The organism is Aestuariivirga sp. (genome assembly GCF_046093005.1).
In the GTDB taxonomy this organism is placed as follows: Bacteria; Pseudomonadota; Alphaproteobacteria; order Rhizobiales; family Aestuariivirgaceae; genus Aestuariivirga.
In genome coordinates, this window is the sequence record NZ_JBJTER010000174.1 from 1 (window position 1) to 53,404 (window position 53,404).

A 53,404-nucleotide genomic window follows, 5' to 3' on the forward strand; every position below is an offset into this window, starting at 1 on the left:
CAATGACTTCCCAATACAACTGTGGAGTTTCTGTCGGCGCTGCCGCAGCGCACGCCCCCCTCACCCTCCCCCGCCTGCGGCGGGGGCCCCAACCCTCTCCCCATAAATGGGGAGAGGGGATTCACGGTAACTCCCTCGCCCCGCGTCAGCGGCGACAGGGAAAATTGTGATTACAACGCCGCCTGAAGCGCCTTCAGCTGGTCGAGTGCCTCGCTGGCCTTGCGGGTGGCTTCGCCCGGTTTGGCGACCGCGAGTTCGTCCTCGGCGCTCTTGATCTGCCTGGCTACGGTGGCGGCGTCGAGTTCGGCCACTGGAATCGCCACTTCAGCCAGCAGCGTCAACCCTTGCGGATTTACCTCCACCATGCCGCCCTTGACGAAGATGCGGTCCGTGGAGCCGCCGTCACGGTAGACGGTGACGATGCCGGGACGCAACGTCGACAACACCGGCGAATGGCCCGGATAGATGCCCATCTCGCCTTCGGTTCCCGGAACGGTGACCGAGGCCACGCTCCCCGAGAACAACAGCCGCGCCGGGCTCACCAATTCGAACTGCAGGCCAGCCATGGCGCTTACGCCGCCTCGGCGGCGAGGCGCTTGGCCTTCTCGATCGCCTCGTTGATGGTGCCAACCATGTAGAAGGCGGGCTCCGGCAGATGGTCATAATCGCCGTTGCAGAGGCCCTTGAAGCCCTTGATCGTGTCCTCGAGCTTCACCTGCACGCCGGCCGAGCCGGTAAACACCGCGGCGACGTCGAAGGGCTGGGACAGGAAGCGCTCGATCTTGCGGGCGCGCGCCACCGTCATCTTGTCCTCTTCGGAGAGCTCGTCCATGCCGAGAATGGCGATGATGTCCTGAAGCGCCTTGTAGCGCTGGAGGATCTGCTGCACCTGCCGGGCCACGGCATAATGCTCCTCGCCGATGATGCGCGGATCGAGCATGCGCGAGGTGGAATCGAGCGGGTCGACCGCCGGATAGATGCCCTTTTCGGCAATCGAGCGCGACAGCACGGTGGTGGCGTCGAGATGCGCGAAGGAGGTGGCGGGAGCGGGGTCCGTCAGGTCGTCGGCGGGCACGTAGATGGCCTGCACCGAGGTGATCGAGCCCTTGGTGGTGGTGGTGATGCGCTCCTGCATCTGGCCCATGTCGGTGGCGAGTGTCGGCTGATAGCCCACCGCCGAGGGGATGCGGCCCAGCAGCGCCGAGACTTCCGAGCCCGCCTGGGTGAAGCGGAAGATGTTGTCGACGAAGAACAGCACGTCCTGCCCCTGGTCGCGGAAGTGCTCGGCCACCGTGAGGCCGGTGAGCGCCACGCGGGCGCGCGCACCCGGCGGCTCGTTCATCTGGCCATAGACCAGCGCCGCCTTGGAGCCGGCGACGGAGCCTTCCTTAGGGTTCTTGTTGACGCCCGATTCCATCATCTCGTGATAGAGGTCGTTGCCCTCGCGCGTACGCTCACCCACGCCGGCGAAAACCGAGTAGCCGCCATGCGTCTTGGCGATGTTGTTGATGAGCTCCATGATCAGCACGGTCTTGCCCACGCCGGCGCCGCCGAACAGGCCGATCTTGCCGCCCTTCGCATAAGGCGCCAGCAGATCGACGACCTTGATGCCGGTGACCAGGATTTCCGCCTGCGTCGACTGGTCGACGAATTCAGGGGCCGGCTGGTGAATGGCGCGGCGCGCCTTCGCGCCGATGGGGCCCGCCTCGTCCACCGGTTCGCCGATCACGTTCATGATGCGGCCCAGCGTTTCATCGCCCACCGGAACGGTGATGGGCGCGCCGGTGTTGGTGACCTTCTGGCCGCGCACCAGACCCTCGGTCGAGTCCATGGCGATGCAGCGCACGGTGTTCTCGCCCAGATGCTGCGCGACTTCGAGCACCAGGCGGTTGCCGCCATTGTCGGTCTCGAGCGCATTGAGAATCTCCGGCAGGCCGCCATCGAAGGCGACGTCGACGACGGCGCCGGTGACCTGTGTGATGCGGCCGGTTGCGGCTTCGCTGTGTGCCATGTGTTTTATCCTCGCGTTCCAGATTCAGTGATGTTCGACGAGATCGAGCCGGCGCTCGATCCTGCCGATGCGTTCTTCAAGCCGGTCCAGCCGCAGGCTCTGCGCCGCGAGCTGGCCGGGCATTTGGCTCACCGAGATTTCGATGCCGGTCATGCGGCTCTTGATGTCCTGCATCTCCAGCTCCATGCGCTCCATGGAGGGGCGCATGCGCCGCAGCAATTCCAGGACCATGCTCTCGGTGTCTTCGGTCATCAAAGCGCCTCTGCGCCCGAAATGATTTCGATCAGTTCCTTGGTGATCTGCGCCTGGCGCTGGCGGTTGTACTTGATCGACAGCTTGTTGATCATGTCGCCGGCGTTGCGCGTCGCATTGTCCATGGCGCTCATGCGCGCGCCCTGTTCGGAGGCGGCATTCTCGAGGAGGCCGCGGAAGACCTGCACCGCGATGTTGCGCGGCAGCAGATCGGCGAGAATTTCGCCCTCTTCCGGTTCGGCCTCATAGACGGCGCCGCCGAGATCGGCGGGCTTGCCGCCCGAGACATCCGCCGGAATCAGCCGCAACGCCGTTGGCTTCTGCGAGATCACCGACTTGAATTCCGAGAAGAACAGGGTTGCCACGTCGAACTCGCCATTGTGGAACATGGCGAGCACCTTGTTGGCCACGGCCTGCGCCTCGGCGAAGGACATGGCCTTCACGCTGCGGAAATCGACATGCTCGACGATGTACTTGCCATAGAGCCGCTTCAGCGCGTCATTGCCCTTCTTGCCGACGGTGAAGATCTTGACCGTCTTGCCCTGGGCGATCAGCCGGTCGGCATGTTCGCGCGCCATCTTGGCGATTGAGGAATTGAAGCCGCCGCACAAACCGCGCTCCGCGGTCGCGACGATCAGCAGGTGTGTCTGGTCGAAGCCCGAGCCGGTGAGCAGGGTGGGCGCGCCCGCCTTGCCTTCCATGGCGCCAGCCAGGTTGGCGATCACCGCCGACATGCGCTCCGAATAGGGGCGCGCGGCCACCGCCGCTTCTTGCGCGCGGCGCAGCTTTGCCGCGGCCACCATCTGCATGGCCTTGGTGATCTTGCGCGTCGCCTTCACCGAGGCGATGCGGTTTCTGAGGTCTTTGAGACTAGGCATCCCCGGCCCCTCAGGCGAAGGACTTGGCGAAGGTTTCGACGGCGGACTTCAGCTTCGGCATGGTGGTGTCGGAGATCGCCTTCTCGGTGCGGATCGCGTCCAGCACGTCGGCATGCTTGTCACGCATGAAGCGGAGGAGGCCGTCCTCGAAGGCGCGCACCTTGTTGACCGGCAGCGGATCGAGATAGCCGTTGACGCCGGCGTAGATCGACACAACCTGCTCCTCGGTCTTGAGCGGCGAGAACTGCGGCTGCTTCAGAATCTCGGTGAGCCTGGCGCCGCGGTTCAGCAGCTTCTGGGTGGCGGCGTCGAGGTCGGAGCCGAACTGCGCGAAGGCGGCCATCTCGCGGTACTGGGCGAGCTCGCCCTTGATCTTGCCGGCCACCTGCTTCATCGCCTTGGTCTGGGCGGCGGAGCCCACGCGCGACACCGAGAGGCCGACGTTCACCGCCGGACGGATGCCCTGGTAGAACAGGTCGGTCTCAAGGAAGATCTGGCCGTCGGTGATCGAGATCACGTTGGTGGGAATATAGGCGGACACGTCGTTGGCCTGCGTCTCAATGACGGGGAGCGCGGTCAGCGAACCGGCGCCCTGGCTGTCATTGAGCTTGGCGGCGCGCTCGAGCAGGCGCGAGTGGAGATAGAACACGTCGCCCGGATAAGCTTCGCGGCCCGGCGGGCGGCGCAGCAACAGCGACATCTGGCGGTAGGCGACAGCCTGCTTCGAGAGATCGTCATAGGCGATCAGCGCATGCATGCCATTGTCGCGGAAATATTCGCCCATGGTGCAGCCCGCGAAGGGCGCGAGATACTGCAGCGGCGCCGGGTCGGAGGCGGTGGCGGCGACGATGATCGAATATTCGAGCGCGCCATTGTCTTCCAGCACCTTCACGAACTGCGCCACGGTGGAGCGCTTCTGGCCGCAGGCCACATAGACGCAATAAAGCTTGTCCTTCTCAGGGCCCGCGATGTGGATGGGCTTCTGGTTCAGGATGGTGTCGAGGATGATGGCGGTCTTGCCGGTCTGGCGGTCGCCGATGACGAGCTCGCGCTGGCCGCGGCCGATCGGGATCAGCGCGTCGATGGCCTTGAGGCCGGTCGACATCGGCTCGTGCACCGACTTGCGCGGAATGATGCCGGGCGCCTTGACGTCGACGCGGCGCGTCTTCTTGGCGTTGATCGGGCCCTTGCCGTCGATCGGGTTGCCGAGCGGATCGACGACGCGGCCGAGCAGTTCCTTGCCGACCGGCACCTCGACGATGGCGCCGGTACGCTTCACGGTGTCGCCCTCGCGGATTTCACGGTCCGAGCCGAAGATCACGATGCCGACGTTGTCGGTTTCGAGGTTCAGCGCCATGCCCTTCAGGCCATTGGCGAACTCCACCATCTCACCGGCCTGCACATTGTCGAGGCCATAGACGCGGGCGATGCCGTCGCCCACCGACAGCACCTGGCCGATCTCGGAGACTTGAGCTTCCTTGCCGAAGTCCTTGATCTGTTTCTTGAGGATTGCGGAGATTTCGGCGGCGCGAATGTCCATCAGGCGGTTCCCTTCATGGCGATCTTGAGAGACTGGAGCTTGGTCTTGAGCGAATTATCCATCATGCGGGAGCCCACCTTGACGATGAGCCCGCCGAGGATCGAATCGTCGACCCGGGTTGAAAGTGCTACATCACGGCCCAGCGCGGACTTGAGCGCGGACTTGAGGTCGGAAAGCTGCTGGGCGGAGAGCGGGGCGGCGCTGGTCACCTCGCCCGCGATCTCGCCCTTGGACTGGCTGAGCAAGGTGGCATAGGCCCTGATCATGTCCGGAAGCGCCGCGAGCCGGCGGTTCTTCGCCACCAGCCTGAGGAAGTTCAACGCCGTGCCGCTGATGCCGATCTGCTGGCCTACGGCGGCAAGCGCCGCCACCTGGTCATCGGCTGAAAACACCGGCGAGCGCACCAGGCGGCCCAGATCCTCCGACTGGTCGATGGCCGCTTGCACGGTCGCCAGCTGCTGGCCAACCTGCTCGGTGGCCTTCTCCTCGCGGGCGAGTTCGAACAGGGCGCTGGCATAGCGGCCCGGCACGCCGGAAACTGTCTGGTCTGTGGTCGCCACGATCCGTCTTTCATTCACTTCGGCGGCGCCGCGCACATCCGGAAATGGCGCTGATCCGCTTGAATTTTCAGGAGACCGGCATGCAAAAATGCACAGCCACGGAACGAGGCCCCCGCCCCGCCGCGCGCGTTCGCTATCACAGTGGAAAGGGACTCGCAACCGCCATCAGATGGGCGGATTGCCGCTCTGATTTCAGGCGGTTCATCTCGCCGGACGAAACCAGCTATCGTGCTGAATAATAGGCGGAAAAGAAAAGCCCGCCGGGGGAGGAACCGGCGGGCTCTCCTGGTACGGACCCGACAAGGGCCCTCGAAACGTTCAGCTGCGCGCCGCCTCGCGGGCCAGGCGCGGAATATCGGAGCGCGAAATGCCGAGATCGGCCAGTTCACGGTTGTTGAGCCGCTCGAGCTCATTGACGGTGCGCGAATAGCGCTTCCAGTTGGCGTAACGGGACTTCAGAACTTCGAACATTGTCATTCCCCTTGGATTGACGATCTGCGTTGATTGCTAACAGAGCCTATCTAGGTGCAATGCAGCAAAAAGAGAATTGCATTTTTTGCATATCTCTATTTCATGATCCATTTTCATATTCTTAACAATAGGACTTGGGTGATTTTCTTGCCTGCTGCACCGCGATAAAGTCTGGCCGGGGCACAAAAAAGGCCCGGAGCAAGCTCCGGGCCATCGAAACGAAACGGGACTTGCTTCAGAACAGGCCGGCGATCTGGCCCTTCTCGTCGAGCCCGATGAACTCCGCCGAAGGCACCTTGGGCAGGCCCGGCATGGTCATGATGTCTCCGCAGATCACCACGATGAATTCCGCACCCGCCGACAGCCGCACCTCACGGATCGGCACCGTATGGTTCACCGGCGCGCCCTTCGCGTTGGGGTCGGTCGAGAAGGAATACTGGGTCTTGGCCATGCAGATCGGGAATTTGCCGTAGCCGGCCGCCTCCCAGGCCTTGAGCTGGTCGCTCACGGCCTTGTCCGCCACCACATCGTCCGCGCGGTAGATTTCGCGGGCGATGGTCTTCACCTTCTCAAGGAGCGGCGTGTTGTCGTCGTAGATCGGCTTGAAGCGCGCTTCGCCCTTGTCGGCGAGCGCGGCCACATGCCTGGCCAGCGCCTCGGTGCCCTTGCCGCCTTCCGCCCAGTGGGTGCAGCGGAACGCCTCCACGCCGTGGCTGCGGCAGTAGTCGATCACCGCCTGCACTTCGGCGTCGGTATCGGAGATGAAATGGTTGATGGCCACCGCGATCGGCACGCCGAACTTCTTCACGTTTTCGAGATGGCGGCCCAGATTGGCGAGGCCCTTCTTCAGCACCGCGACATTCTCGACCTTCAGGTCTTCCTTGGCCGCGCCGCCATGCATCTTGAGCGCGCGCACCGTGGCGACGATCACCGTCGCGGCGGGCTGGAGCCCCGCCTTGCGGCACTTGATGTCAAAGAACTTCTCAGCACCCAGATCGGCCCCGAAGCCCGCCTCGGTGACCACATAATCGACAAGCTTGAGCGCCGCCTTGGTGGCCATCACCGAGTTGCAGCCATGGGCAATGTTGGCGAAGGGGCCGCCATGCACAAAGGCCGGATTGTTTTCCAAGGTCTGCACCAGGTTGGGCTGCAGCGCATCCTTGAGCAGCACCACCATGGCGCCCGGCGCCTTCAGGTCCTTGGCCAGCACCGGCGATTTGTCCTTCCGGTAACCGATGACGATCTGGCCGATGCGGCGCTCGAGATCGGCGATCGAGGTGGCGAGGCAGAGGATCGCCATGATCTCTGAGGCGACCGTGATGTCGAAGCCGGCCTCGCGCGGATAGCCGTTGGCGACGCCGCCCAGCGAGCACACGATCTCGCGCAGCGCCCGGTCGTTCATGTCCATGACGCGCCGCCAGGCCACCCGCCTGGTGTCGATGCCGAGTTCGTTGCCCCAGTAGATGTGATTGTCGATCATCGCCGAGAGCAGGTTATGCGCGGCGGTGATGGCGTGGAAATCGCCGGTGAAGTGCAGGTTGATGTCTTCCATCGGCACGATCTGGGCATAGCCGCCGCCGGCAGCACCTCCCTTCATGCCGAAGCAGGGGCCCAGCGAGGGCTCGCGCAACGCCACCATGGCCTTCTTGCCGATGCGGTTGAGGCCGTCGCCCAGACCCACGGTGGTGGTGGTCTTGCCTTCGCCGGCCGGCGTGGGGTTGATCGCGGTGACGAGGATCAGCTTGCCATCGGGCTTCGAGGTCAGGCTGTCGATATAGGCGAGCGACACCTTGGCCTTGGTGTGGCCATAAGGAATGAGCTCCTTCTCCGGAATGCCCAGCGCCCGGCCGATCTCCATGATCAGCTTCATCTTCGCTTCGCGGGCAATTTCGATATCGCTCTTCACCGTGGACATTCCCATGTTCCTTCTTTGAATGCGTTTGTTTCCCTGCAGTAAAACTACATAACTACTGGGAAAAGTCGACCTTTTTCCTTTTGTGCCAGCCGGCCGGCCGCACACTTGCGGCAGCGGCCTGCCCCGTGCGATGCCTTTTACGACGTTTCTAGGATTTTTCGTCCACCATTTCCAACCGGTTTCCACCGGTTTGCTTGCAGGATCATGACCATGCGCCGTTTCGACCGCCCCGGACGCTCCGCCGCCCATGGCACCCGCGGCATGGCCGCCACCTCCGCACCCCTGGCCACGCTGGCCGCCATCGACACGCTGCGCGCCGGGGGCAACGCCGCCGATGCCGCTGTGGTGGCTTCCGCCGTGCTGTGCGTCGCCGAACCCGCCATGACCGGAATCGGCGGCGACTGCTTCGCCCTGGTCGGAACGCCGGATGGACAGGTGACGGGGCTCAACGCCAGCGGGCGGGCGGCCATGGCAGCGGACCGCGACTGGCTCAAGGCATCGGGCCTCACCTCCATCCCACTGCGCTCCATTCACGCGATCACCGTGCCCGGCGCCATTGACGGCTGGGACAGGCTGCTCAAGGCGCATGGCACGATGGACCTCGCCGAGGCCCTGAAGCCGGCCATCCGGCTGGCCGAAGAAGGCGTGCCGGTGACCCCACGGGTGGCCTGGGACTGGCCCGAGGACGCCCCCGCCCTGGCGGCGGACACCGGCGGCCGTCAGCATTACATGAGGGGCGGGCAGGCGCCGCGCGAGGGTGACATCATGCGCTACCCGGCGCTCGCCACCACCCTGCGGGTGATCGCCCGGGAAGGCCGTGACGCGTTCTACACGGGCGCGATCGCCGCTGACATCATCAACACGGTCCGGGCGCAGGGCTCACTTCTCACCATGGCCGATCTCGCCGGGCATGAAAGCAACTGGGTAACGCCGATTGCAACGCATTTCATGGACCATGAGATTCTCGAGATCCCGCCGTCAGGCCAGGGCCTGACAGCGCTGATCGCCTTCAACATCCTCTCGCAGATCGGACTCCGGCGCCACGCCGCTAACTCCGTGGAGCGCCATCACCTCGAAATCGAGGCCATGAAACTCGCATGGGAATTGCGCAACCGGCACATCGCCGACCCCGCATTCGCCGCAGTGCCGGTGGCCGAATTGCTGAGCAGTGAAATGGCGGCGCGGCTTGCCGGCATGATCGACATGAACCGCGCGCTGGACATCAAAACCGTCATGCGCACATCGGATACCGTCTATCTCTCGGTAATCGACGAAAAGCGGCTGGCGGTGTCGTTCATCAATTCGGTTTATGACGGTTTCGGCTCCTGCATCGTCACGGAGAAAACCGGCATCGCGCTGCAGAACCGTGGCGCCTGTTTTGTGGCCGATCCCGCCCACCCGAACTGCATTGGCCCCGGCAAACGGCCACTGCATACCATCATACCGGCCATGGCCCGGAAGGACGGCCTCGTCGACATGAGCTTCGGCGTGATGGGCGGCGACTATCAGCCGATGGGCCATGTCACGGTGGCGGCGAACCGCTATGTCTATGGCATGGACCCGCAGGAGGCGATCGATTTTCCGCGCTATTTCCCAAAGAATGGCGAGGTTCTGCTCGAAAGCTGTGTTCCGGAGGAGGTGCGGAGCGGTCTCGCTGCCCGGGGCCATCTGCCCGCGGCGGCGCCGGGGCCCCTGGGCGGCGGGCAGGCGATTGCCATCGACCGCGCCAAGGGCGTGCTCGTGGGAGGTTCAGACCCGCGCAAGGACGGTCTTGCATTAGGGTACTGAGTCCTGCCGTTAAGGATTGGTTTGACGGTGTCATCTAACCTGACGGCGGAAAAGTTCCTGGCGGAGACCACGTTGCGCGAACCCCCGAGCGGACACGACCTGGCTACCGGCCCCGGCCCTGATGGCTTGCTGCAGCGCGCCGCCCAGGCGGCCGGGCTTGCCGCCTACCATTGGGACATCGCCAGCGACAGCATCACATGGTCCGGCAATGCCGAGGCCATACTCGGCTGCGACATTGCCCAGCTTGCCACCGGCCGCCGCTTCGCGGCGTTTCTTGATCCGGAGAACCTCGTCAGCCGCTACGACGCGGTCATGGAAGGAGACGAAGTCGACACCGGTGCCGGCGTTGCCTTCCGCATCGAATACCGTTTTCTGCCTGAAGGCCGGAAAAACCGCAGTAGCATCTGGCTGGAAGATCAGGGCCGTTGGCTGGCCGGCCCGGACGGACGGCCGGCCACCGTACTGGGCACCCTGCGCCGCATCGACGAGCGCCACATGCGCGACCAGTACCTGAGCTATCTCGGCAATTGCGATCCGCTGACCGGCATGATGAACCGGGGGCGGCTGATGGAGGCGCTTGGCGGCGCCATGCTGGCGGCGCAGCGCGAGGGCTCATCCTGCGCCTTCGTGGTGGCGGCCATCAACAATCTGGCGGTGGTGAACGAGGCCTTCGGCTTCGAAGTCGCCGATGAAGTGATCATCGCGGTCGGCCGCCGCCTGGCGCGGGTGGTGCGCGCCGGCGATGCCGTCGCGCGTTACTCGGGTTCGAAATTCGGCCTCGTGCTGCATGATTGCAGCGCCGAGGACCTGGCGGTGGCGGCCGAGCGCTTCCTGCGTACCGCGCGGGAGGACGTGATCGAGACCGCGCGCGGGCCGGTCTGGGCGCTGCTGTCGATCGGCGCCGTGGTGCTGCCCAAGCATGCCAGCGACCCCAACACCGCCATCGCCCGCGCCGAGGAGGCGCTGACCGAAGCCAGGAAGCAGCCCGCCGACGATGTGGTGATCTACCAGCCGTCGCAGGCACGGCTCACCCAGCGCACCGGCAACGCCAGGAACGCCACCGAGATCGTGCGCTGCCTCAAGGAGAACCGCTTCGAACTGGCCTACCAGCCGGTGGTCGACGCCGCCACCGGACAACCCGCCTTTCACGAGGCGCTGCTGCGCATGACCGGCGAAGACGGCCGCACGGTGGCTGCCGGACACCTGATCCCGATCGCCGAGACACTGGGGCTTGTGCGCCTGATCGACCGCGAAGTGACGCGGATGGCCATCGACACGCTGACGCGCTACCCCGCCGCCAGGCTGTCGCTCAACATGTCCGGCACCACGGCCATCGATCCGCGCTGGCATCCGGAAATCATTTCCCTGCTCGCCGCCCAGGGGCCGCTGGCCAAGCGGCTGACCATCGAGATCACCGAAACGGTTGCGCTGGGCGACCTGACCCACACCATCCGCTTCGTCGAGCAGTTGCGCCAGCTGGGCTGCAGCGTGGCCATCGACGATTTCGGCGCCGGCTACACCTCGTTCCGCAGCCTGCGGGCATTGCCCATCGAATTCCTCAAACTCGACGGCACCTTCTGCCGCGATCTCAACGGCAGCGGCGACAACCCCTATTATGTGCGCGCGCTGATCGACCTGGCCAAGAGCTTCGGCATCAAGACGGTGGCCGAATGGGTGGAAACCGAGGCCGACGCAGCCAGGCTGCGCGAATGGGGGATCGACCTGATGCAGGGCAATCTGTTCGGCGCGGCAAGCCTCACCCCGCCCTGGGCGCCGGCGCCGGCCGTCGAGGACGCCCCGCCTGCCGCAACCGAGACGGTCGTCGCCTTCGAAGGCAATCTGGAAAGCGAATTGACGAAGCTGCGGCGCGCCATCCACCTGCTCGACCAGGCCTTCGCCGCCCGCCAGCCGGACTTCCCGCCCGCTGAACCGAGCTACGCAGACCTGGTGAGCGATACGGCCAGGCAGCGCCTGCGCTGATCCACGCATTCCGGGGCAAGAGCCGCCGTGATTGAACGGCGCTTTCTCGATCAGGCCGGTTCTTGTTCTATGGCTTCGACAGGGTATCGAGCTTCTGCTGCATGGCAGCAAGCTGTTCCTTCATCGACTGAAGGTCATCCCGGCTGGGGCTGGCGGGCTTTCCCGGCGCCGGCGCACCCGGCACGGCGCTGCCCATGGCCGAGGCAAAGGGGTTGAACGCCATCATGGCGTCGCTGAACATCGCCATGTTGCGCTGCGCCTGGTCCTGCATGGCCTTGAAGGCGTCGCCGCCCCAGGCCTCCATCATGCGGGCCCGGAACTTGTCCTGATCCTTGCCGAGGTTTTCGAGTGAAAACTCAAGAAAACCAGGCACGAAAGCCTGCATTGAATCGCCATAGAAGCGGATGAGCTGGCGCAGGAAGTTGATCGGCAGAAGGTTGGTGCCCTTGTTCTCTTCCTCGAAGATGATCTGGGTCAGCACCGAGCGGGTGATGTCCTCGCCGGTCTTGGCGTCATAAACGAGGAAATCGGTCCCGGACTTGACCATGGCCGACAGGTCATCGAGGGTCACATAGGTGCTGGTGGAGGTGTTGTAGAGCCGCCGGTTGGCATATTTCTTGATGACCACGGCGTTTTGCGGCGCTGCCTTCTCTTCACTCACCGGATGCCTCCTCGTTACGCCCGACCCCCGCCGCAGCTAGGCTTTCTTGCGGTTTTCGTCATCAAACCTTGCTCTCCGCACTGCACAATTGCAAGCGCAAAAAATTTGGGCGGTGCCACAATCACGACCTATGTCGCATTGCACAAAAGATGCTAGGGGAGCATATGAGCACCGAAATTCAAGCAAGGAGCTATCCATGGCCGGTTCAGGAAATGCGGTTGTCATCGTTTCGGCGGCAAGGACGCCGGTAGGGTCTTTCAACGGCGCGCTGTCGAGCGTGCCCGCCTCCTATCTCGGCACGGTGGCGCTCAAGGCCGCCATGGCCCGCGCCAAGCTCGAGGGTGGCGACATCGACGAGGTGATCCTCGGCCAGATCCTCACCGCCGGCCAGGGCCAGAACCCGGCTCGCCAGGCCGCCGTCCATGCCGGCATTCCCAATGAAAGCCCAGCCTGGGGCATGAACCAGCTGTGCGGCTCCGGCCTGCGCGCCGTGGCGCTCGGCATGCAGCAGATCGCCGCCGGCGACGCCAGGGTCGTGGCGGCGGGCGGCCAGGAGAGCATGAGCAAGGCGCCGCATGTGGCGCATCTGCGCGATGGCGTGAAGATGGGCGACTGGGCCATGGTCGACACCATGATCAGGGACGGTCTGTGGGACGCTTTTCATGGCTACCACATGGGCAACACCGCCGAGAACGTGGCCCGCCAGTGGCAGATCACCCGTGAGATGCAGGACGACTTCGCGGTAAAAAGCCAGAACAAGGCCGAGGCCGCACAGGCGGCGGGCAAGTTCAAGGACGAGATCGCCCCCGTCACCATCTCCACCCGCAAGGGCGATGTGACGGTGGAGGCCGACGAATACATAAAGAAGGGTGTGACGCTCGACTCGGTGACCAAGCTGAAGCCTGCCTTCGCGAAGGATGGCTCGGTGACCGCGGCCAACGCCTCGGGCATCAATGACGGCGCCGCGGTGGCGATCCTGATGAGCGAGAAGGAAGCCGCAAAGCGCGGCCTGACGCCGATGGCCCGCATCGCCTCCTGGGCCAGCGTCGGCGTTGACCCCGCGATCATGGGCACGGGGCCGATCCCCGCCTCGCGCGCGGCGTTGCAGAAAGCCGGCTGGAAAGCCGAGGACCTCGACCTTGTGGAAGCCAATGAGGCCTTCGCGGCGCAGGCCTGCGCGGTCAACAAGGACATGGGCTGGAACCCGGACATCGTCAACGTCAACGGCGGCGCCATCGCCATCGGTCACCCGATCGGCGCATCGGGTGCCCGCGTGCTGAACACGCTGCTGTTCGAGATGGGCCGCCGCAACGCCAGGAAAGGCCTTGCCACGCTGTGCATCGGCGGCGGCATGGGCATCGCCATGTGCGTCGAACGCTAATCGCATCAACAGGGAACAAGATCACATGGCACGGGTAGCAGTAGTAACCGGCGGCAGCCGCGGCATCGGCGCGGCGATTTCGAAGGCGCTCAAGGCGGCGGGCTATAAGGTGGCCGCGAATTATGCGGGCAATGACGAGGCGGCCGCCAAATTCAAGGCCGAGACCGGCATTCCCGTCTATAAGTGGGACGTGTCCAGCTACGAGGCCTGCGTGGCCGGCCTCAAGCAGGTCGAGGCCGATCACGGCCCGGTCGAGGTGCTGGTCAACAACGCCGGCATCACCCGCGACGCCATGTTCCACAAAATGACGCCGCAGCAGTGGAACGAGGTGATCAACACCAACCTGAACTCGCTGTTCAACATGACCCAGCCGGTGTGGGGCGGCATGCGCGACCGCGGATTTGGCCGGGTGATCTGCATTTCCTCCGTCAACGGCCAGAAGGGCCAGATGGGCCAGGCGAATTATTCCGCCGCCAAGGCGGGCGACATCGGCTTCGTCAAGGCGCTGGCCCAGGAAGGCGCCGCCAAGGGCATTACCGTGAATGCCATCTGCCCGGGCTACATCGCCACCGACATGGTGAAGGCCATTGCCCAGGACGTGCTCGAAAAGCGCATCCTGCCGCTCATTCCGGTGGGCCGGCTGGGCGAGCCCGAAGAGATCGCGCGCGCCGTTTTGTTCCTCGCATCCGACGATGCGGGCTTCATCACCGGTTCGACTCTCTCCGCCAATGGCGGCCAATACGTGATGTAAGCGGCGCGGCTCGCCGCGCTTGACGCCTGCCCTTTGTTCTAGGAACAAGGGGCATGGCCCTGACCGCCACCAATCTTACCTGCGAACGCGGTGGACGCATCGTGTTCCGCGACGTGTCATTCTCGCTCGCGGCTGGCCAATTGCTGCAGCTGACGGGGCCGAACGGCTCCGGCAAGTCATCCCTGATCCGGCTCATCGCCGGGCTGGGCGAGGCGCAGTCCGGAACGCTCGCCCTGTCAGGTGGCGCGCCGGGTCTGGCCATCGCCCAGCAGGCGCATCTGATCGCCCATCAGGAGGCCGTGAAATCCGCCTTGAGCGTCCGCGAGAACCTGATTTTCTGGCGTGACTTCCTCGGCGGCGGCGCCGTCGACGAGGCGTTGGAGGCTTTCGGCCTCACCCGGCTTTCCGCCTATCCCGCCGGCCTGCTCTCGGCCGGCCAGAAACGCCGGCTGGCGCTCGCCCGGCTGGTGCTGGCGCCGCGGCGGCTGTGGCTCCTGGACGAACCAACCGTCGGCCTTGATGCCGCCTCGCTCGAACGGCTGCTGGCGGTGATGGCAGCCCAGCTCGCCCGGGGCGGCATGATCATCGCCGCCACCCATGTGCCGCTGGGGCGTGAGCCCGACCGGCGGCTTGACCTGGGAGCGGCGGCATGAGCCTGATCCTCGCGCTCATCCGCCGCGACCTCGCGCTCAGCATGCGCCAGGGCGGCGGTGTTGGCACCGCGCTCGGCTTCTTCCTGACCATCGTGGTGCTGCTGCCGATCGGCATCGGGCCAGACCAGGCGCTGCTGGCGCGCATCGCGCCCGGCGCCTTGTGGATCGCCCTGCTGCTGTCGGTTCTGCTCTCGGCCGACCGCATCTTCCAGCAGGACTATGAGGACGGCTCCCTCGACATCATGACCATGGGCCCGGTGCCCTTCGAAATGGTGGCGCTCGCCAAGGCGGTGGCGCACTGGCTCTCCACCAGCCTGCCGCTGGCCATCGCAGCACCGCTCCTCGGCTTTCTGGTGAACCTCGAGGCGGCGGCCATCCTGCCCTTGAGCATCGCCATGGTGCTGGGTTCGGTGGCGCTGTCATTGCTCGCGTCGATTGGCGCGGCGGTGACGGTGGGCCTGCGCCGGGGCGGCTTGTTGGTGTCGGTGCTGGTGCTGCCGCTCTATGTGCCGGTGCTGATCTTCGGGCTGTCGGCCAGCGCGCCCGATGCGGCGCCCGGCCTTGCCTTCACGGCGCTTCTGATCCTGACGGCCATCGCGCTGGCGAGCCTCGTGCTCTGCCCGCTTGCATCGGCTGCGGCACTGAGGTCCTATCTCAAATAACCACGTTTCGGTAGACAGTTCCGCTCATGCAGTATCTTGCCAATCCTACCCGGTTCCTCAAGCTCGCCAATGCGCTTCTGCCCGCGCTGTGGGCGATCACCATCGCGCTGTTCGCAATTGGGCTTTATGGCGCGCTGGTGACGGCGCCGGCCGACTACCAGCAGGGTGAAACGTCGCGCATCATGTATGTGCATGTGCCGGCCGCCTGGATGGCGCTGTTCGTCTACGCGGCGATGGCGCTGGCCAGCGCCGTGGCGCTGATCTTCCGCCATCCGCTGGCCGATGTCGCGGCCAAGACGGCGGCGCCCATCGGCGCTGCCTTCTGCTTCCTGGCGCTGGCCACTGGCTCCCTCTGGGGCAAGCCGATGTGGGGCGCGTGGTGGGTTTGGGACGCCCGGCTGACCTCGATGTTCGTGCTGATGCTGCTTTATGTCGGCTACATGGCGATCTGGGCGGCGATCGACGACCCGCACCGCGCCGCCATGGTGGCGCGCATCGTGGCACTGGTCGGCGTCGTCAACGTGCCGATCGTGAAATTCTCCGTCGACTGGTGGAACTCGCTGCACCAGCCAGCCAGCGTGTTCCGCATGGATGGCCCGACCATCGCGCCTTCCATGCTGTGGCCGCTGCTTGTGATGGGGCTGGCCTACACATTCCTGTTCCTGGCCCTCAACCTGGTGGCGATGCGCGCCGAGATCGCGGCGCGCAAGATCCGCCAGGTGCAGATCGCCGAGATCGGAGAACGCTGATGGATTTCTCCGCCAAACATATCGCTTTCGTGGTCGCGTCCTATGGCTTGAGCTTCGCGGTGCTGGGCTGGCTGATCGTCACCACGCTGCTGAGGGACCGGCGGTTGCGCGCCGAAGCCGCGCGTCTCGACACCCGGCGCGGGAGCCCGCGCCAATGACAACCGCCAGCCCGCAACCCAGCCGCGCCCGGCTGTGGCTGGTGCTGATCCCGGCCGTGGTGTTCGTGGGGCTGGCGGCGCTGTTCTGGCGCGGCCTTTCCGGCAAGCCATCGGAAATTCCTTCCGCGCTTATCGGCAAGCCGGTGCCCGCCTTCGCGCTCGCGGCGGTGCCGGGCCTCAATGTCCCGGGCTTTGGAACGGCCGACCTCAAGAATGGCAAGGTGTCAGTGGTGAATGTCTGGGCCTCGTGGTGCGCGCCCTGCCGCATCGAGCATCCGCTGCTTGTCGAACTGGCCAAGCGGCCGGACATCACGCTTATCGGCATCAACTACAAGGACGAGCCCGAGAATGCCGTGCGCTTTCTCGGAACCCTCGGCCAGCCTTTCGCCGCCGTCGGCATGGACCGAAGCGGCCGCGCGGCGGTCGACTGGGGGGTCTATGGCGTTCCGGAAACCTTCGTGGTCGATGGCCAGGGCGTCATCCGCTACAAGCACATCGGTCCTCTGACGCCGGAGGCCGTGCTGGGAACGCTGGCGGGGGAAATCGAAAAGGCGAAGACCCCGCTTCCCGGCCCGTAATCCTGCGCGCCGGTTCAGGCGCGCTTGCGGGACTTGATCTTGCGAACGGGCTTCGCGGGTTCCTTCTCCTCGAGACGGTCCATCTCGGCGGCCAGCACCGCGAGATTGTCGATGAAGGGCTTCCGGTCAGGAAACGGAATGAGGGACATGAGCTGCTTGTCGACTTCCTCGGCGCCCGGCTGCGCCATTTTCAGCATCTTCTTGCCCACCGTGGTGATGCGGATCGAATTGGTGCGGCCATCGTCGCGCGTGCGTTTTCGCTGGAGATAGCCCTGGGCCAGAAGGCGGGCCACGAGATCGGCGAGCGTCGAACGGTCGATGCCGGTGAGCTTCACAAGGTCGGTCTGGCTCTTGCCGTCATTGGCGTCAACCGCGAGCAGCACGGTGAACTGGCGGTGGGTGAGCCCGGACTTGCCGACCTCGCCCATATAGATGAGATTCGAATACTGCGCCGCCCGCTTCAACAGGTGGGATGGAGAACGCGAAAACTGCTTCACATCCTTCGTCGTCGTCATACGCCCCTTCTCCTGTCCGCATCCCGGCTTCTGATGGCACCGGTTTCCTGCGAATGCTCCCGAACGCTTGGGCCAGTCTTTCGCCTTGCAGCATGAGGCTTGTCACCCCGTCGAAGCCGCGAACAAGTAGCGCCCTCGCTATTGCTCTGCAAGTGAAAAACAGCAGAAAAAAACCCTTGCTGCTCTTTAGAGCAATTCGAGTTAAGATCATCCGCATACAGAATTCAACACTTGACAAGCGATGAACAGTAAGACTCAGAACACGTCGTTTCAGCGCCAGGTACCCGCCGGCGACACGCATGAGCGCGATGTCTGCACCACCTGCGGCTTCATCAACTACGTCAACCCGAAGATCGTCACGGGTTCGATCGTGCGCCACAACGGCAAGCTGCTCCTGTGCCGCCGCGCCATCGAACCGCGCACCGGTTTCTGGACCTTGCCTGCCGGTTTCATGGAGCTTGGCGAAACTGCCGAACAGGCGGCGATGCGCGAAGCGCGCGAGGAAGCCAATGCGGAAATCGTCATCGACCGGCTGCTCGCCGTCTACACCATTCCGCGCATCGCCCAGGTGCAGATCATGTATCTCGCTCATCTCGATGGCGATGCCTTCTCGCCGGGCCCGGAGAGCCTCGACGTGATGCTCGCCTCGTGGGACGAGATCCCATGGGGCGAGCTTGCCTTTCCCTCGGTCCGCTGGGCGCTGGAGCAATATCGCGGCGTGGAAGGGGTAACCGATTTTGCGCCATTCTCGAATCCGCCCGGCGAATTCGGCGGCATGTGAGGCTACGGGGGAGGGCTTTCGTCCTCGATCGTGTGTTTCGCCATATAAGGGGCGTTGGCGAGCGCGAAGACCAGCGTGATCGGCAACAGGCCAAAAACCTTGAAGTTCACCCATTGATCGGTGGGGAAATTGCGCCAGACGATTTCATTGAGCGCCGCCAGCACCAGAAAGAACACGCCCCAGCGCACCGATAGCGTGTGCCACGCCCTTTCCTCCAGCTTCACGGCCTCGCCCATGATGAGCTTGAGATAGCTGCGCCCCATCGCGGCGCCGCCCAGCAGCACCGCGCCGAACAGTACATTGACGAGCGTCACCTTGACCTTGATGAACAGGTCGCTGTGCAGCCACAGCGTAAGCGCCCCGAACACCGCGACGAACACCGCGGAGACGAGCGGCACCATGGCAAGCTTGCGGGTGAGCGCCCAGGAGGCGGCAAGCGCCGCCGCGGTGGCCGCCATGAACACGCCGGTTCCCCAGAAGATGCCGCCAAGCCAATTGGCGGCAAAGAAGGCGACGAGCGGCCCCAGCTCGATCAGCAGCTTGGCGCCCTGGCCCAGCTTCGGGCTCGCGGTGAAGCTCATGGCCGTTCCAGCCCCGCGATGGCGCTGGCGAAGCTTTCGGCGTTGAAAGGCTGCAGGTCCTCCACCGCCTCGCCCACGCCGATCGCATGCACCGGAATCTTGAAGCGCTCCGCGATGGCCACCAGGATGCCGCCCCGCGCCGTGCCGTCGAGCTTGGTCATGATCAGGCCGGTGACGCCCGCCACCTTGGTGAAGATCTCCGCCTGGGCGATGGCGTTCTGGCCCGTCGTGGCGTCCAGCACCAGCAGCACGGCGTGCGGCGCGGTCTCGTCCTGCTTTTTGATGACGCGCACGATCTTGTCCAGCTCGTCCATCAGATATTGCTTGTTCTGGAGCCGGCCGGCGGTGTCGATGAACAGGATATCAGCGCCATCCGCCCTGGCCTCCTCGATGGCGTCGAAGGCAAGTCCCGCGGCATCGGCACCGGTGGGCCTGGTCATCACCCGCGCACCGGTGCGCGCGCCCCAGACGGTGAGCTGCTCGATCGCCGCGGCGCGGAACGTATCGCAGGCCGCGAACATCACCTTGTAGCCTTCCGACCTGGCAATCGCGCCGAGTTTGCCGATGGTCGTCGTCTTGCCCGCCCCATTGACGCCCACCACCAGCACCACGAAGGGTTTCTGCGGCCCGAAGGCAAGCGGCACGGCCACCGGCTTCAGCACCGCGGCGATCTCGGCGGCCAGGATGCGCTTGACCTCCTCGGGGTCGATCTCGCGGTCATAGCGGCCGGCCGACACCGCCTTGATGATGCGCTCGGCCATGGGCAGGCCAAGGTCAGCCTGCAACAGCACATCCTCGAGGTCCTCGAGCGTCGCCTTGTCGAGCTTGCGCTTGGTGAAGATCGACGCGATGGACCCGCCGATGGCGCGCGAGGACTTGGACAGGCCCTCGCCGAGTTTCGCGAGCAGCCCAGGCGCCGGCGCCTCTTCCTTCGGAGCATCGCCGCCGCGGCCGAACAGCTTGCGGAAGAAGCTCATGCCGCCAGCCTGGCCTCGAGATGCGCCGGGCCATGGCCCGTCACCTGCGCGGTGACGATGGCGCCGGGCGCCATGCGGCTCATGAAGCGCACCTGCGCGAAATGCTCGCTACGGCCCATGTTCTCAGTCTCGATCAGCACCTGGCGGGTGGCGCCGATCTCGGCGGCGAGGAACGCCTTGAGCCGCTGCTCGCCCTTTTCGCGAAGCCGGGCGGCGCGTTCCTTGACGATGGGTTTGCCGAGCTGCGGCATGCGCGCGGCGGGCGTGCCCGGGCGGGCCGAGAACGGAAACACATGCAGGAAGGTGAGCCCGCAGTCATCAGCGATACTCAGCGAGTTTTCGAACATGGCATCGGTCTCGGTGGGAAAACCGGCGATGATGTCGGCGCCGAAAACAATGCCGGGACGGCGGGCCCGGAGTTCGGCGCAGAAGGCAACGGAATCCTCGCGCATATGGCGGCGCTTCATGCGCTTGAGGATCATATTGTCCCCCGACTGCAGCGAGAGGTGGATATGCGGCATCACGCGCTCTTCGCCGGTGATCACGTCGATCAGTTCGGGGTCCGCCTCGATCGAATCGATCGACGAGATCCGCAGGCGCTTGAGATCCGGCACGACGCGCAGAATTCGCGCCACGAGACTCCCCAGCCGCGGGCGGCCGTCGAGATCAGCACCCCAGGAGGTGAGGTCGACGCCCGTGAGCACCACCTCGGAATAGCCAGACGCCACCAGGCGGCGGACCTGTTCGACCACGTTCTCAGGAGCGAGCGAACGTGAATTGCCGCGTCCGAAGGGAATAATGCAGAAGGTACAGCGGTGGTCGCAGCCGGTCTGCACCTGGACGAAGGCGCGGGTGCGCTCGGTGAGACCATCGATCAGCTGCGGCCTCGCCTCTCTCACCGTCATGATGTCGGCGACCGCGACGCGCGGGGCATCGCCCGCCTGCCAGCTTTCAGGCTTCAGCTTTTCTTCATTGCCCATCACCCGGGTGACTTCCGGCATTCCCGCGAACATGCCGGGGTCGGTCTGCGCGGCGCAGCCGGTGACCACGATCTCGGCCTCCGGGTTCTCGGCCCTGGCCCGGCGGATCGCCTGGCGGGCCTGGCGGGTGGCCTCGGCGGTCACCGCGCAGGTGTTGAACACGATGGCGTTTGATTTTCCCGCCGCCTCGGCATGCCGGCGCATGACCTCGGTCTCATAGGTGTTGAGACGGCAGCCGAAGGTGACGAAGCGCGCCTCCGTCATGGCTCACACCGCGAGATGGGCGGGAAGCACCCCGTCAAATTCATAGGCGACCGGCCCGGTCATGATGATGTGGCCGTCAGTTTCCCTGATCGCCAGATGAAGATCGCCGCCGGGAAGCGTGATGGTGGCCTTGGGGTCCAGCCGCCTGAGGCGGAAGCCCGCCGCCATCACCGCGCAGGCCGCCGTGCCGCAGGCCTTGGTGAGGCCGGCGCCACGCTCCCACACCCTGATCGTCGCATGATCCCGGGCGTCGACGCGGGCCAGCGTGATGTTGGCGCGCTGCGGAAACAGCGGGTGATGCTCCAGCATCGGGCCGACCTTGGCGAGGTCGACGATATCAAGGTCCGCCACCCAGAAGATGCAATGCGGATTTCCCACATTCACAACCGAGGGCGAATGGATGAGCGGTGCGCCGATGGGGCCCACCGCGAGTTCGATGTAGCGGGTGTCCTGGAACTTCTCGGAGAGCGGAATATCCTGCCAGCCGAAGCGCGGCGCCCCCATGTCGACGGTGACCAGGCGCTCGCCGCCCTTTTCCGCCACCAGGAAGCCGCCCTTGGTGTCGATGGTGGCGGTGGTCGCATGCTTCTCGTCGAACAGCATGTCGGCGATGCAGCGGGTGGCGTTGCCGCAGCTTTCGACCTCGAAGCCCTCGTTGTTCCAGATCCGCATGGCGACATCAGCCCGGGCCGAGGGCTCCAGCACGATCACCTGGTCGCAGCCGATGCCCGTGCGGCGGTCGGCGATGGCGCGGGCCCGGGCCTCGCCCATGGCAACCGGCCGCCGCCGCGCGTCGAAAACGACGAAATCGTTTCCGAGCCCGTTCATCTTGCGGAAGGGAAGAGGTGAGGCCTGCTCCATGGAGCGCCTTATATGGGAAAAGACCAGGTAAATGCTAGGCTTGTCACAACCAGGCCAACCCGTCCGGCATGATCGGGGCTAATCCTCACGATTTGGTGATTGCCTTGCAGGGCCTGACTTGCGCCACTATCTCTTGTCATTCGACGTCGAAAAGGGAGGCTGTTTCACATGATCACCGTGAATATCAATGGCCAGGACCGGGAGGTCGATGCCGAACCCGATATGCCGCTTCTTTGGGCAATCCGGGATGTTCTCAACCTGACAGGAACCAAGTTTGGTTGCGGCCTGGCCCAGTGCGGCGCCTGCACGGTTCACCTTGACGGCCAGCCCGTCAGGTCATGTCAGACGGCGATCGGCGATGTCGGCGCCGGCAAGATCACCACCATCGAAGGCGTCGCCGGAAAGGTGGCGGAGACCGTTCAGGCGGTGTGGACGGAACTCGACGTGCCGCAGTGCGGCTACTGCCAGTCCGGCCAGATCATGTCGGCCGTGGCGCTTCTCGAGCAGAACCGGAAGCCCCGGGACGCCGACATCGATGAGGCCATGTCGGGCAATCTGTGCCGCTGCGCGACCTACGCCCGCATCCGGTCCGCCGTCCACGAAGCAGCCCGCCGTCTGGAGGCCTGAGCCATGCACCCCAAGCTTTTTGAAACTCTCTCCGCACCACTGGCTTCCGTGAAGCCCAGCCGCCGTGGTTTCGTACTCGGCGCAATGGCCTCGGGCCTTGTCCTGTCGGTCGGCTTCCGCTGGCAATCGCCCGCGCAGGCGCAGGACGCCGCCGAGCCGCATCCCTTCAATCCCTATATCTCGATCGCCGCTGACAGCAAGGTGACCATCTATTCCTCGCAGTTCGAAATGGGCCAGGGCGCCTATTTCGGCATTGCAACGCTGGTGAACGAGGAACTCGACGCCGACTGGGCGCAGATCAGCGTGGTCGGCGGCTCCGGCGATGTGGCGGCCTTCGGCAACCTGGCCTGGGGCGGCGCCGCCCAGGGCACCGGCGGCTCGACCTCGATGGCTTCATCCTGGGAGCGCTACCGCACGGCGGGTGCAGCACTTCGCATGATGCTGGCCGAGGCCGCGGCCAAAGCCTGGGGCGTTCCGGTCTCCGAGATCGCCACCAAAGCGGGCGTCATCTCCCATCCATCGGGCAAGACCGCGGCCTATGCCGCGTTGGTGGCCGCCGCCTCGGCGCTGCCGGTGCCCGCAACGGTTCCACTCAAGCCGCGCAGCGCCTGGACGCAGATCGGCAACGCCAAGCTGAAGCGCTTCGACTCGCGCATGAAGACCGATGGCTCCGCCCCGTTCACCATCGACGTGAAGCTGCCGGACATGGCAACGGCGGTCATCATCCATCCGCCGAAGTTCGGCGCCACCGTCGCGTCCTTCGACGCGTCGAAGGCGAAGGACGTGAAGGGCTTCGTGCAGGCCGTTCAGATCTCGCGCGGGGTGGCGGTCGTCGCCGAAAACATGTGGGCGGCGCTCAAGGCCCGCGACCTGGTCACCGTGACCTGGAATGAAGAAAAAGCCGAGCAGCGGAGCTCCGCCGACATTCTCGCAGCCTATGAAGCCCAGTCCAGGGCGGCGCCGCTGGCGGTGGCCCGCAATGACGGCGATGCGGCGCCGGCCCTCGCGGCGGCGGACAAGGTGCTGGAGGCCAGCTTCTCGTTCCCCTATCTGGCGCATGCGGCGCTCGAGCCGCTGAACGCCGTGGCCAGCATGACCGATGGCAAGCTCGAGATCTGGGCCGGGCATCAGATGCCGGACCTGTACCAGTACATTGCGTCCCAGATCGCCGGCACGACGCCAGACAAGGTCAAGCTCCATGTCATGCCGACGGGCGGCGGCTTTGGACGCCGGGCGGTGTTCGACGCCGATGTGGTGGCGGAAGCCGTTGAAGTTGCCAAGGCGCTGGGCTGGTCACGCCCGGTGAAGGTGCAGTGGACGCGCGAAAACGACATGCGCGGCGGACGTTACCGCCCCGCCTATGTCCATGCCATGAAGGCCGGCCTCGACAAGAACGGCAAAATCGTCGCCTGGTCAAACCACATTGTGGGCCAGTCGATCATGTCGGGCACGCTGTTCGAAGGCATGGCGGTCAAGAATGGCGTCGACTTCACCTCGGTCGAGGGCGCCGCGAATCTTCCCTATGACATTCCGGCTTTGGCGGTCGGGCTTTCGACCATGCAGGCGGGGGTTCCCGTCCTCTGGTGGCGGGCGGTCGGCTCGACCCACACCGCCTACGCGGTCGAGACCTTCCTCGATGAAGTGGCCGAGGCGGCAGGCAAGGACCCGGTCGCCCTGCGGCTCGAGCTGCTTCAAAAGCATCCGCGCCATACGGCGGCGCTGAAGCTCGTGGCGGAAAAGGCCGGGTGGGACAAGCCCGCGCCGGAGGGACGGTTCCGCGGCGTCGCGGTCGCCGAGTCATTCGGCTCGGTCGTGGCGCAGATCGCCGAGATCAGCATTCCCAGCCCGGGCGAGATCAAGGTTGAACGCGTGGTCTGCGCCGTCGACTGCGGCACGGCCATCAACCCGGACCAGGTGGTGGCGCAAATGGAAGGCGGCATCGGCTTTGGCTTGAGTTCGATCCTCGGCGAGGAGATCACCTTGACCGCCGGCGCCGTCGATCAGGGCAACTATGACAGCTACACGCCGCTGCGCATCGCACAGATGCCCAAGGTCGAGGTGCATATCGTTCCCTCGGAAGCAGCCCCCAGCGGCGTCGGCGAGCCCGGCGTGCCGCCGGCCGGGCCGGCGCTGGCCAATGCGGTCTATCAGGCCACCAAAAAGCGCATCCGGACATTGCCGTTCTCGAAGGGCTTCACCGCATAACCGGACAAACAGGTTTCCGCCAACCAATACGGGCCGCCTCAATGGGGCGGCCCGAAACATGAAAAGACCGAAACCGTTTCGGTGGGAGACAGCTACAGCGGGCGAGGTAACGCTGGCTTCCGGCGCCGCGGAACGTGTTTTTCAAGCACCTTGATCTGGCGTTTCATGAACCTGTCGAACATCGGCACGGTGAAAGCTGTTTCGCCATGACGCTGACTCCAGATCATGCCTTTGTCGATCAACTGCTGGCGCACCGTCGCGACGGACGTTGCATCGACTCCAAGCGTGGCTGCGATGTCGCCGGTCTTGTGGGGGCCGGGTCCGAGTTCGGCCATGGCTCGTAGATATTTCTGTTGCAGCACCGTCAGCCGGTCAAAGCGGACCCGGAAGAAGTTGGCATCGAGGTGGCTAATGATCGCCGGATAGGCGCTTTCGACATCGTGCTTGGTGACCGGGCTTTTCGGTGCGGAATTCCAGACGTGATAGCCCCATTCCTGGATGAAATAGGGATAACGCTCGGTGACCCTCAGGATTTCCTCAACCGCATCGCTCTCGAATGCGGCCCCTTCCTTCCTGGCGGGCGCGGTGAGCGCCTCTCGTGCTGCCTCAGGTGGTAACTTGTCGATCCCGGGGTAGTTGAACAGGCGCTCGGCATATGATTTGGCGTTTCCCGCCAAGGCGGCGATCTGCGGAAGGCCCGCCCCGACGAAGAACAGCGGAAGGTTGCGTTGCGCCGTCTCATGGCAGGCGAGGACAAGGGCAGCGAGTTCCCGCGGCGAGAGATACTGCACTTCATCAACGAACAGTCCGATCGCCGTGTTCCGTTCCGCAGCTGCCTCACATAAGGCGATGATAAGCTGCGGCATGTCTTGCTCGATGTTGCCAGTGTCAGCCACGCCTGGCGTGGGCGTCATGCCGATCTCGATTTCCCCGACCGACACTCTGAAAGCGCTTCCAAAATTCCTCAAGGCCCCCATCGCCTGCCGCAGTTTCTTCCCGGCCCGCGCGATGAGGTCGAGACTGAAAAGAATGCGCCGCAGTTCCGGGATCAGCAACTGCGGAAGCGTGCCCTCTTCCGGCGCTTCGATCTTGGCGGTCTGAAAGTCCAGATTATCCGCGTCGGCTTTCATGCGGTTGAGAAGGACGGTCTTGCCAACCCCGCGCAGTCCCAGCAGCATGAGACTTTTCACTGGCCGCCGTGCGAGGACGCGCTCCATGTCAATCTGGGCGTCGGCCAGGAGCTGGTCCCGACCGGCAAGCGCGGGCGGCTGAATTCCCGCACCCGGCGCGTAGGGATTTTTCCGGCGATCCATGGCTGATGTCTAGCAAAGTTTAGTCACTTTAACAATCATTGCATTAAACCTTGAAAATTCTGCTATTCTCACCTGCCCTGATTGCTTTCTCCCGGAGGCCCGGTTTGACTTCCCCGCCGCTTTCTCCTATGCCACCGCCATCACATGACGGCTTGAACGTCTTCAGGCGGTCTCACACATGGGGTTCTGACATTCCCGGGAGGTGAGGCGGCCAACATCCGGCAGCGAGTTTCGCCCCCGGGTGCAATAGGCATTTGGGCGGCGGGAACAGGAACCATGTTTGACACCTTAAGCGAGCGGCTGTCCGGCATTCTCGACAAGATCACCGGCCGGGGCGCGCTCTCGGAGGCCGATGTCGACGAGGCGCTGCGCGAAGTGCGCCGGGCGCTGCTCGAGGCCGACGTGGCGCTCGAGGTGGTGCGCGGCTTCACGGAGAAGGTGCGCGCCAGGGCGGTGGGCGCCGAGATCGTCAAGTCGGTGAAGCCTGGCCAGATGGTGGTCAAGATCGTGCATGACGCGCTGGTCGAGACGCTGGGCGGCGCCGAAGGCGCCTCCCTCAACCTCCGCGCCTCGCCGCCGCTCGCCATCCTGATGGTCGGCCTCCAGGGCTCCGGCAAGACAACCACCACCGCCAAGATCGCCAGGCGCCTCACCGAGCGCGAGAAGCGCAGCGTGCTGATGGCCTCGCTCGACACGCGCCGCCCCGCCGCGCAGGAGCAGCTCGCCATTCTCGGCAAGCAGGTGAAAGTCGATACGCTGCCGATCATTGCCGGCCAGCAGCCCACCGACATTGCCCGCCGCGCCATGTCGGAAGCGCGCAAGGGCGGCTATGACGTCGTCATGCTCGACACGGCGGGCCGGCTGGCGATCGACGAGGAACTGCTCGCCGAAGCCGCCGCGGTGCGCGACATCGTCAAACCCAACGAAACCCTGCTGGTGGCCGATGCGCTGACCGGCCAGGACGCGGTGAACCTCGCACGCGCCTTCGACGAGAAGATCGGCGTCACCGGCATCGTGCTCACCCGCATCGACGGCGATGGCCGTGGCGGCGCCGCGCTCTCCATGCGCGCCGTGACCGGCAAGCCGATCAAGCTGATGGGCACCGGCGAAAAGCTCGATGGCCTCGAGGACTTCCACCCGGAGCGCATCGCCGGCCGTATCCTCGGCATGGGCGACGTCGTCTCTCTGGTCGAGAAGGCGGCGCTCAACATCGACCAGGACAAGGCCCGCAAGATCGCCGAGCGCATGAAGAAGGGCGCCTTCGATCTCGATGACCTCGCCGATCAGCTCAGGCAGTTGCAGAAGCTCGGTGGCATGGGCGGGGTGATGAACATGCTGCCCGGCATGGGCAAGATCAAGAAGCAGATGGAAGGCCTCGACCTCGACAACAAGGTGCTGAAGCGCCAGCTGGCGATCATCGGCTCGATGACGCCCTATGAGCGGCGCAACCCCAAGGTGATGGACGCCAAGCGCAAGCGGCGCGTGGCGGCGGGCTCCGGCACCAGGGTGGAGGAGATCAACCGCCTGCTCAAGATGTATCTGCAGATGGCCGGCATGATGAAGCAGATGGGCCAGGGCAAGGGCATGTTCGGCAAGATGTTCGGCGGCAAGGGCGCGCCCGATCCGGCGGAGCTCGAAAAGATGCAGGCGGAGCTTGCGGGCCTCGACCCCAATGCCTTGCCGGAGGAACTGAAAGACATGATCGCGGGCGGCGCTGTGCCGCAGAGCCCCAGGCTGCCGGGCCTCCCGGGCCTCGGCGGCGGCAAGCTGCCCGGACTTGGCGGTTTGCCGGGGCTGGGCGGCTCGCCCTTCAAGGGATTGCCCGGCTTTCCGGGCAAGAAGAAGTGAAGTTCACAACACACGGATACAAAGGAGACAGACCATGGCCGTGAAGATGAGGCTGGCGCGCGCCGGCACCAAGAAGCGCCCTTATTACCATATCGTGATCGCCGATGCGGCCGCCCCGCGTGACGGCAAGTTCATCGAGGTGGTGGGGTCCTACAACCCGATGCTCAAGAAGGACGACGCCAACCGCGTGAAGATCGACGCGGACAAGGCCGCCCAGTGGCTGAAGAAGGGCGCCCAGGCCACCGACCGCGTGCTGCGCTTCCTTGACAAGGCGGGCCTCGCCAAGCGCGATGCGCGCAACAACCCGGAGAAGGCCAAGCCCGGCAAGAAGCGCCAGGAGCGCGAGAAGGCCGCCGCGGCCGCCGCCAACGGCTAAGGCCTGAGACATGGCGCCACGCGACATGGTTCTCGTGGGCGTCATCACGGCCGCGCACGGCATTAGGGGCGAGGTGAAGCTCAGAAGCTTCACCGCCGACCCGAATGCCATCGCAAGCTATGCGCCGCTCGAAACCACGGCGGGCGCGAAGCTCGAAATTCTCCGCATGCGGGCCCAGAAGGACGGTTTCATCGCCAGCCTGAAGGGCATCACCAGCCGCAACGCCGCCGAGGCGCTGAAGGGCGCTGAACTGTTCGTGCCGCGCGATAAGCTGCCAGAACCCACCGGCAGCGACATGTATGTGCATGACCTCATCGGACTGACGGTGCGGCTTGCCGATGGCAGCCTGCTGGGCGAGATCGCCGCCGTCGCCAATTACGGCGCTGGCGACCTCATCGACGTCAAGGTCGAAGGCCGCGCCGATACGGTGCTGATCCCGTTCGCAGCACACTATGTGCTGGCGGCGGATGCGCAAGGCGTGGTGGTGGACCTGCCAGCGGGCTATCTCGACGAGACGGAGAAGACATGAGCTTCCGGGCCAGCGTTCTCACCCTGTTTCCGGAGATGTTTCCGGGCCCGCTGGGCTTCTCGCTTGCCGGCCGGGCGCTGGAGCAGGGCATCTGGTCGCTCGCGGCGCGCAACATCCGCGACTGGGCCACCGACCGCCACCGCACGGTCGATGACCATCCGGCGGGCGGCGGCGCCGGCATGGTGCTGAAGCCCGACGTGCTGGCTGCCGCCATCGACGCCATGCCGCCGGTGGGGCCGCGGCTGCTCATGAGCCCGCGTGGCGCGCCGCTGACCCAGCGGCTGGTGCGGGAACTGGCGGCGGGCCCCGGTTGCCTCATCGTGTGCGGACGTTTTGAGGGGGTGGACGAACGGGTGATCGGGGCGCGCGGCCTCCGCGAAGTGTCAGTGGGCGACTATGTGCTCTCGGGCGGCGAGCCGGCGGCCATGGTGCTGCTCGATGCGGTGGTGCGGCTGCTGCCCGGCGTCATGGGGAAGGAAGCCTCGGGCGCCGAAGAAAGCTTCGAGGACGGGCTTCTGGAACACCCGCAGTACACCAAGCCGAATAGCTGGGACGGCATTGATATTCCTCGTATTCTTCTCTCAGGTGACCATCAGGCCATCGCCCGCTGGAAGCGTGAGCGGCGAGAAGAACTGACCGCGGCGCGGCGGCCGGACCTGTGGCAAGCCTTGAAGGCGGGAAAGATTTGATTTTGGCTTGGGTTGGGGGTATAGCCCCGCATCCCTGTAAGGAAGAGATGTGATGGATATTATCGCTCAGCTCGAAAAAGAGCAGGCCGCAGTTGTGGCCGCCCAGCGCGCCGTGCCGGAATTCGGCCCCGGCGACACCGTGATCGTCAATGTGAAGGTCAAGGAAGGTGACCGTTCGCGCGTGCAGGCCTATGAAGGCGTGTGCATCGCCCGCGCCGGCGGCGGTCTCAATGAGAACTTCACGGTGCGCAAGATTTCCTATGGCGAAGGCGTGGAGCGCGTGTTCCCGGTCTATTCGCCGATGATCGACTCGATCAAGGTGGTGCGCCGCGGCAAGGTGCGCCGCGCCAAGCTCTATTATCTGCGCGGCCGCACCGGCAAGTCGGCGCGCATCGCCGAGAAGCAGAAGGCCATGGGGCTCGCCCCGGCGGCGGCCGCCGAACCGGCGGCCGAATAAGTCTCGGACTTATCGATCAGGCGGAGGACCGGGTTTCCCGGTCCTTTGTTTTTTGGCGTTTGCTTCCCGGCCGCAGCCCGGGAGTGAAGGCGAAAGTGGATTGCAAGCGGTGTGCCTACCGGGCGTTGTTAAACAGCCGGTGATAGACCGTATCGCCTGCCCTGATGCCATGTTTGCGGGTGACGCCGCCCGCCAGTTCCAGCACCGCAAGAACCGGTTCGGTGACGCCGATCGCGTCCAGCGAGCCCGGCGTCGTATTCTCGGCGATGTAGGCGATGGTGCCGTCTTTGCGGATGAACAGCATGTCGAGCGGGATCAGCGTGTTCTTCATCCACATGGCGACAGGGCGCGGCTCGCCGAAATCAAACAGCATGCCGCGGTCCTCCGCCAGGTGCTGGCGGAACATGAGGCCACGCTGGCGCAGCTCCTCGGTATCGGCAATTTCCGTGGTGAACATCCAGGCATCGTCTTCGGTGGCGATGGTCACTGGTTCGATCTTGGACAGAGCGGCATCGGCCACTGCCGGCTGCGGCGGCACAAGCGCCAGAAACAGCATCAGCGAAAAAGTAAGGATGCCGCTGGTCCAGCCAGCGCCGCGCCAGAGCCGCATGGCGGTACTGGCCACTACTGGGTGTGGGCGGGGCCGCCTTCGAGGGAGAGGCGCACTTCCGCCGCCATCTTGCCCTTGGGCCCATCGCCGAAGCGCACATAGATCCAGCTTTCCGGCTGCAGATCGGCGATGGCCGTGCGGCGCAAGGTTTCCATGTGGATGAAGATGTCGGGCGCCCCATCGCCCTCCGACGCAAAACCGAAACCGCGCGCCCGGTTGAACCATTTCACCTTGGCGCGCACCCATCCACTTGATGGCGAGACCGATGTATGTGTGCGGGGCCGGCGCTCAACCGGGTTGATCGCCGTCGAGGTATCAACGGCCAGCACGCGCAGGCACTGGTAACCCTTCTGGCGGGCCACCGCCTCGCACACCACGCGGGTGCCTTCGAGCGGCGCTTCGAAACCATCGCGCTTGAGACAGCTCAGATGCAAGAGGACATCCTGCATGCCATTGTCGGGGATGATGAAGCCATAACCGCGGCCAACGTCGAACCACTTCACGAGACCGCTGATCTGCACAATGCGAATGTTATTCTCGGGCACTTCCTGCTGTGAGGAAACCGCTTCGCCCTTAACCCCGCCGCTCACCGCCATGTCACCCAACTCTGTCCCCGGTATGGCTTCGCCAACATGCCTGCCGCATACCGGACCGCACTCTGCGCAAATCCGCCGCATTTGTACAGGGCATGGTGGTGCCGCCGTGTGGAAAACCCTCTCCGGCCCGTGGTCTCGATTTCACATGTGCGGCGCATCGGCCTCAATCAGCTTGTTCCAACAAGCCGAAATCACAACATTATTCACTCCGGCGCAAGTGGCTGAATTCGCGGTTGCGGAATTCCGCTCGCTGGCCCGCATCGCCCTGTGCTCTTTGCAAAGAGCGCCTGGTTTCGGCGGCAAGCATGCGGGTGATTCGCGCTTAAGCAGCATTCAGGCGTTCGAGCAGCGCGGCCATTACCGCACCGATTTCGCCGCGCAGCGTGAGGTCGGCAAGGCCATCAAGCCCGGTTTCCTCGCGGTTGATGATCACCAGCGGCGTGCGGTTTTGCCTCGCCAGCACCGGAAATCCCGCCGCCGGAAACACTTGCAGCGATGAGCCGATGGCGATGAACAGATCGGCATTGAGGGTGGCGGCGCGGGCATCCGCCATCTCCTGCTCCGGCATCGCCTGGCCGAAGGAGATGGTGGCGGACTTGACGATGCCGCCGCAGGCAAGGCAGGCGGGCGGCTTTCCGGTATCGGCGATGAGGCCGCGCACCCAGGCGATTTCATGCCGGGCGCCGCAGCCAAGGCATTTGGCATGAGTGCCGGTGCCGTGGATCTCGATGATCCGCTCACGCGGCACGCCCGCCGCGTCATGCAGGCCATCGATGTTCTGGGTGATGACGTGGGAAACATGGCCGCGCGCCATGAGTTCCGCCACCGCCAGATGCCCGGCCCCCGGTTGCGCCGCGCCGATGGTTTCGTGGATGGCGAGGAACCGCCGCCAGGCTTCCAGCCTGGTGTCCTCGGAGGCCAGGAATTCGTTGAAGGCGATCGGCTTGTGCTTCGTCCAGAAGCCGCCGGGCGACCGGAAATCCGGTATGCCCGATTCGGTGGAGATGCCAGCCCCGGTGAACACCACGCCGCGCCTTGCCCGCTGGACCAGATGCGCCAGTTCCACTATGCCGTCCTCAGACACGAGGTGACACCATGAAATATCTCCACACCATGATCCGCGTTTCCGATCTCGACAAGTCGCTGGATTTCTTCGTCAACAAGCTGGGCTTCGTCGAACAGCGCCGCCATGTCAACGAAAAGGGCCGCTTCACGCTGGTCTTCGTGGCAGCCCCCGAGAGCCCGGATGCGCCGGTCGAACTCACCTACAACTGGGACCCCGAGGTCTATACCGGGGGCCGCAATTTCGGCCATTTGGCCCTTGGCGTCGACAATATCTATGATTACTGCGACCGGTTGCAGAAGCACGGCATCCTGATCAACCGGCCGCCGCGCGATGGCCGCATGGCCTTCATCAAGACCCCCGACGGTATCTCGATTGAACTCCTGCAGAAGGGCGAGGCCCTGCCGATCGCCGAGCCATGGGCCTCGATGCCAAATACAGGGACCTGGTGAGGCGCGTCACCAAACGCCCGTAACCTCATAGGCTTCCTCCATGCCGGGCCAGGGCGGCATGGTGACGCCGACGCATGCGAGAGGCTCCCCGCCGTCATTGCGGAACTGGAAATGCGCCCCCACCGGAATGACCAGCGACAGGCCGGGCCGCAGATCGACGATCGTTTCTTCGCCGCCGCGCTTCCGCCACATCCGGCCCTGGCCCTGCAACACCAGCCACACTTCCTCAACCGTGTGATGCGCCACGGCTTTCGACACAGCGCCGGGCGGCAGCGTGAAATGCGCCATGCTGCCCCGCGCGCCCTGCGCCAGAAGCCGCACTTCGGAGCCGTCCGGCGCGATGGCGTCGGCGGCGGCAGACAGGTGCCTGTGGGTGAGCGTCATGGCATCAGCTGGCCGCCATTGACCTCGATCACCTGGCCGGTCAGGTAGCCTGAGGCCTCGCCGCTCGCCAGATAGAGGAAGGTGCCGGCGCAATCCTCGGCCACGCCCAGCCGTTGCATGGGAATGGTCTTGCGCGTGGCCTCGCGCTTGGCTTCATCCGAAAACCGGTCATGAAAGGCGGTGTGGATGGTGCCGGGGGAAACGCAATTGACGCGGATGCCATGGCCCACCAGCTCCTTGGCGAGCGTCTTGGAAAACGCCGAGACGAAGCCCTTGGCGCCGGCATAGATGGCGCCGCCGGGGCTCGCGCCGTTGCGGGCGGCGATCGAGGTGACGTTGATGATGGCGCCAGTGCCTTGCGCTTTCATCAGCCTGGCGGCAACCCGGCAGCAATGCACGAGCTGGCGGCAATTGACGTCGAACACCTTGTTGATGAAGGCGTCGTCGAGGTCGGTGACCGGCACGCGGGCAATCAGGCTGCCGGCATTGTTGACCAGCACGTCGATGCGGCCGAGATGAGCTGCCGCCGCATCGATCAGCCGCTGCGGCGCGCCATCTTCGGTGAGGTCGAGCTTCAGCGTGGCAATGCCGGCGGCGGTGATGCGCTCCAGTTCAGGGCCGCCGCCCAGATATTGCGCGAACACTTTCGCACCCGCCGCCGCGAAGGCGAGCGATGCCGCGCCGCCGATGCCGGTGACACCGCCGGTCACCACCACGGCCTTGCCCTTGAGATCGTCGAACATGGAACCCCCGTCTTTTCTCCCCGCCTTTGTGGCACGCCGGCGCGGCGAATCAACAGCTTCTTGAAAACGTGCTCGGAACGCGCCACGATTTGCTGGCGGAGCGGGAGGGTCCAACCATGAAGCGCGGTCTTGCGGTGTGGCTGCTCATCATGCTGATCGAGACCGCGCATGGCATGCTGCGCGGCCTGTTCCTGGCGCCCTATGTGGGCGAGGAAACGGCCAGCCGCATCGGCTGGCCGATTGGCTTGGCGCTGGTCTTTCTGGTGAGCGTGCTCACCATCCGCTGGATCGGCGTGACCGGCGCCGCGCCACTGGCGCGCCTGGGCGCGCTGTGGGCGGTGCTGACCGCCGGTTTCGAACTCCTGATCGGTGTGTTGCGGGGCCTCGATGCAAGCCAGTTGCTTGCCGCGCTCGACCCGCGCACGGGGAGCATCCCTTACAGCGCCGCCGTGATGCTGCTGACGCCGCTGGCGGCGGATTGGCTGCGGCGGCGGACAGGCTGATCAGCGCACCCGCGCGATGCCACTCTTGCCGTCGTCCCGCACCCAGCGGATTTTGTTTTCCGACAGCTTGTCGACCGTGAAACAGAACGTGCGGCCCTTGTACCATTCCTTCCATTTCTGGCACAGCCGGTTACCGGCCACCCACCAGCGGCCGCTGTCCTTCGGTGTCATGTAGCGGCCAAGACCCACGGCATCGCCCGAACCGTCGACAACGCCGTTGGAGCGGTAGTTGAGGGGGATTTCGCCGCCGAGGGGGGTCGCCAGATAGATCCGCCGGCCGCTGATGAATGATTTGAGCGCGCTTCCGGCCAGTGGCTCTCCTTTGCCAGATGCTGAAGCTTGCGGCAGCCCTGGCATCATGGCGAGGATTGTGGCAACCGCGAGGGCGACAAACCAGCGGCGCGTAGCCTGCGTAGAAGCAACAATCGAAATCATGGGTTGAACTCCTCTCAATGAATCGGCATACGCACGAACCGCTCCGGCAGACCGCATGAACGTGGTCTATGCCATCACCCAGTTCCTGGCCTTTGACGTGGCCTGGTTCGCCGCCGTGGCGGGTGGCGCCGCGGGCTGGCCATGGACCGGCGCGTTACCCGCCCTATTGGTGGTCGCACTGCATCTGGTGGTCAGCCGCAGGACTGCCTGGCCGGAGGCAAAACTCATTGTTGCCATTACCATTTTCGGCGTTCTGCTGGAAGCCGGCCTGATGGCGGCGGGGGTGATCCGCTATGCTGGCGCCGCGCCGGGCCAGATTCTTCCACCGGTGTGGATCTGGGCCCTCTGGGTGGGTTTCGCGACGCTTCCCAACGCCAGCCTCGGCTGGATCAAGGGCCGCTGGCTGCTGCAGGTGGTGTTTGGCCTCATATTCGGCCCGCTCGCCTATTGGACCGGAGCCAAGATGGGGGCCGCGAGCTTTCCGGGTTCCACCGGCGGATCGTTGTTCACCATTGCGCTTGTCTGGGCGCTGGCTTTCCCGACGATCATGCTGCTGGCGGACCGGATCGCGCCGCAAGCGCCTAGCCCTCAGCCTTCGTAGCCTTGTTCCGCCGCTTGCCCAGCGCGCCGATGATCATTGACATGGCGGGCACCAGCAGCCCGGCCGCCGCCGTCCCACCGCCGCCACCGCCCAGCATGCCGAGCAACGGCGCCGACCGGATCTCGGCCTCCAGCGTTTCGCCCGCCATGTCGCGGATTTCCTCAGCCAGCTGAAGTTCCGGACCGGGCTTGGAAACGGCGGCCGCCACCAGCGCCGCTGCCGCCAGCGCCACATTGATCAGCCCCAGCCCCGCCGGAGTCCAGACCGGGCCCCAATAAGGGCTCAGCCACGCGTAAAGGCCGATGTTGAGGAACACCAGCCCCAGCCCGGCGAACAACAGGGCGAAGGCCAGCAAGGCGCCGCGCCGCGCCACGAAGGCGAGCTCGGCCTTGATCACCAGAATCTCGCCGCGCAACATGAGACGAAGCTGACGCGACAGGCTTGTCATGGACATGGAAATACCTCCCTCAGCGCGCGGTAAGCCGGCCGATAAGAATGCCCAGCGCCAGGGCGCCGGCGACGGTCGCCACCGGGTGTTCGGCCACCGTCTCCTCGGCATCGGCCAGCATGTCCTGCACCAGCCGGTTAAGTTCCGCCAGTTGCGTGCCCAGGGGACCGGTTTCGCCCTCGGCCGGGCTCGCCTGCTGGCGCAGCCGGGAAAGCTCCGCCCGGATCGTATCCAATTCGGACCGCAGACTGCTGCTGACTGTCATTCGATTCTTCCTCCCAAATCGGTTTGATTATGCCGCAAGCTCAAGCCACCGGCCTTGATCTGCAGCAAAACCGCTACCCGCCATGGTTAGTGCAAGGATAGCGCAAACCGGCAAATTGCGTCGGCAATACTACGATCTTCTTCGGAAAGCCGTGCCAGAATAGTGCGAGAAGAGGTGGCGGTCCCCGCCGTGGGCCGCGGCATCACGCCGGTCCACCCGCCGCTCCCGGCATGTCCCCAGATGTCTCCAACGTGATTGTCGAGGATGCCATGGGTTCGAGTCTCGTGACGGCTTTGATGGGCCTGGGGCCAGCGGTGCCGGTGTCCGCCGCGGTGATCGCCCGGCCTAAGGCTCCGGTTTTGCTGACCCTGACCGGCCGCATCACGCGCCGCAATTCCGGCCATGCGGCGCAATTCGACGCCCCGATGCTTGCCGCCCTCGAAGGCCGCCGCATGCGCGGCGAAACCGCCTGGACCAACGGCATGGGCTTGTTCGAAGGCCCCTGCCTGCGGGCTGTGCTGGAGGCAGCGGGCGCGCGGGGCCGGCGTCTCCGCCTGTGCACCACCGCCGGACAGACCTCAGAAATCCCCATCACCGATGCCAAGCGCCTCGACATCATCCTGGCGATGCGGATGAACGGCCGCCCGTTGCTGGGGAGCGAAAAGGGGCCGCTGGTGCTGCTCTATCCCTTTGCCGCCCAGACCGCCGTGCCAGTGGTGGCGCAGCTCAGCGAAATCGAGGTTCTGGAGTGACAAAAGGGGTAAATGGCGCGCCCTACGGGAGTCGAACCCGTCTTTGCAACGTGAAAGGCTGCCGTCCTAACCGATAGACGAAGGGCGCCCGCGCTTCTTGAGACGCCGCTCTATAGGGGGCTTCGCCGGGCTTTGCAAGGCTCAAGCCACGCGCCACAAGGGTGGCGTTGATTGCCAGCGCCCGGTCACCGGCGGCATGCACCGCGGACCTGAATCGACACCGGAACTCGATTGTCCCCGTCCGATCCCCGCCAGCATCGAGAAAGCCATAAGCCCCGCGGGTCCACCATTGGCGCATCACTGGCGGAACGGCCATATTGCAGGCTGTGGAATGGGGCTGACATAATGATGAAATGACGGTCTGGCTTTGCAGTGAGTGTGGTCGGCGCAGGAGAAGCGCTGCCCAGCCGGTTTGCCCAAAACGGAAACTGCGACTTCACTCCGACGCCGTGACGGAGAGCGAGGGGCAATGACGGAAGCTAGCAGCCGATCAACCCTTTTGCCGCCCTCGTTTCCGCTCGCCGATCTCTCACTGTTGTTCGTGGCTGTGATATGGGGCGCCAGCTACGCGGTGGCGAAAGACACGCTTGCCGTAACATCCGTTGTGGCGCTGATATTCTTCCGCTTCCTCATCGCCTCGGTGGTGTTGCTGCCGGTTTGCCTGCGCGAGATGTCCCGGCTTCAGTCCGGGGATGCGCTTCGTGGCGCAGCGCTTGGAGCGATATTGTCTCTTATCTTTCTCTCTGAAACTGTGGGCGTTCTTCACACATCGGCCACCAACGCCGCTTTCCTCATATCGCTGTGCATCATCTTCACGCCGATTCTCGAGTCGATCGTCAATGGGCGGCGGCTTCCCCTGGCGATTGCCGCCTGCGCCGGGCTTTCCCTGTTGGGCACGGGCCTGATGGTGTGGAAAGCCGAGGGGATCTCGTTCAATTCAGGCGACCTGGCGATTCTCTGCGCGGCAGCACTCCGGGCGGCCATGGTCGTATCCACAAAACGCCTGTTTGTGGGGCGCGCGATATCGTCAGGCGCGCTCACCAGCCTGCAGATGATCACGGTCATGGCATTGTCGGGAGCCCTGCTGTTCGTGACCCAGGGTGCGTCCGGCTTCGTCCCGCCTTCGGCGCCGGCGTTCTGGACAGGCCTGCTGTTTCTGGCCCTGTTCTGCACGCTGGCGGCTTTCTTCATCCAGACCTGGGCCGTTCGCCACACCAACCCGACGCGCGTGAGCTTCCTGATGGGAACCGAACCGGTGTTCGGAGCGGTTTTCGCGGTTCTGCTTCTTGGCGAAGTGTTCACGTGGCTCGACGCCGCGGGCGCCGCGCTTATTCTTGCCGGCACGTATTTCGGCGCGCGGCTATCATCCCAATGAAGCGGACGGGCGTTTAGAGGAGCGCTTTGAGCAAAGCCTGAACCATCATCCTAGGCCCGGCGTCATGGCAGCGCCTGCTGGCATGACGTCCGCAAAGAGCGATACGATTCTTTTAAAGCGCGTTGTGTGGGGGGACAGAGCATCGGGCGAAGAGGCCCGAGGTCACGCCTTCTCAGCTTGAGCGGCCGGGTTCCGGCTCTTGTGGCTTGGGCGCGCTCAGTGAGGCGAAAGGATTGGGAGGCCGTGCGGGGCGCGCCCTGGCCTTGGGCATCGGCAGCAGGCCTTCGCGCTGCGCTTTCTTGCGCGCGAGCTTTCGCGCCCTGCGGACCGCCTCCGCTTTCTCGCGTATCCGCTTCTCGGACGGCTTCTCGTAGGCCGCCTTGACCTTCAACTCGCGAAAAATCCCCTCGCGCTGCATCTTTTTCTTCAGGAAGCGGAGAGCCTGATCGACATTGTTGTCTCTGACGAGAACTCTCAAGAGCGCTTCCTCCCGGGTGGCTTGCGGCGATAGAGTTGATAACCATGTTCCCGCATGCCCGCGGTGATGGCGGCCGGATCAAGACCATGCGGCAGGTTCTCCCCCGGCTTCACAACGCCGAAGCGGCGCCACGGCGACAGGCTCGCGGGAAGCTTCTCCGGGTCAGGATCGTTCGAAAAGCAAAACAGGCCATCGATTTTCGCCGAGCGGTAAAGATAAATCGTACCGGAAACCGGCATGCCAAGTTCCTTCCTCGCGGTGATGCGGCCATGCCAAGGCGTGCGCCGGTGCCCGGCACCGGCGCTCCCAAGAGCCTCCCGTTCGTGGCCAGTACATCCGTGGCTCACAGTCGGAAGGCGCTAAGCCCGTGGCCAGTACATCCGTGGCTCACGAGCGGAGTTTTAAGGGTGATCAGACCGCCTGCAGACGATCCGCCGAGGACTTGCCGTTGCGGCGGTCCGTGACGATCTCGTAAGAAAGCTTCTGGCCTTCATTGAGGCTGCTCCAGCCTGCCCGCTCAACCGCGCTGATGTGCACGAACACATCCGGGCCAGTCGAATCAGGCTGAATGAAGCCGAAGCCCTTTTGCGAGTTGAACCACTTAACTGTACCTGTTTGCATGTCTTTTCCTTGATTTTGCAATGCACGAGCTTGCCCGCGGTATTGCGGAGCAGACTCACCGATGTTCTTGAAGAGAAGGTAAGAACTCGTGCGAAGGGAAAAGGCGCGAGGTCAGCCCGTCAGACCAAAAAGTGTCGATGGCGAAGAAATAGGCGCTTCTCAACGCCATTACAAGGCAAAACTTGCGGCCGCCATGCACCGGCTTGCCGCCGATCCGAATGGTTTGCGCAAACAGCCGCGGCGGAGCTTGCCGGCCCTCCGCTTCTTGATTATCATCCGATATGTTCTTTGGAGCAGGCGATCAACGCCAGATCCGCAGGTTCCCGGCACATGCGATACATCCTCTTCGTCATCGGCCTTTTTTCTGTCTGGCTCGCGGGCGGCAACGCGTTTGCGGACACGGTCAGGTTCAAGCGCATTCCAACGCAATTCATCGCGGCGCTTGCGGAACCTGGCGCAAGCAGTGGCAAAGGCGCGGAGCACTGGGGTGTGTGGGAGGTTGATCCCGGCCCAAGGGGAGTATGGCTCAGGAATTTCGGGCAACTGCTTTCGGCGGGCGGCGTTGCTCCGTCAAACTGGACATTCGATCCCAATGATTGGTGGCTTGACGAGAACGGGCTGATCATGGAGCAACCGAGGTTTCCTCTGGCGCCGGGACAGTATCTCGTAACGGGCAGACGTGCCGCTACCGCAATCCTGACCGTGCACCCGGCCGACGCACGGGGTGTGCAATCATGGGAACTGGGGAACAGAGCCACCATCTATGACGTTACGCATCTGAAGTGCCGTTCTGCCCGCTACACGCCGGCAGCCGGCGGGTCATGCAGCCCCGATATGGCGGATCAGAAAAGTTTCCCGGTGCCGCCCGGCGGCGTCATGCCACCCGTAGCGGGTTGCAACAAGCAGGACTATGCAGTTCTCTTCATCATTGGGGTCGCATGGAATTCGGAAGGGCAAGCCGACTGAGCAGCCTGGAGCATCTTGCGGTTTAACAAAATCGCATCGCTCTTTGCAGCCGTCATGCCAGCCCAGCCTGCCATCCAGCTTATTCGTGTCAAAGCTGGACCCCAGCTTTCGCTTGGGGGGACGCCGGGTTCAAGATGATGGTTCGGGCTTACCTCAAAACGCTCTGAGCATATGTTTCAAGCCACGCGCGCGACATCCTCGATGTGCAGAGAAGGCGTGCGGCTGCCGGACCAGTCGTCGATGGTCAGGCGCCCGGCGATATGGAGCGGCATCTGGCGCTCCGACAGCAGCAGCTCGCCCAGCGCCGAGCCCATGGCCCGGAAGGCCACCGCCTTGAGGCGCTTGCCGTCGGCCGCCGCGATGGTGCAGCGGATATGATCGTTGCCGGCCGCATCGGCATAGACCACGCGATGCGCCGGAAAGGCGAAGACCGGGGCCGGATGGCCCGCGCCATAAGGCCCCGCCTGCTCCAGCAGCTCGATCAGCTCAAGCGTCGCCGCCCCGGCGCTGAGCGCCGCGTCGATGGCCAGCGCCCGGTCATCGGCGGCGCGCACTTCATCCCTCAGGCGGTCCTCGAGAAAGCCGCGCAGGTCGGCAAGGCGCTCCGTGCGCAAGGTGAGGCCCGCCGCCATGGCATGGCCGCCGCCCTTCTCGATCAGCCCCGCCTCGAAGGCCTCGCGCACGGCGCGGCCGAGGTCGACGCCGGCGATCGAGCGTCCGGACCCCGCCGCCAGCCGGCCTTCACGGTCTTCGGCCAGCACGAAGCTGGGGAGGTTGAAGCGCTCCTTGAGGCGGGCGGCGGCGAGGCCGACGACGCCCGGGTGCCAGCCCTTGGCGCACACCACCAGCACGCTGCCGTTGCGCTCCTTGCCCAGCATGGCATCGGCCTGCACAAGCGCCTGGCCGACCACCGCGGACTCGATCTCCTGGCGTTCGCGGTTGAGGCGTTCGAGCTCCTGGGCGATCTGCGCCGCCTCGCCGCGGTCAGCGGTTGTGAGCAGGCGCAGGGCCAGCGCGGCATTGCCGATCCGCCCCGCGGCATTGATGCGCGGGCCCAGAAGATAGCCCAGCGCATAGGTGTCGGGCTGGCGCTTGAGCCGGGCAGCGTCGGCCAGCGCGGCGAGCCCGAGGTTCTCCCGCCTGGCCATCACCTTGAGGCCCTGCGTGACATAGGCGCGGTTGAGGCCCTTCAATGGCACCACGTCACACACCGTGGCGAGGCTCACGAGCTGAAGCCACGCCAGCAGGTTGGGCTCGGGCCGCGACGGCCCATACCAGCCGCGGCCGCGCAGCGCCTTGTTCACCGCCGCCACGAACATGAAGGTGACGCCGGCCGCACAGAGATAGCCGAGCCCGGACATGTCATCCTGGCGGTTGGGGTTGATCACCGCATGGGCGTCGGGCAGCAGCTCTCCCGCCTGGTGATGATCAACGATCAGGGTGACGAGTCCCAGCTCGGCGGCGCGGGCCAGCGGATCATGCGCCATTACCCCGCAATCAAGCGTGATCAGCAGCTGCGTGCCTTGGGCGCGCAAGTCCTCCACCGCCTGGGCCGACGGACCGTAGCCTTCGGTGAGACGGTCCGGAATGTGGACGCGCGCGCTCACGCCCACCGCCTTGAGGAACTGCGTGAGCAGCGCTGCCGATGACACGCCATCGACATCATAGTCGGCGATCACCCCGATGCGCTCGCCCGCCACGACGGCCTCAGCCAGCCGTTCCGCGCCCTTCTCCATATCCTGGACTGCGGAAGGCGGCGGCATCAGGCCGCGGATGGTCGGGTTGAGGAAGGCCTCCGCCTCGTCGGCGGCAACCCCGCGCGCCGCCAGCACGCGGCCAACGATTTCCGGCAGGTCATGACGCTCGGCAATGGCGAGCGCAAGCCGCGGGTCTTCGAGCCTCGCTTTCCAGCGCCGCGCCGAGGCCGAACGCCCGACGTTGAGGAAGGCGCGGGGTGAGACGGCGCCGCTCAAAGCCTCTCGATCCGGATCATGCGCGGACGTGCCGCCACATAACCGTCCTTCTCGATGCGCTCGAGGGCGGCGCGCATGCGGCTCTCCACCGTGTCATGGGTGATCAGGATGAAGGGCGCGGTGGCGCGCGGCGTGTCCTTCTCGGTCTTGCCGCGCTGCACGATGCTTTCGATGGAAATCTTCTCGTCAGCGAGGATGCGCGCCACGGCGGCCACCGCGCCGGGCTTGTCGAGCAATGTGAGCGCCACGTAGAAGCCGCCCTCATGGGCCCTGGGCGGCGCCGCCTTGTAGGGCTGCAACTGAAGCGCCGGAATGCCGAAGGCGGGCCGGAAATTGCCGCGCGCGATGTCCACGATATCGGAGAGCACGGCGGAGGCCGTGGGGTGGGCGCCGGCGCCGCGGCCCTCCAGCATCAGATCGCCCACGAAATCGCCCTTGACCACAACGGCATTGAACACGCCGTCGGTATCGGCCACCGGCGATCCCTTGGGGATCAGCGTGGGGTGGACGCGCTGCTCGATGCCCTGCTCACTCGCCACGGCAACGCCGAGGAGCTTGATCTTGTAGCCCATGTCAGAGGCGTTGCGGATATCGTCAAGCGTGATGGCCTCGATGCCCTCGATGTCGATCGCCTTGAGGTTCACCTCGGCGCCGAAGGCGAGCGCGGTGAGCACGGCGAGCTTGTGCGCGGTATCGAAGCCACCGACGTCGAAGGTCGGATCGGCCTCGGCATAGCCCAGCTGCTGGGCCTCCTTGAGCACCTCGGCAAAGCCGCGGCCCTCATTGCCCATCTTGGTGAGGATGTAGTTGCAGGTGCCGTTCAGAATGCCGAACAGACGGCCCAGCCGGTTGCCAGCCAGCGCCTCGCGAATGGTCTTGACGATCGGGATGCCGCCCGCCACCGAGGCTTCGAAATTGAGCGCCACGCCATTTTCCTCGGCGAGCCGCGCCAGCGCCGCGCCATGATGGGCGAGCAGCGCCTTGTTGGCGGTGATCACATGCTTGCCGTGGCGGAGCGCGGTTTCAACGGCGGATTTGGCGGGATCGCCCTCGCCGCCCATCAGCTCGACGAACACATCAATGCCGGGGGAGGCCGCGAGCTTCACCGGGTCGTCGTGCCAGGCGAGACTGGAGAGATCATGTCCGCGGTCCTTCGCCCGGCTGCGGGCTGAGACGGCGGCAACTTCGATGGGCCGGCCCGCCCGGCCAGCCACCAAGTGACCATGCCGCGCCAGAATGTCCAGCACCCCGCCGCCGACCGTTCCCAGCCCCGCCAGTCCAAGCCGCAATGCTTCCGCCATCCGCCTATTCCCGCTCAACACCCGATGCGCCGCAACGGCTGTGGCTTATGGCGGCAGACGGGCACGATGGCAAGGAAGAGCAGCAAACGGACCGGACCGGGTGCTTTCCGCCTGGCCAGGCTTCAGAACATGGCCTCGTCGAGCGCCATCACCGGCGCGGCGCCGGCGGCGATGCGGGCCTGCAAAGACTGCGTTTCCGGCAGGATGCGCTCCATGAAGAAGCGCGCCGTGGCGCGCTTGGCGCGGTAGAAATCCTCATTGCTCCTGGGCAGCGCCAGCCTGGCCGCCCGCGCCCAGAGATAGGCGAGGGCCGTCAGGGCGAACAGCCGCATGTAGTCAACCGCCGCCGCGCCTGCCTCATCCGGGTTTGTGGCGGTGCGGGCGCGGAGCAGCGCGGTCGTCTCCTCCAGCTGGCCAAAGGCAGCGGCAAGCGGCGCGGCGAACTCCGGTTCCGGCTGTTCCGACAGGAAAGCCCGCACCGGCGCGGCGAAGCTCTCGAACAGGCCAAGGTGAAGCACCTTGCGGCCCAGGAGATCGGCGGCCTGGACACCGTTGGTTCCCTCATAAATCTGGGTGATGCGCACATCGCGCACATGCTGTTCCTGGCCATTGCCGCGGATGAAGCCATGCCCGCCCAGCACCTGCACGCCGAGATTGGCGACATCTGTTCCGCAATCGGTGAGGAAGGCCTTCACCACCGGGGTCAGCATCGCGACCAACGCATCCGCCGCGGCCCGCGTGGCAGGGTCCGGATGTCGCTCTGACACATCCAGTGCCTGCGCGGCCCACAGCGCCAGCATGCGGCAACCTTCGGTGAGCGCCTTCTGGGTCATCAGCATGCGGCGCACGTCCAGGTGCACGATGATCGGGTCAGCAGGCTTGTCCGGGGCCCGCGGGCCACCGGGCGCGCGGCCCTGCAGGCGCTCGCGCGCATAGGCCACGGCATTGCGATAGGAGGCGTCCGAAATGGCGAGCCCGTGAATGCCCACCGCGATGCGCTCGGCGTTCATCATCGCGAACATCGCCTTGAGGCCCTGGTGCGGCGCGCCCACCAGCCAGCCGGTGGCGCCCTCGAAATTCATGACACAGGTGGGGCAGCCGTGAATGCCCATCTTGTGTTCGACCGCGCCGCAGGACACCTGATTACGCGCACCCAGCGTGCCGTCATCCTTCACCATCACCTTGGGGACGAGGAACAGGCTGATGCCCTTGCTGCCCTTCGGCGCATCGGGAAGCCTGGCCAGCACAAAATAGACGATGTTCGGCGTCAGATCATGTTCGCCCGCCGAGATGAAGATCTTGGTGCCGTTCAACGCATAGCTGCCGTTGTCCTGCGGGATGGCCGTCGTCTTCATCAGCCCCAGATCGGTGCCGCAATGAGCCTCGGTGAGGCACATCGAGCCCGCCCATTCGCCGCTCGCCAGCTTCGCCGCATAGAGCGCCTTCTGCGCAGCGCTGCCATGCTGGTTCAGCAGCACATAGGCGCCGCGGGTGAGGCCCGGAAACAGGCCGAAGGACAGACAGGCGCCGTTGAGCATTTCCTCGAACAGCAGGTTCACCATATGCGGCATGCCCTGGCCGCCATGTTCGGGCGCGGCGGTCAGCGCCGGCCAGCCGCCGGCCACCAGCTGCGCATAGGCCTCGCGGAAGCCCCTGGGCGTGGTGACTCTTCCGGCCTCGAAGCGAACGCCTTCCTCGTCGGCGTTGCGGTTGAGCGGCGCCACCACATCGGCGCAGAAGCGGGCTGATTGCGCGAGCACGGCAGAAACCACGTCGCGCGAAAGGTTTTCGAAGCCTGGAAGGCGGCAATGGCTCTCGAAATCAAGAAGCTCGTAGAGGCAGAACAGATGCTCGCGGAGCGGGGGGCTGAAAACCGGCATGAGGCCGAATTCAGCACTCCACGACATTCACCGCAAGGCCGCCCGTCGAGGTTTCCTTGTAGCGCTCGCTCATGTCGAGGCCGGTCTGGCGCATGGTTTCGACACAGGTATCGAGCGGCACGAAATGGGTGCCATCCCCCCTCAGCGCCAGCGAGGCGGCGGTGACGGCCTTCACCGCCCCGAAAGCATTGCGCTCGATGCAGGGCACCTGGACGAGGCCCCCCACCGGATCGCAGGTCATGCCGAGATGATGCTCGAGCGCGATCTCGGCGGCGTTCTCCACCTGCGCGTTGCTGCCGCCAAGTGCCGCGCACAGGCCCGCCGCCGCCATGGCGGAGGCCGATCCCACCTCGCCCTGGCAGCCCACCTCGGCGCCGGAGATCGAGGCATTGTGCTTGATCAGCCCGCCGATCGCCGCCGCCGCCAGCAGGAAGGTGCGGATGCCGGTAGTGTCCGCCCCCAGGCAATGGTCGAGGTAATAGCGGATGGTGGCGGGAATGACGCCCGCCGCGCCGTTGGTGGGCGCGGTCACCACCCGGCCGCCCGCCGCGTTCTCCTCGTTCACCGCCATGGCATAGACCGACAGCCAGTCCATCACCCGGTGCGGCTGGATGGCGTTGTTGCCCTGCTCTTCCCTGAGTTTGTTGTGAATCTCGGCGGCGCGGCGCTTGACCTTGAGTCCGCCCGGCAGCGTGCCGGTCATGGTGAGGCCGCGGTTCATGCAATCGCGCATGGCGTGCCAGATGCGGTCGAGATTGGCGTCGAGCTCCTCCGGTGTCTGGCTGACCCGTTCATTCGCCCGCTTCATGTCTGCCACGCTGAGGCCGGCGCGCTTGCCCATCTCCAGCATTTCGGCGGCGGTGCGGAATGGATAGGGCACATCGACGGAGGGCTTCTCGGCCTTGCCCGCCGCCACCTGCGCGGCGCGTTCCGCCTCGGTCTGCACAAAGCCGCCGCCGATCGAATAGTAGGTCTCGGCGAGCAGCGTGTTGCTGTCATCATCGAGGATGCGGAACACCATGCCATTGGCATGGCCTTTCAGCGCCGGGCCGAAATCGAAGATCACGTCGCGCGCCGGGTTGAAGGCCACGGCATGCCCTTCACCCAGCGTGATGCTGCCGCGTTCGGCCATCTGCCGGAGCACCTCATCGACCCGGTCTGGGTCCATGGTCTGCGGCTTTTCCCCGGCAAGGCCGAGGATCACCGCACGGTCGGTGCCGTGGCCCTTGCCGGTGAAGGCGAGCGAGCCGTGCAGCGTCACGGTGAGGCGGCCGGTGCGCGGCAGCGAGGCGGCGCCCGCCTTGCCCAGAAACCGGTCCGCCGCCACCATCGGGCCCACGGTGTGCGAACTCGAGGGGCCAATGCCGATCTTGAAGATCTCGAACACGGAGAGAAACATAAGGGTTCACCAGCAATTTTCCCGGCCCCCGCGCAACCTATCGCGCCGGCCATCAACGGCAAGCGTTTTACGGTTTCTTCGGCTGCCGCGCCATGCTCTTATGCAAGCCATGCGCCGCCACCTCAGAGAGAGATGACCAGCCGCCATGCTCGCCGTGCTTCTCGGTGTGTTTGCGGCGCTGGCATGGTCGGTCCATGACCTGATCGCGCGCAGCATGGCGGCGCGCATCGGCGCCTTCCGCATGGCAGCGCTGGTGATGGTCGCGGGCGGGCTTCTGCTGTCCTTCTATGTGCTTTACGACGGCCGCATCTGGCAGTCCTCCTGGCAGGGGCTGATGTCAGGACTGCTCCTCGGCCTCGCCTATGGGCTGGGCGTCGGGGGATTGTTCAAGGCTTTCAGCCTCGGGCCCATTTCGCTCGTCGGGCCGCTCACCGCCGGCTATCCGGTGCTCACCGTGCTGTGGGGCGTGGTCAACGGCCTGGAGCCCACGCCGCTGCAATGGACCTGCGTGGCGGCGGCGCTGGCCGGCGCCATCATCGTCGCCCGCTCCGGCACCGAAGACGGCGGCATCAACGCCGTGGAGCCCGGCAAGATGCCGACGCTGCTGCTCTTCGCGCTGATCTCGGTCATCGGTTATTCCTGCTCGATCGTGCTTGGCCAGAGAGCGGCGGTGATGGTGGGCGAGATCGAGGCCACCTGGCTGTCGCGCGCCACCGCGCTGATCACCATCCTGCCCTTCATGCTGGGCGAGGGAAACCGCTCCCCCATCAGCAGACACCAGTGGACCGGCATTTTCGTGATGGGTGCGCTCGATGTGGTGGGCGTCATCGCCATAAATGCGTCGGGCCATCTGCCGGGCAAAGAATTCGCCGGCATCGGCATTTCGGCCTATGGCGCCATTTCGGTGATTCTCGCCATCATCTTTCTCAAGGAGAAAGTCTCACCCGGGCAATGGGTGGGACTGGGGATGATCGTCGCCGCCGTCGCCGCCATGTCGGTTTCCACCATGTGATCAGCCATCTTGCGCAAAGCCGCGTCTGCCCTCACAAAGGCAGCATGATCCTGACCATTGCCACCACGCCGTTTCCTGGCCAGAAGCCCGGCACCTCCGGCCTCCGCAAGAAGGTCGCGGTATTCCGGCAGCCGCATTATGCCGGGAATTTCATCCAGTCGATTTTCGACGTACTCGAAGGCTATGCCGGCCAGACCCTGGTGATCGGCGGCGACGGGCGTTTCTATAATGATCAGGTGATCCAGACCGCCATCCGCATGGCGGCAGCCAACGGCTTCGGCCGGGTGCTGGTGGGGCGGGACGGCCTCCTCTCGACGCCCGCCGCCTCGCATTTGATCCGCAAGCACCGCGCCTTCGGTGGGCTCATCCTGTCGGCGAGCCACAATCCCGGCGGGCCAGACGGCGATTTCGGCATCAAGTTCAACGCCGCCAATGGCGGGCCGGCGCCGGAAAAGCTCACGGATGCGATCTTCGCCCGGACGGGCGCGGTCAGCAGCTACCGCATCACCGATACACCGCCTGTCGATCTGGGCCGGATCGGAGAGAGCAAGCTTGGCAGCACGACCGTCGCGGTGGTTGACCCCGTCGCCGATTACGCGGCGCTGATGCAATCGCTCTTTGATTTCGACGCGATGCGCGATCTCGTGCGCACCGGCTTCGCCATGCGCTTCGACGCCATGAGCGCCATCACCGGGCCCTATGCGAAGGCCATTCTGGAAGACATGCTGGGCTTTCCAAGCGGCACGGTGATCAACGGCACGCCGCTTCCTGATTTCGGCGGCCACCACCCGGACCCCAATCTGGTGCACGCGAAGGAACTCGTCGACAGTGTGATGCCGCCGGATGGCCCTTTGTTCGGCGCGGCCTCGGATGGCGACGGCGACCGCAATCTGATCATCGGCCAGGGCATTTATGTAACACCATCGGACTCGCTCGCCATCATCGCCGCCAACGCCACGCTGGCGCCCGGCTATGCGAAGGGCCTGGCCGGTGTGGCGCGCTCCATGCCGACCAGCGCCGCGGTTGACCGGGTGGCGCGGAAGCTCGGCATCGGCTGTTATGAGACGCCCACAGGCTGGAAATTCTTCGGCAATCTGCTGGATGCCGGCCTGATCACGCTGTGCGGCGAGGAGAGCTTCGGCACCGGCTCCTCGCATGTGCGCGAGAAGGACGGGCTGTGGGCCGTGCTGATGTGGCTCAACATTCTGGCGCGGCGGCGGGAGAGTGTTGCTGCCATCGTCACGGCGCACTGGCGCGAATTCGGCCGCAACTATTATACCCGCCATGATTACGAGACCATCGCTTCGGACGCCGCTGACAGGCTGATGAAAGCCCTGCGCGCGAAACTCGTTGCGCTTCCCGGCCAGCACGGCATCACGCTGGCGGACGATTTCGCCTATGACGATCTGGTCGATGGTTCGCGTTCGGCGGGCCAGGGCATCCGGCTGATCTTCGAGGACGGTTCGCGCATCGTCTACCGCCTGTCGGGCACCGGCACCGAGGGCGCCACGCTGCGCGTCTATCTCGAACGCTATGAACCAGACGCCAGCCGCCACGGGCTGGAGACGCAACAGGCGCTGTCATCGCTCATCAAACTGTCACGCGGCATAGCTGACATCGAACGCCTGACCGGCCGCACGTCACCCGATTTGATCACCTGAGCTGCGGCCTTCCGCCGTCACCACGCCGTCAGAACGCAGAACACGATAGGCGGCATGCGCGGCGTCGAAGGCCACGCCGAAACTTCCACCAGCGGGCAGCGGCGCAAGACAGCGGTATTCGAAACGCACCGGAACCGCGCCGCGCCGGCGCGCCGCCAGGTTCAGCATCAGCACCGCCTGAAGCGGCCCATGCACCAGCAGGCCCGGATAGCCCTCGGACCGCGCATAGCCCTCATCGTAATGAATGCGATGGCCGTTGAAGGTCATCGCCGAGAACCGGAACAGCAGCAGCGGCGAGGCCTCCACCATCCAGCCGGCGGCAAGCGGCTGTTCAGGGCCGGTCTCCACAGCACTGGTTGCGGCCGCGCGAAACACCAGGTCCTGACGCTCGCGCACGGCAACGCCCGCCTCGCCAGAAATCTCATGATCGACCGAAATGAGGCACAAGGGGCCGGACGCGCCGGTCTTGAAACGAATATCGGCGATGGCCGAGACGCGCCTCACCGTCTCTCCCAGGTGCAAGGGCCGCAGCGTCTCGATCATGCCGCCCGCCCACATGCGGCGTGGCAGCGCGATGGGCGGCAGGAACAGGCCTTTCCGCTCGGCGCCGTCGGGTCCGGTGTCTTCAAGGCCGGGAATGGCCGGGGCCAGACAGGCATGAAACCCCGGCGGGCATACCGGACCGCCATTATCGAACAGCCAGGGATCGAGGGTCGCGCGGTATTCGCTCATCAGCCGCGCCGTCACCACATCCTCGCGGACAAGGCTGCGGCCAATCCATTCCTGATAGTGCTGGGTCATCTAGAGTATCCAGCGGTCATTTGAACGCGCGCCGAATCGTCCTCTCCCGCTTGCGGGAGAAGACACAAGGCCGATAGCCGATAGAACCGCAGGTTCACTTCATCACCCGAGGCTCTAATACGACTTTGGCAGGCCCAGCACATGCTCGGCCAGATAGGAGAGGATCAGATTGGTGGAGACCGGCGCCACCTGATAGAGCCTGGTCTCGCGGAACTTGCGCTCAATGTCGAAGTCCTCCGCGAAACCAAAGCCGCCATGCGTCTGGATCGCGGTGTCCGCGGCGGCGGAACTGGCGTCGGCGGCCAGCAGCTTGGCCATGTTAGCCTCAGCCCCGCAGGGCTCGCCCGCCTCGAAGCGGCGCAGCGCCTCGTCCACCATCAGGGACGCAGCGCGCATATTGGCGTAGGCGCGGGCAATGGGAAACTGGATGCCCTGGTTCTGGCCGATGGGCCTGCCGAACACCACACGCTCCTTCGCGTAGGATGCCGCCTTTTCGATGAACCAGCGGGCATCGCCCACGCATTCGGCGGCGATCAGGATGCGCTCGGCGTTCATGCCGGACAGAATGTAGCGGAAGCCTTCGCCTTCGGCGCCGATCAGATTCTCCGCCGGTACCGGCACGTCGTCGAAGCCCAGCGTGGTGGTTCCATGGTTCATCATGGTGCGGATCGGATCGATGCTGAGCCCGTTTCGCTTCGCCTCATGCATGTCGACGAGAAACACCGAAAGGCCGCTGCTGCGCTTGCCGCCCGGCGGTGCGGGCGAGGTGCGGACGAGCAGCAGCATGAGATCGGAATGTTCCGCCCGGCTGGTCCAGATCTTGCCGCCGCGGATGATGTAATGATCGCCCTCCCGCCGCGCCGTGGTGGCGATGGCGGCGGTGTCGCTGCCGCTTCCGGGCTCGGTCACCGCGAAGGCCTGCAGGCGCACGGCGCCGGACGCGATGCCAGGCAGGTAGCGGCGCTTCTGGTCCTCGCTGCCGTGGCGGAGCAGCGTGCCCATCACATACATCTGAGCATGGCAGCTGGCGCCGTTGCAGCCTGAGGCCTGGATTTCCTCGAGAATGGCCGCAGCGGCGCTCAAACCAAGACCCGCCCCGCCATAGTCCTGCGGAATGAGCGCCGCCAGAAAGCCGGCGCGCGTCAGCTCCGCCACAAAGTCTGCCGGATAGGCCCGTTCGCGGTCCAGCGCCCGCCAGTATTCGCCGGGGTAGCCAAGGCACAGCTTGCGCACCGCCTCGCGGATTTCGGCGTGGCTCATGCGCCGGCGGAACCATCGAGCCGGTTGATGGCCTCGACATTGGCCGCCGAGGGTCCCTTCGGGTCGAAATCGGACGCAAGCCAGGTGTCGACGATGGCCTTGGCCAGTTCCGGCCCGATGACCCGTGCGCCCATGGTGATGATCTGGGCATTATTGGACTTGGCGGCGCGCTCGGCCGAATAGGTGTCATGGGTGAGTGCCGCGCGGATCCCCGGCACCTTGTTGGCCGAAATGCACACGCCGATGCCGGTGCCGCAAATAAGGATGCCACGGTCGAACTCGCCGTCCTTCACCTTTTGCGCGAGGCCCGCCGCGAGATCGGCATAGAAGCCGGACTGGCTCAGATTGGCGATGCTGTGCTGCGGCCTGGCGGCGAGATGCGCCTCGATCACGTCGAGCAGCGGTTTTCCGGCGCTGTCGGCGCCCAAGGCGATTTTCATGATGTTTCTCCTGCGATTGTGGGGTCTCTGGTTTCAGCGCCCAGCCGGGCCAGCAGTGATCTTAGCGCGCCCGCCGTCCACACGGGAGCGGGAAAGTCGAGGCGGCGGGTTTCCTCGCCCCGCCGCAGGTCCATGCCGTCGGGGTCGATCGCGGCGATCCGCCAGCCGCCGGGCGCGGCGCCCAGCAGCTTCTCTGCAAATCGCTGGATGGCGTCGTCATGATCGGCGTTCATATGGTCAACGGCGCCGGCCTCCAGAGCCGCGATCTCGGCGGCATCGGGGAACATTTCCTCAGCGCCCATGGTTTCGATGCGGCCGAAACCGGCCACCGCATGGGCGGCCTCCGGCTGCATCTGCCAGAAGGCGAAATCGCCAAATCCGGCATAGAGTTCGGCGGCGGGGTGGCGGGCCAGGTAGCGGCGGCCCGCAGCCTCCGGGGCGATTTTCGAGAACCGGCCCATAATGGTGACCCGTGGCCCGGTCAGCGCATCGCCCTCGGGCGGAATCTCGGCCGCCATCAGGCTCGCGCGCGGGTCCGCCAGCAGGTTGCGGGTGTGCCAGGCCAGCGTCGAAATCAGGATCACCGGCCAGCCCTGCACGGAACACGCCACATTGACCAGCGAGGCATAGGGCGTTCCGTCTGCATTGAGCGTGGCGAGCGTGGCGGTGCGCGCCCTTCTCAGCAGGCTACGGGCCTCCCCGGCGCTGAAACTTCTCCGTCCGCTCATCTTCCCACCTCGCAATTCCCGTCAGGAAGGCCTATCATCTTGCCACATTTTGTTCCAGTTCCGCCCCTAGTGCCACAGCAAGGACAGTGTTGAAGGATGAACAAGAAGATGCCGACGATCGCCCTGGTCGATGACGACCGGAACATTCTCACATCCGTGGGCATGGCGCTGGAGAACGAGGGCTACAGCGTCCAGAAGTATAATGACGGCGCGGCGGCCCTGCAGGGCCTGCAGGACAATCCGCCCGACATGGCCATCTTCGATATCAAGATGCCGCGCATGGACGGCATGGAGCTTCTGCGCCGCATCCGCCAGAAATCCGACCTGCCGGTGATCTTCCTCACCTCAAAGGACGACGAGATCGATGAACTCTTCGGCCTCAAGATGGGCGCTGACGACTTCATCAAGAAGCCGTTCTCGCAGCGCCTGCTGGTTGAGCGCGTCAAGGCGGTGATGCGCCGTGCCGCCAGCCGTGACGTGACGCAGGCGCCGCAGGAGGCCGCCAAGGTGATCGAGCGCGGCAAGCTCGCCATGGACCCCGACCGCCACTCCTGCACCTGGGACGGCAAGCCGGTGACCCTGACGGTGACGGAATTCCTGATCCTCCAGTCGCTCGCCCAGCGCCCTGGCATCGTGAAAAGCCGCGATGCGCTGATGGACGCCGCC

The 53,404-nt window shown here is 65.1% G+C and carries 60 protein-coding genes and 1 tRNA gene (1 of these 61 cut by a window edge); 26 read left to right on the plus strand and 35 right to left on the minus strand.

The window, feature by feature from the left end; translation table 11 throughout:
- Nucleotides 1-170 precede the first annotated feature (170 nt).
- From ACKOED_RS14710 to ACKOED_RS14745, 8 genes are all read right to left on the minus strand, one after another.
- Nucleotides 171-566, minus strand: a complete 396-nt coding sequence (locus tag ACKOED_RS14710) for a F0F1 ATP synthase subunit epsilon (RefSeq protein WP_408917364.1) — start codon at nt 564-566, stop codon at nt 171-173.
- Between the two features lie 5 nt (nt 567-571).
- Nucleotides 572-2,011: a F0F1 ATP synthase subunit beta gene (gene atpD, locus ACKOED_RS14715; protein ID WP_408917365.1), complete on the minus strand. Its 1,440-nt coding sequence runs from the start codon at nt 2,009-2,011 to the stop codon at nt 572-574.
- Nucleotides 2,012-2,035: 24 nt separating this feature from the next.
- Nucleotides 2,036-2,263: a hypothetical protein gene (locus ACKOED_RS14720; protein ID WP_408917366.1), complete on the minus strand. Its 228-nt coding sequence runs from the start codon at nt 2,261-2,263 to the stop codon at nt 2,036-2,038.
- The gene (locus ACKOED_RS14725) at nt 2,263-3,141 is read right to left on the minus strand and encodes a F0F1 ATP synthase subunit gamma (protein WP_408917367.1); all 879 of its coding nucleotides are present in this window, start codon (nt 3,139-3,141) and stop codon (nt 2,263-2,265) included. Before ACKOED_RS14725 ends, ACKOED_RS14720 begins: the two co-directional genes overlap by 1 nt.
- Nucleotides 3,142-3,151: 10 nt before the next feature.
- On the minus strand, nt 3,152-4,681 hold the full coding sequence (gene atpA, locus ACKOED_RS14730) for a F0F1 ATP synthase subunit alpha (RefSeq protein ID WP_408917369.1): 1,530 nt from the start codon (nt 4,679-4,681) through the stop codon (nt 3,152-3,154).
- A complete protein-coding gene (locus ACKOED_RS14735; RefSeq protein WP_408917370.1) occupies nt 4,681-5,241 on the minus strand; it encodes a F0F1 ATP synthase subunit delta in 561 nt (186 codons plus the stop codon). The genes atpA and ACKOED_RS14735 overlap by 1 nt, the downstream gene beginning before the upstream one ends.
- Before the next feature lie 318 nt (nt 5,242-5,559).
- Nucleotides 5,560-5,712 carry a DUF1127 domain-containing protein gene (locus ACKOED_RS14740; protein ID WP_408917371.1) on the minus strand — a complete coding sequence of 51 codons (153 nt, stop codon included), beginning with the start codon at nt 5,710-5,712 and terminating at the stop codon, nt 5,560-5,562.
- Nucleotides 5,713-5,947: 235 nt separating this feature from the next.
- Nucleotides 5,948-7,627, minus strand: a complete 1,680-nt coding sequence (locus tag ACKOED_RS14745; RefSeq protein ID WP_408917372.1) for a formate--tetrahydrofolate ligase — start codon at nt 7,625-7,627, stop codon at nt 5,948-5,950.
- Between the two features lie 210 nt (nt 7,628-7,837).
- Between ACKOED_RS14745 and ACKOED_RS14750 the strand changes: the two genes are divergently transcribed.
- Together ACKOED_RS14750 and ACKOED_RS14755 are read left to right on the plus strand one after the other, a co-directional pair.
- Entirely contained in the window at nt 7,838-9,415 is a 1,578-nt protein-coding gene (locus tag ACKOED_RS14750) for a gamma-glutamyltransferase family protein (RefSeq protein ID WP_408917373.1), read from the plus strand.
- Between the two features lie 27 nt (nt 9,416-9,442).
- Complete coding sequence (locus tag ACKOED_RS14755) at nt 9,443-11,395, plus strand: putative bifunctional diguanylate cyclase/phosphodiesterase (protein ID WP_408917374.1); 1,953 nt, start codon at nt 9,443-9,445, stop codon at nt 11,393-11,395.
- A 67-nt stretch (nt 11,396-11,462) separates the two neighbouring features.
- On the opposite strand, the gene phaR is transcribed toward ACKOED_RS14755, so the two are convergent.
- On the minus strand, nt 11,463-12,056 hold the full coding sequence (phaR, locus tag ACKOED_RS14760; RefSeq protein ID WP_408917375.1) for a polyhydroxyalkanoate synthesis repressor PhaR: 594 nt from the start codon (nt 12,054-12,056) through the stop codon (nt 11,463-11,465).
- 196 nt (nt 12,057-12,252) lie between these two features.
- On the opposite strand from phaR, the gene ACKOED_RS14765 reads away from it, so the two are divergent.
- The 7 genes from ACKOED_RS14765 to ACKOED_RS14795 are packed head-to-tail and all read left to right on the plus strand — an operon-like array spanning nt 12,253 to nt 16,988.
- The gene (locus ACKOED_RS14765; RefSeq protein ID WP_408917376.1) at nt 12,253-13,437 is read left to right on the plus strand and encodes an acetyl-CoA C-acetyltransferase; all 1,185 of its coding nucleotides are present in this window, start codon (nt 12,253-12,255) and stop codon (nt 13,435-13,437) included.
- A gap of 25 nt (nt 13,438-13,462) precedes the next feature.
- Nucleotides 13,463-14,188 carry a beta-ketoacyl-ACP reductase gene (locus ACKOED_RS14770; protein WP_408917377.1) on the plus strand — a complete coding sequence of 242 codons (726 nt, stop codon included), beginning with the start codon at nt 13,463-13,465 and terminating at the stop codon, nt 14,186-14,188.
- Between the two features lie 53 nt (nt 14,189-14,241).
- Nucleotides 14,242-14,841 carry a heme ABC exporter ATP-binding protein CcmA gene (ccmA, locus tag ACKOED_RS14775; RefSeq protein ID WP_408917378.1) on the plus strand — a complete coding sequence of 200 codons (600 nt, stop codon included), beginning with the start codon at nt 14,242-14,244 and terminating at the stop codon, nt 14,839-14,841.
- On the plus strand, nt 14,838-15,503 hold the full coding sequence (gene ccmB / locus ACKOED_RS14780) for a heme exporter protein CcmB (RefSeq protein WP_408917379.1): 666 nt from the start codon (nt 14,838-14,840) through the stop codon (nt 15,501-15,503). The genes ccmA and ccmB overlap by 4 nt, the downstream gene beginning before the upstream one ends.
- Nucleotides 15,504-15,529: 26 nt before the next feature.
- Nucleotides 15,530-16,252 (plus strand): heme ABC transporter permease, encoded by a 723-nt coding sequence (locus ACKOED_RS14785; RefSeq protein ID WP_408917381.1) that lies wholly within the window; start codon nt 15,530-15,532, stop codon nt 16,250-16,252.
- Nucleotides 16,252-16,410, plus strand: a complete 159-nt coding sequence (gene ccmD / locus ACKOED_RS14790) for a heme exporter protein CcmD (RefSeq protein WP_408917383.1) — start codon at nt 16,252-16,254, stop codon at nt 16,408-16,410. The genes ACKOED_RS14785 and ccmD overlap by 1 nt, the downstream gene beginning before the upstream one ends.
- Nucleotides 16,407-16,988 carry a DsbE family thiol:disulfide interchange protein gene (locus tag ACKOED_RS14795; protein ID WP_408917385.1) on the plus strand — a complete coding sequence of 194 codons (582 nt, stop codon included), beginning with the start codon at nt 16,407-16,409 and terminating at the stop codon, nt 16,986-16,988. Before ccmD ends, ACKOED_RS14795 begins: the two co-directional genes overlap by 4 nt.
- 14 nt (nt 16,989-17,002) lie before the next feature.
- Here the strand turns inward: ACKOED_RS14795 and ACKOED_RS14800 are convergent, their stop codons facing one another.
- Entirely contained in the window at nt 17,003-17,503 is a 501-nt protein-coding gene (locus tag ACKOED_RS14800) for a MarR family winged helix-turn-helix transcriptional regulator (protein ID WP_408917386.1), read from the minus strand.
- Nucleotides 17,504-17,744: 241 nt separating this feature from the next.
- On the opposite strand from ACKOED_RS14800, the gene ACKOED_RS14805 reads away from it, so the two are divergent.
- Complete coding sequence (locus ACKOED_RS14805; protein ID WP_408917387.1) at nt 17,745-18,284, plus strand: NUDIX domain-containing protein; 540 nt, start codon at nt 17,745-17,747, stop codon at nt 18,282-18,284.
- Nucleotides 18,285-18,286: 2 nt separating this feature from the next.
- On the opposite strand, the gene ACKOED_RS14810 is transcribed toward ACKOED_RS14805, so the two are convergent.
- From ACKOED_RS14810 to dapF, 4 genes are read right to left on the minus strand one after another with little or no spacing between them, the layout of a single operon-like run.
- On the minus strand, nt 18,287-18,865 hold the full coding sequence (locus tag ACKOED_RS14810; protein WP_408917388.1) for a septation protein A: 579 nt from the start codon (nt 18,863-18,865) through the stop codon (nt 18,287-18,289).
- Nucleotides 18,862-19,842 carry a signal recognition particle-docking protein FtsY gene (ftsY, locus tag ACKOED_RS14815; RefSeq protein ID WP_408917389.1) on the minus strand — a complete coding sequence of 327 codons (981 nt, stop codon included), beginning with the start codon at nt 19,840-19,842 and terminating at the stop codon, nt 18,862-18,864. Before ftsY ends, ACKOED_RS14810 begins: the two co-directional genes overlap by 4 nt.
- Nucleotides 19,839-21,086: a tRNA (N(6)-L-threonylcarbamoyladenosine(37)-C(2))-methylthiotransferase MtaB gene (gene mtaB, locus ACKOED_RS14820; RefSeq protein ID WP_408917390.1), complete on the minus strand. Its 1,248-nt coding sequence runs from the start codon at nt 21,084-21,086 to the stop codon at nt 19,839-19,841. The genes ftsY and mtaB overlap by 4 nt, the downstream gene beginning before the upstream one ends.
- 3 nt (nt 21,087-21,089) lie before the next feature.
- Nucleotides 21,090-21,947: a diaminopimelate epimerase gene (dapF, locus tag ACKOED_RS14825; protein ID WP_408917391.1), complete on the minus strand. Its 858-nt coding sequence runs from the start codon at nt 21,945-21,947 to the stop codon at nt 21,090-21,092.
- A 168-nt stretch (nt 21,948-22,115) separates the two neighbouring features.
- Between dapF and ACKOED_RS14830 the strand changes: the two genes are divergently transcribed.
- Both ACKOED_RS14830 and ACKOED_RS14835 read left to right on the plus strand, forming a co-directional pair.
- Entirely contained in the window at nt 22,116-22,574 is a 459-nt protein-coding gene (locus tag ACKOED_RS14830; protein ID WP_408917392.1) for a (2Fe-2S)-binding protein, read from the plus strand.
- Nucleotides 22,575-22,577: 3 nt separating this feature from the next.
- Complete coding sequence (locus ACKOED_RS14835) at nt 22,578-24,779, plus strand: molybdopterin cofactor-binding domain-containing protein (RefSeq protein ID WP_408917393.1); 2,202 nt, start codon at nt 22,578-22,580, stop codon at nt 24,777-24,779.
- Nucleotides 24,780-24,871: 92 nt separating this feature from the next.
- Here ACKOED_RS14835 and ACKOED_RS14840 read toward each other — a convergent pair whose 3' ends face one another.
- Nucleotides 24,872-26,092, minus strand: coding sequence for an AAA family ATPase (locus ACKOED_RS14840; protein ID WP_408917394.1), 1,221 nt, complete (start codon nt 26,090-26,092; stop codon nt 24,872-24,874).
- Nucleotides 26,093-26,368: 276 nt separating this feature from the next.
- Between ACKOED_RS14840 and ffh the strand changes: the two genes are divergently transcribed.
- From ffh to rplS, 5 genes are read left to right on the plus strand one after another with little or no spacing between them, the layout of a single operon-like run.
- Complete coding sequence (gene ffh, locus ACKOED_RS14845; RefSeq protein WP_408917395.1) at nt 26,369-27,940, plus strand: signal recognition particle protein; 1,572 nt, start codon at nt 26,369-26,371, stop codon at nt 27,938-27,940.
- Between the two features lie 34 nt (nt 27,941-27,974).
- Nucleotides 27,975-28,316: a 30S ribosomal protein S16 gene (gene rpsP / locus ACKOED_RS14850; protein WP_408917396.1), complete on the plus strand. Its 342-nt coding sequence runs from the start codon at nt 27,975-27,977 to the stop codon at nt 28,314-28,316.
- A 10-nt stretch (nt 28,317-28,326) separates the two neighbouring features.
- Nucleotides 28,327-28,845: a ribosome maturation factor RimM gene (gene rimM, locus ACKOED_RS14855; RefSeq protein ID WP_408917397.1), complete on the plus strand. Its 519-nt coding sequence runs from the start codon at nt 28,327-28,329 to the stop codon at nt 28,843-28,845.
- Entirely contained in the window at nt 28,842-29,534 is a 693-nt protein-coding gene (trmD, locus tag ACKOED_RS14860) for a tRNA (guanosine(37)-N1)-methyltransferase TrmD (RefSeq protein WP_408917398.1), read from the plus strand. Before rimM ends, trmD begins: the two co-directional genes overlap by 4 nt.
- 52 nt (nt 29,535-29,586) lie before the next feature.
- On the plus strand, nt 29,587-29,991 hold the full coding sequence (gene rplS / locus ACKOED_RS14865; protein ID WP_408917399.1) for a 50S ribosomal protein L19: 405 nt from the start codon (nt 29,587-29,589) through the stop codon (nt 29,989-29,991).
- A 115-nt stretch (nt 29,992-30,106) separates the two neighbouring features.
- On the opposite strand, the gene ACKOED_RS14870 is transcribed toward rplS, so the two are convergent.
- The 3 genes from ACKOED_RS14870 to ACKOED_RS14880 all read right to left on the minus strand — a co-directional run bounded on the left by ACKOED_RS14870 (nt 30,107) and on the right by ACKOED_RS14880 (nt 32,281).
- The gene (locus ACKOED_RS14870; protein WP_408917400.1) at nt 30,107-30,601 is read right to left on the minus strand and encodes a DUF192 domain-containing protein; all 495 of its coding nucleotides are present in this window, start codon (nt 30,599-30,601) and stop codon (nt 30,107-30,109) included.
- A 14-nt stretch (nt 30,602-30,615) separates the two neighbouring features.
- Nucleotides 30,616-31,197 (minus strand): cold-shock protein, encoded by a 582-nt coding sequence (locus ACKOED_RS14875; protein ID WP_408917401.1) that lies wholly within the window; start codon nt 31,195-31,197, stop codon nt 30,616-30,618.
- Nucleotides 31,198-31,519: 322 nt separating this feature from the next.
- Complete coding sequence (locus tag ACKOED_RS14880) at nt 31,520-32,281, minus strand: SIR2 family NAD-dependent protein deacylase (RefSeq protein WP_408917402.1); 762 nt, start codon at nt 32,279-32,281, stop codon at nt 31,520-31,522.
- Nucleotides 32,282-32,292: 11 nt separating this feature from the next.
- On the opposite strand from ACKOED_RS14880, the gene ACKOED_RS14885 reads away from it, so the two are divergent.
- Nucleotides 32,293-32,712: a VOC family protein gene (locus ACKOED_RS14885; protein ID WP_408917403.1), complete on the plus strand. Its 420-nt coding sequence runs from the start codon at nt 32,293-32,295 to the stop codon at nt 32,710-32,712.
- Nucleotides 32,713-32,718: 6 nt separating this feature from the next.
- On the opposite strand, the gene ACKOED_RS14890 is transcribed toward ACKOED_RS14885, so the two are convergent.
- Together ACKOED_RS14890 and ACKOED_RS14895 are read right to left on the minus strand one after the other, a co-directional pair.
- Complete coding sequence (locus ACKOED_RS14890; protein ID WP_408917404.1) at nt 32,719-33,096, minus strand: cupin domain-containing protein; 378 nt, start codon at nt 33,094-33,096, stop codon at nt 32,719-32,721.
- Nucleotides 33,093-33,839: an SDR family NAD(P)-dependent oxidoreductase gene (locus tag ACKOED_RS14895; RefSeq protein ID WP_408917405.1), complete on the minus strand. Its 747-nt coding sequence runs from the start codon at nt 33,837-33,839 to the stop codon at nt 33,093-33,095. Before ACKOED_RS14895 ends, ACKOED_RS14890 begins: the two co-directional genes overlap by 4 nt.
- 116 nt (nt 33,840-33,955) lie before the next feature.
- Between ACKOED_RS14895 and ACKOED_RS14900 the strand changes: the two genes are divergently transcribed.
- Nucleotides 33,956-34,342, plus strand: coding sequence for a hypothetical protein (locus ACKOED_RS14900; protein WP_408917406.1), 387 nt, complete (start codon nt 33,956-33,958; stop codon nt 34,340-34,342).
- Here the strand turns inward: ACKOED_RS14900 and ACKOED_RS14905 are convergent, their stop codons facing one another.
- Nucleotides 34,343-34,777 (minus strand): hypothetical protein, encoded by a 435-nt coding sequence (locus ACKOED_RS14905; protein WP_408917407.1) that lies wholly within the window; start codon nt 34,775-34,777, stop codon nt 34,343-34,345.
- A 55-nt stretch (nt 34,778-34,832) separates the two neighbouring features.
- On the opposite strand from ACKOED_RS14905, the gene ACKOED_RS14910 reads away from it, so the two are divergent.
- A complete protein-coding gene (locus ACKOED_RS14910) occupies nt 34,833-35,378 on the plus strand; it encodes a DUF2878 domain-containing protein (protein ID WP_408917408.1) in 546 nt (181 codons plus the stop codon).
- On the opposite strand, the gene ACKOED_RS14915 is transcribed toward ACKOED_RS14910, so the two are convergent.
- Entirely contained in the window at nt 35,359-35,832 is a 474-nt protein-coding gene (locus ACKOED_RS14915; RefSeq protein WP_408917409.1) for a hypothetical protein, read from the minus strand. The genes ACKOED_RS14910 and ACKOED_RS14915 overlap by 20 nt on opposite strands.
- 13 nt (nt 35,833-35,845) lie before the next feature.
- A complete protein-coding gene (locus ACKOED_RS14920) occupies nt 35,846-36,091 on the minus strand; it encodes a hypothetical protein (protein ID WP_408917410.1) in 246 nt (81 codons plus the stop codon).
- Nucleotides 36,092-36,321: 230 nt separating this feature from the next.
- On the opposite strand from ACKOED_RS14920, the gene ACKOED_RS14925 reads away from it, so the two are divergent.
- The gene (locus ACKOED_RS14925; RefSeq protein WP_408917411.1) at nt 36,322-36,843 is read left to right on the plus strand and encodes a molybdopterin-dependent oxidoreductase; all 522 of its coding nucleotides are present in this window, start codon (nt 36,322-36,324) and stop codon (nt 36,841-36,843) included.
- Nucleotides 36,844-36,856: 13 nt separating this feature from the next.
- Here the strand turns inward: ACKOED_RS14925 and ACKOED_RS14930 are convergent.
- Nucleotides 36,857-36,931, minus strand: a tRNA-Glu gene (locus ACKOED_RS14930).
- Nucleotides 36,932-37,312: 381 nt separating this feature from the next.
- Here ACKOED_RS14930 and ACKOED_RS14935 point away from each other — a divergent pair.
- Nucleotides 37,313-38,218, plus strand: coding sequence for a DMT family transporter (locus ACKOED_RS14935; protein WP_408917412.1), 906 nt, complete (start codon nt 37,313-37,315; stop codon nt 38,216-38,218).
- A gap of 172 nt (nt 38,219-38,390) precedes the next feature.
- Here ACKOED_RS14935 and rpsU read toward each other — a convergent pair whose 3' ends face one another.
- The 3 genes from rpsU to ACKOED_RS14950 all read right to left on the minus strand — a co-directional run bounded on the left by rpsU (nt 38,391) and on the right by ACKOED_RS14950 (nt 39,317).
- Nucleotides 38,391-38,696 carry a 30S ribosomal protein S21 gene (rpsU, locus tag ACKOED_RS14940; protein ID WP_408917413.1) on the minus strand — a complete coding sequence of 102 codons (306 nt, stop codon included), beginning with the start codon at nt 38,694-38,696 and terminating at the stop codon, nt 38,391-38,393.
- A complete protein-coding gene (locus ACKOED_RS14945) occupies nt 38,693-38,935 on the minus strand; it encodes a hypothetical protein (protein ID WP_408917414.1) in 243 nt (80 codons plus the stop codon). Before ACKOED_RS14945 ends, rpsU begins: the two co-directional genes overlap by 4 nt.
- 172 nt (nt 38,936-39,107) lie before the next feature.
- The gene (locus ACKOED_RS14950) at nt 39,108-39,317 is read right to left on the minus strand and encodes a cold-shock protein (RefSeq protein ID WP_408917415.1); all 210 of its coding nucleotides are present in this window, start codon (nt 39,315-39,317) and stop codon (nt 39,108-39,110) included.
- Between the two features lie 330 nt (nt 39,318-39,647).
- On the opposite strand from ACKOED_RS14950, the gene ACKOED_RS14955 reads away from it, so the two are divergent.
- Nucleotides 39,648-40,283, plus strand: coding sequence for a hypothetical protein (locus ACKOED_RS14955; RefSeq protein WP_408917416.1), 636 nt, complete (start codon nt 39,648-39,650; stop codon nt 40,281-40,283).
- A 176-nt stretch (nt 40,284-40,459) separates the two neighbouring features.
- Here the strand turns inward: ACKOED_RS14955 and recJ are convergent, their stop codons facing one another.
- The 4 genes from recJ to ACKOED_RS14975 all read right to left on the minus strand — a co-directional run bounded on the left by recJ (nt 40,460) and on the right by ACKOED_RS14975 (nt 46,836).
- Nucleotides 40,460-42,256 (minus strand): single-stranded-DNA-specific exonuclease RecJ, encoded by a 1,797-nt coding sequence (recJ, locus tag ACKOED_RS14960; RefSeq protein ID WP_408917417.1) that lies wholly within the window; start codon nt 42,254-42,256, stop codon nt 40,460-40,462.
- Nucleotides 42,253-43,557, minus strand: a complete 1,305-nt coding sequence (locus tag ACKOED_RS14965; protein WP_408917419.1) for a homoserine dehydrogenase — start codon at nt 43,555-43,557, stop codon at nt 42,253-42,255. Before ACKOED_RS14965 ends, recJ begins: the two co-directional genes overlap by 4 nt.
- Before the next feature lie 122 nt (nt 43,558-43,679).
- The gene (locus ACKOED_RS14970; protein ID WP_408917420.1) at nt 43,680-45,437 is read right to left on the minus strand and encodes an acyl-CoA dehydrogenase C-terminal domain-containing protein; all 1,758 of its coding nucleotides are present in this window, start codon (nt 45,435-45,437) and stop codon (nt 43,680-43,682) included.
- Nucleotides 45,438-45,447: 10 nt separating this feature from the next.
- Nucleotides 45,448-46,836 (minus strand): L-serine ammonia-lyase, encoded by a 1,389-nt coding sequence (locus ACKOED_RS14975; RefSeq protein WP_408917421.1) that lies wholly within the window; start codon nt 46,834-46,836, stop codon nt 45,448-45,450.
- Between the two features lie 145 nt (nt 46,837-46,981).
- Here ACKOED_RS14975 and ACKOED_RS14980 point away from each other — a divergent pair, with 145 nt between their 5' ends.
- Nucleotides 46,982-47,848, plus strand: a complete 867-nt coding sequence (locus ACKOED_RS14980; protein ID WP_408917422.1) for a DMT family transporter — start codon at nt 46,982-46,984, stop codon at nt 47,846-47,848.
- 44 nt (nt 47,849-47,892) lie between these two features.
- Nucleotides 47,893-49,509: an alpha-D-glucose phosphate-specific phosphoglucomutase gene (locus ACKOED_RS14985; RefSeq protein ID WP_408917423.1), complete on the plus strand. Its 1,617-nt coding sequence runs from the start codon at nt 47,893-47,895 to the stop codon at nt 49,507-49,509.
- Here the strand turns inward: ACKOED_RS14985 and ACKOED_RS14990 are convergent.
- From ACKOED_RS14990 to ACKOED_RS15005, 4 genes are all read right to left on the minus strand, one after another.
- Complete coding sequence (locus ACKOED_RS14990) at nt 49,489-50,310, minus strand: MaoC family dehydratase N-terminal domain-containing protein (RefSeq protein ID WP_408917424.1); 822 nt, start codon at nt 50,308-50,310, stop codon at nt 49,489-49,491. The two genes, ACKOED_RS14985 and ACKOED_RS14990, sit on opposite strands and share 21 nt — an antisense overlap.
- A 114-nt stretch (nt 50,311-50,424) precedes the next feature.
- Nucleotides 50,425-51,570 (minus strand): acyl-CoA dehydrogenase family protein, encoded by a 1,146-nt coding sequence (locus ACKOED_RS14995; RefSeq protein ID WP_408917425.1) that lies wholly within the window; start codon nt 51,568-51,570, stop codon nt 50,425-50,427.
- Nucleotides 51,567-52,010: an RpiB/LacA/LacB family sugar-phosphate isomerase gene (locus ACKOED_RS15000; protein ID WP_408917426.1), complete on the minus strand. Its 444-nt coding sequence runs from the start codon at nt 52,008-52,010 to the stop codon at nt 51,567-51,569. Before ACKOED_RS15000 ends, ACKOED_RS14995 begins: the two co-directional genes overlap by 4 nt.
- Entirely contained in the window at nt 52,007-52,738 is a 732-nt protein-coding gene (locus tag ACKOED_RS15005) for a HugZ family protein (RefSeq protein WP_408917427.1), read from the minus strand. The genes ACKOED_RS15000 and ACKOED_RS15005 overlap by 4 nt, the downstream gene beginning before the upstream one ends.
- Before the next feature lie 108 nt (nt 52,739-52,846).
- Here ACKOED_RS15005 and ACKOED_RS15010 point away from each other — a divergent pair, with 108 nt between their 5' ends.
- Nucleotides 52,847-53,404: the 5' portion of a response regulator transcription factor gene (locus ACKOED_RS15010; protein WP_408917436.1), read on the plus strand. The gene runs 141 nt beyond the window's last position; the window shows 558 of its 699 coding nt (coding positions 1-558); the start codon lies at nt 52,847-52,849; its stop codon lies beyond the right edge, outside the window.

Excerpts from the sequence above, each read along its gene's own strand:
- ACKOED_RS14830 (WP_408917392.1), top strand. The coding sequence starts at position 22,116 with ATGATCACCGTGAATATCAATGGCCAGGACCGGGAGGTCGATGCCGAA.
- rpsP (WP_408917396.1), top strand. The coding sequence starts at position 27,975 with ATGGCCGTGAAGATGAGGCTGGCGCGCGCCGGCACCAAGAAGCGCCCT.
- ACKOED_RS14840 (WP_408917394.1), bottom strand. The coding sequence starts at position 26,092 with ATGGATCGCCGGAAAAATCCCTACGCGCCGGGTGCGGGAATTCAGCCG.
- ACKOED_RS14900 (WP_408917406.1), top strand. The coding sequence starts at position 33,956 with ATGAAGCGCGGTCTTGCGGTGTGGCTGCTCATCATGCTGATCGAGACC.
- ACKOED_RS14740 (WP_408917371.1), bottom strand. The coding sequence starts at position 5,712 with ATGTTCGAAGTTCTGAAGTCCCGTTACGCCAACTGGAAGCGCTATTCG.
- ACKOED_RS14890 (WP_408917404.1), bottom strand. The coding sequence starts at position 33,096 with ATGACGCTCACCCACAGGCACCTGTCTGCCGCCGCCGACGCCATCGCG.
- ACKOED_RS14745 (WP_408917372.1), bottom strand. The coding sequence starts at position 7,627 with ATGTCCACGGTGAAGAGCGATATCGAAATTGCCCGCGAAGCGAAGATG.
- ACKOED_RS14875 (WP_408917401.1), bottom strand. The coding sequence starts at position 31,197 with ATGGCGGTGAGCGGCGGGGTTAAGGGCGAAGCGGTTTCCTCACAGCAG.
- ACKOED_RS14750 (WP_408917373.1), top strand. The coding sequence starts at position 7,838 with ATGCGCCGTTTCGACCGCCCCGGACGCTCCGCCGCCCATGGCACCCGC.
- ccmD (WP_408917383.1), top strand. The coding sequence starts at position 16,252 with ATGGATTTCTCCGCCAAACATATCGCTTTCGTGGTCGCGTCCTATGGC.
- ACKOED_RS14955 (WP_408917416.1), top strand. The coding sequence starts at position 39,648 with ATGCGATACATCCTCTTCGTCATCGGCCTTTTTTCTGTCTGGCTCGCG.
- rimM (WP_408917397.1), top strand. The coding sequence starts at position 28,327 with ATGGCGCCACGCGACATGGTTCTCGTGGGCGTCATCACGGCCGCGCAC.
- ACKOED_RS14950 (WP_408917415.1), bottom strand. The coding sequence starts at position 39,317 with ATGCAAACAGGTACAGTTAAGTGGTTCAACTCGCAAAAGGGCTTCGGC.
- ACKOED_RS14895 (WP_408917405.1), bottom strand. The coding sequence starts at position 33,839 with ATGTTCGACGATCTCAAGGGCAAGGCCGTGGTGGTGACCGGCGGTGTC.
- trmD (WP_408917398.1), top strand. The coding sequence starts at position 28,842 with ATGAGCTTCCGGGCCAGCGTTCTCACCCTGTTTCCGGAGATGTTTCCG.
- ccmB (WP_408917379.1), top strand. The coding sequence starts at position 14,838 with ATGAGCCTGATCCTCGCGCTCATCCGCCGCGACCTCGCGCTCAGCATG.
- ACKOED_RS14835 (WP_408917393.1), top strand. The coding sequence starts at position 22,578 with ATGCACCCCAAGCTTTTTGAAACTCTCTCCGCACCACTGGCTTCCGTG.
- ACKOED_RS14910 (WP_408917408.1), top strand. The coding sequence starts at position 34,833 with ATGAACGTGGTCTATGCCATCACCCAGTTCCTGGCCTTTGACGTGGCC.
- ACKOED_RS14725 (WP_408917367.1), bottom strand. The coding sequence starts at position 3,141 with ATGCCTAGTCTCAAAGACCTCAGAAACCGCATCGCCTCGGTGAAGGCG.
- dapF (WP_408917391.1), bottom strand. The coding sequence starts at position 21,947 with ATGGAGCAGGCCTCACCTCTTCCCTTCCGCAAGATGAACGGGCTCGGA.
- ACKOED_RS14885 (WP_408917403.1), top strand. The coding sequence starts at position 32,293 with ATGAAATATCTCCACACCATGATCCGCGTTTCCGATCTCGACAAGTCG.
- atpA (WP_408917369.1), bottom strand. The coding sequence starts at position 4,681 with ATGGACATTCGCGCCGCCGAAATCTCCGCAATCCTCAAGAAACAGATC.
- ACKOED_RS14945 (WP_408917414.1), bottom strand. The coding sequence starts at position 38,935 with ATGCCGGTTTCCGGTACGATTTATCTTTACCGCTCGGCGAAAATCGAT.
- ACKOED_RS14985 (WP_408917423.1), top strand. The coding sequence starts at position 47,893 with ATGATCCTGACCATTGCCACCACGCCGTTTCCTGGCCAGAAGCCCGGC.
- ACKOED_RS14785 (WP_408917381.1), top strand. The coding sequence starts at position 15,530 with ATGCAGTATCTTGCCAATCCTACCCGGTTCCTCAAGCTCGCCAATGCG.
- ACKOED_RS14915 (WP_408917409.1), bottom strand. The coding sequence starts at position 35,832 with ATGTCCATGACAAGCCTGTCGCGTCAGCTTCGTCTCATGTTGCGCGGC.
- ACKOED_RS14720 (WP_408917366.1), bottom strand. The coding sequence starts at position 2,263 with ATGACCGAAGACACCGAGAGCATGGTCCTGGAATTGCTGCGGCGCATG.
- rplS (WP_408917399.1), top strand. The coding sequence starts at position 29,587 with ATGGATATTATCGCTCAGCTCGAAAAAGAGCAGGCCGCAGTTGTGGCC.
- ACKOED_RS14995 (WP_408917425.1), bottom strand. The coding sequence starts at position 51,570 with ATGAGCCACGCCGAAATCCGCGAGGCGGTGCGCAAGCTGTGCCTTGGC.
- ACKOED_RS14765 (WP_408917376.1), top strand. The coding sequence starts at position 12,253 with ATGGCCGGTTCAGGAAATGCGGTTGTCATCGTTTCGGCGGCAAGGACG.
- ACKOED_RS14810 (WP_408917388.1), bottom strand. The coding sequence starts at position 18,865 with ATGAGCTTCACCGCGAGCCCGAAGCTGGGCCAGGGCGCCAAGCTGCTG.
- atpD (WP_408917365.1), bottom strand. The coding sequence starts at position 2,011 with ATGGCACACAGCGAAGCCGCAACCGGCCGCATCACACAGGTCACCGGC.
- ACKOED_RS14965 (WP_408917419.1), bottom strand. The coding sequence starts at position 43,557 with ATGGCGGAAGCATTGCGGCTTGGACTGGCGGGGCTGGGAACGGTCGGC.
- ACKOED_RS14925 (WP_408917411.1), top strand. The coding sequence starts at position 36,322 with ATGTCCCCAGATGTCTCCAACGTGATTGTCGAGGATGCCATGGGTTCG.
- ftsY (WP_408917389.1), bottom strand. The coding sequence starts at position 19,842 with ATGAGCTTCTTCCGCAAGCTGTTCGGCCGCGGCGGCGATGCTCCGAAG.
- ACKOED_RS14920 (WP_408917410.1), bottom strand. The coding sequence starts at position 36,091 with ATGACAGTCAGCAGCAGTCTGCGGTCCGAATTGGATACGATCCGGGCG.
- ACKOED_RS14905 (WP_408917407.1), bottom strand. The coding sequence starts at position 34,777 with ATGATTTCGATTGTTGCTTCTACGCAGGCTACGCGCCGCTGGTTTGTC.
- ACKOED_RS15005 (WP_408917427.1), bottom strand. The coding sequence starts at position 52,738 with ATGAGCGGACGGAGAAGTTTCAGCGCCGGGGAGGCCCGTAGCCTGCTG.
- mtaB (WP_408917390.1), bottom strand. The coding sequence starts at position 21,086 with ATGACGGAGGCGCGCTTCGTCACCTTCGGCTGCCGTCTCAACACCTAT.
- ACKOED_RS14980 (WP_408917422.1), top strand. The coding sequence starts at position 46,982 with ATGCTCGCCGTGCTTCTCGGTGTGTTTGCGGCGCTGGCATGGTCGGTC.
- ACKOED_RS15000 (WP_408917426.1), bottom strand. The coding sequence starts at position 52,010 with ATGAAAATCGCCTTGGGCGCCGACAGCGCCGGAAAACCGCTGCTCGAC.
- ACKOED_RS14870 (WP_408917400.1), bottom strand. The coding sequence starts at position 30,601 with ATGCGGCTCTGGCGCGGCGCTGGCTGGACCAGCGGCATCCTTACTTTT.
- ACKOED_RS14935 (WP_408917412.1), top strand. The coding sequence starts at position 37,313 with ATGACGGAAGCTAGCAGCCGATCAACCCTTTTGCCGCCCTCGTTTCCG.
- ffh (WP_408917395.1), top strand. The coding sequence starts at position 26,369 with ATGTTTGACACCTTAAGCGAGCGGCTGTCCGGCATTCTCGACAAGATC.
- ACKOED_RS14975 (WP_408917421.1), bottom strand. The coding sequence starts at position 46,836 with ATGTTTCTCTCCGTGTTCGAGATCTTCAAGATCGGCATTGGCCCCTCG.
- ACKOED_RS14770 (WP_408917377.1), top strand. The coding sequence starts at position 13,463 with ATGGCACGGGTAGCAGTAGTAACCGGCGGCAGCCGCGGCATCGGCGCG.
- ACKOED_RS14710 (WP_408917364.1), bottom strand. The coding sequence starts at position 566 with ATGGCTGGCCTGCAGTTCGAATTGGTGAGCCCGGCGCGGCTGTTGTTC.
- ACKOED_RS14990 (WP_408917424.1), bottom strand. The coding sequence starts at position 50,310 with ATGACCCAGCACTATCAGGAATGGATTGGCCGCAGCCTTGTCCGCGAG.
- ACKOED_RS14795 (WP_408917385.1), top strand. The coding sequence starts at position 16,407 with ATGACAACCGCCAGCCCGCAACCCAGCCGCGCCCGGCTGTGGCTGGTG.
- ccmA (WP_408917378.1), top strand. The coding sequence starts at position 14,242 with ATGGCCCTGACCGCCACCAATCTTACCTGCGAACGCGGTGGACGCATC.
- ACKOED_RS14970 (WP_408917420.1), bottom strand. The coding sequence starts at position 45,437 with ATGCCGGTTTTCAGCCCCCCGCTCCGCGAGCATCTGTTCTGCCTCTAC.
- ACKOED_RS14805 (WP_408917387.1), top strand. The coding sequence starts at position 17,745 with ATGAACAGTAAGACTCAGAACACGTCGTTTCAGCGCCAGGTACCCGCC.
- ACKOED_RS14800 (WP_408917386.1), bottom strand. The coding sequence starts at position 17,503 with ATGACGACGACGAAGGATGTGAAGCAGTTTTCGCGTTCTCCATCCCAC.